Source organism: Catellatospora sp. NPDC049609 (assembly GCF_040675365.1).
In the GTDB taxonomy this organism is placed as follows: Bacteria; Actinomycetota; Actinomycetes; order Mycobacteriales; family Micromonosporaceae; genus Catellatospora.
Map to the genome: position 1 here is coordinate 1 of NZ_JBFAOU010000021.1, position 57,671 is coordinate 57,671.

A 57,671-nucleotide genomic window follows, 5' to 3' on the forward strand; every position below is an offset into this window, starting at 1 on the left:
GGACATCAGAGCGCGATCTCTCCTCGGCTCGGTGCTCGCGCTCGCCATGACCGTGATCGCAGTTGCCGTCGGGCAGTCGTCCGCGCAGGCGGCGCGCAAGAGTTGCGACCGAGCCCGGGGCGGGGCGGGCCGGGGCGGGATGGGGCGCGGTGGGGCAGGTGGAGCGGAGGGTCAGGGGGCGGCGTTCATGAGGTCCAGGGCGGACTGCTGGCGGGCGGCGTCGAGCTTGTCGACGGGGCCGGACCAGCGCAGTCCGTAGAGGTCGAGCGGGGTGCGGTCGGCGGCGTACGCCGTGTCGGCCTGCCGGCGCAGGTACGCCGTGTACGGGCGGTCGGCGAGCGCGTTGTTCAGCACCGCGAGGCCCCGGACGTACGCGCCCTTGAACGTCGGCCCGTCGGCGCCGCAGTCGCCGTTCTCGCACGGGTCGCGCAGGATGCCGCCGGAGTGCAGCGAGCCGGTTGTGGTCGACGCGTCGGCCAGCCGCCGCGCGGTGGTCAGCAGGCTCGCGTCACCGGTGGCCCGCCACAGTTCGACCAGGCCGCCCAGCGGCACGCCCTGGTTGTACGACCACACCGCCTGCCCGTTGTTGCGGCAGGTGGACAGGCTGATCCCATCGTTGATCAGCGACGATCCGTTGATCATGCCGGTGCCCTGGAACCAGGTCCACGTCGCCCGCGCCCGCTGCAGGAACACTGTGTCACCCGGGGTCCGGCGGTGCAGTGCCGCGTTGACGTGCAGGTAGAGGCTGTTGGAGATGGCGTTCTTGTAGGTGCGGGCGGTGCTCCACCAGATCCCGCCGCCGCAGACGTTGTCCCAGTACGCCGCCATGTGCGCGGCCGCGGTGCGCGCCGTGTTCAGGTAGCGGGCCTCGCCGGTGAGGTCGTACGCGGCGATCCAGGCCAGCGCCCACCAGCCGGTGTCGTCGAGGTAGTCGTTGCGGAAGCTGCCCTGGTGCGCGTTGAGGTTCAGGTCGTAGGTGCGCCCGATGGCGTACCGGTAGCTGCCCATGCCGGTGATCCGGATGTTGTCGATCAGCGCGGTCAGCGCGTTGGCGGAGTTCCACCAGCCGGTGGTCGAGAACAGCCCGTTGCCCAGGTGGTACGACATCATCAGCCCGGTGGCCGCGGCGGTGCGCCGGTTGCCGGCGTTCCACGTGGTGCGCGCCCAGGTCGTGCACGCGATCTCGGGCCGGTCGCCGGCCTTGCCGCAGGCGCGCAGCGCGCCGACGCCGAGCGCCGCCCAGTCGTCCACGTTGAACATGCCGGTGCGCCAGCCGCGCTGACCGGCCGGCACGGCGGCGTCGCCGAGCAGGCCGGACCAGGTGCGCCCGCCGTCGAAGGAGCGGTCGAGCCAGACCCGGTCGCCCGGGTTGCCGTTGGCGATGCTCGCCCAGCCCATCGCGTCGGCGTCGTCGAAGTGCAGCACGATCTGCCGCCCCCAGACCGACGCGCTGACCGGGGCGCGGTCGCCCGGCGACAGCGCCGGGTCACGGCCGTCGCAGTAGCGGTTGCAGATCGGGGCGGCCGCGGCACCCGTCGCCAGCGGGCCGGTGACCAGGCCCGCGACGGCGAGCCCGGCAGCCAGGAGACGTACCGGTAGTCGCATGTGAACCTCCTGCTCGCAGGGAAACCTGGATGCAAGAGAGCGCTCTCAACACGACTCATGTAACAGGAGGTTTACAATTTCGTCAACGTCGATGGAATGCCAACCCGGGGACCGGCGCCGCGCTCAGCCCTCGGCCAGCGCCTCCAGGATCGAGTCGCCGTACTTCGCCAGCTTGTTCTCGCCGACCCCGCTGATCAGCCGGAGCTTGGCCAGCGAGTCCGGCGCCTGGGCGGCGATCTCGCGCAGGGTCGCGTCATGGAACACGACGTACGCCGGGACGCCCTGCTCCTTCGCGGTTGCCGCGCGCCAGGCGCGCAGCCGCTCGAACACGGGCTGCGCCCCGGGCGGCAGCTCCGCCGCGGCCACCGCAGCGGCCGCTTTGCGCGACGAGGACGACGAGCGCGCGGCCCGCTCCGGCTCCCGGCGCATCATCACCTGGCGCTTGCGGCCGAGCACGTCGGCGCTGGCCTCGGTCAGCGCCAGCGTGCCGTGCGCGCCCTGCACCGCGAGCAGGCCCTGCGCCAGCAGCTGCCGGACCACGCCGCGCCACTCCGACTCCTGCAGCTCCGTGCCGATGCCGAACACGGTCAGCTCGTCGTGGCGGTGCTGGGCCACCTTGTCGGTGCGGCGGCCGAGCAGGATGTCGATCGACTGCCCCGCGCCGAAGCGCTGGTTGCGCTCACGCTGCAGCCGCAGCACGGTGGACAGCAGCTTCTGCGCCGGCACCGTGCCGTCCCACTGCTCCGGCGGAGCCAGGCAGGTGTCGCAGTTGCCGCAGGCCTCGCTGGACTGGCCGAAGTAGGCCAGCAGCTGCACCCGGCGGCACTGCACCGTCTCGCACAGCGCCAGCATCGCGTCCAGGTGCGCGGCCAGGCCCCGCCGGTAGGCCGCGTCGCCCGCCGAGCTGTCGATCATCTTGCGCTGCTGCACCACGTCCTGCAGCCCGTACGCCAGCCAGGCCGTCGAGGGCAGGCCGTCACGCCCCGCGCGGCCGGTCTCCTGGTAGTAGCCCTCGATCGACTTGGGCAGGTCGAGGTGCGCGACGAAGCGCACGTCGGGCTTGTCGATGCCCATGCCGAACGCGATGGTGGCCACCATGACCAGCCCGTCTTCGCGCAGGAACCGGGACTGGTTGGCCGAGCGCGTCGCGGCGTCGAGACCGGCGTGATACGGCAGCGCCTCGATGCCCTGCTGCACCAGGAACTCGGCGGTCTTCTCCACCGACGCCCGGGACAGGCAGTAGACGATGCCCGCGTCCCCGGCGTGCTCGGTGCGCAGCAGCTCCAGCAGCTGCTTCTTCGGGTCGTTCTTCGGCACGATGCGGTATTGGATGTTGGGGCGGTCGAAGCTCGACACGAAGTGCCGGGCGCCGGTCAGCTGCAGCCGCTGCGCGATCTCGGTGCGGGTGGCCGTCGTCGCGGTGGCGGTGAGCGCGATGCGCGGCACGTCCGGCCAGCGCTCGTGCAGCACCGACAGCGCCAGGTAGTCGGGCCGGAAGTCGTGGCCCCACTGCGACACGCAGTGCGCCTCGTCGATCGCGAACAGCGAGATCTTGCCGCGCTCCAGCAGGCGCATGGCGGAGCCGGTGCTCAGGCCCTCGGGGGCGAGGTAGAGCAGGTCCAGCTCGCCCGCGACGAACTCGGCCTCGACCAGCTGCCGCTCGTCCAGCGACAGCGTCGAGTTGAGGAAGCCGGCCCGCACGCCCAGCGCCTGCAGCGCGTCGACCTGGTCCTGCATCAGCGCGATCAGCGGCGAGACCACCACACCGACGCCGGGACGCACCAGCGCCGGGATCTGGTAGCACAGCGACTTGCCGCCGCCCGTGGGCATGAGCACGAGGGCGTCGCCGCCCCCCACCACATGATCGATGATCTCCTGCTGCTCGCCGCGGAACGAGTCGTAGCCGAAGATCCTGCTCAACACCTCGGACGCATCATGCACCCGTCGATCCTAGGGACCGAACCGCCACAGGTGCATGCCGGAGGGGCCGTACCCCGGTGAGGAAGGCGCCCGGTATGACGAAGGGCTCAGGCCGGTGCCCCAGCCTGAGCCCTGCTGCCTCGGGCAGCGTTGAATCTGCCCACCCCCGTAGGCGCGGCCGGCAGCCTGCCGGACGAGGCAGAGCCTCGCACGTGCGAACTGCCGTGCTGTTGCCACCGGGTTGCCACGAGCGCGATCTCGTTATCATGCAGCCCATGCAGTTCCGGCTACTGGGACCGTTCCGGGTCGACATCGGCGACACGCCGGTGCAGCTGGGACGCCGCCGGGAGCGCTGCCTGCTGGCGCTGCTGCTGCTCGAACCCGGGCGGGCCATCCCCATGGACCGGCTCATCGACCTGCTCTGGGACGGCGAGCCGCCCGCCAAGGCCCGGCGCTCCGTACAGGCGCACGTGGCCCGGCTGCGGGCCACCCTCGCCGCGTACCCGGCCGCGCCCGTGCTGCGCACCGAGGGCACCGGGTACGCCGTGGCCGTAGACGAGGACCGGGTGGACGCGCACCGGTTCCGGTCGCTGGTGGCGCAGGCGGTGCACCGGTCCACCGCGATCGAGCGCCGGGCCGCGCTGCTGGAGCAGGCGCTGGGCCTGTGGCGCGGGCCGGTGCTGGCCGACGTCGCGGGCGAGCGCGTCCGCGAGCGGGTCGGCCAGGAGCTGGAGGAGCTGCGCCTGGTCGCGCTGGAGAGCTGGCTGCAGACCGAGCTGGAGCTGGGCCGGCACCGCGAGCGCATCCCCGAGCTGGCCCGCGCCGCCGCCGAGCACCCGGAGCGGGAGCGGTTCACCGCCCTGCACATGCTGGCGCTGCACCGCAGCGGCCAGACCGCCACCGCGAGCGTCGCGTACGCGCGCTACCGCAGCCGGCTGATCGCGGGCACCGGCATCGAGCCCAGCAGCGAGCTGCGCGCCCTGCACACCTCGGTGCTGCGCGAGGACCCGCTGCTGTCGGTGCCCGCCGCCCGCCCGGCGGCGCCCGCCACCGGGGCCCGCCGCGACCTGCCCGCGCCGATCCCCGACTTCGTGTCCCGCCCCGACGCGCAGGCCGAGCTGGACGAGCTGCTCGACGCCGCGCCCGGCGCGCGGCTCGCGGTCGTGCACGGCGTCGGCGGGGCGGGCAAGTCCACGCTGGTCGTACGCTGGGCGCACCTGCACGCCGAGCGCTTCCCGGGCGGCACCCACTACGCCGACCTGGGCCGTGACGACGCCCGGCCGGCCGCCGACCTGCGCGAGCTGACCGGCCGCGCGCTGCTGATCCTGGACAACGCGCCCGACGCCGACGCGGTGCGGGCGGCGCTGCCCGCCGACCCCGAGGTCACCGTGCTGGCGGTGTCCCGGGTCGCGCTGGAGAGCCTGGCCGTGCACGAGCGCGCCCGGCTGCTGCGGGTGGCCGGGCTGACCCCGGAGCAGGCCGTCGAGCTGCTCGGCACGGTGGGCCGGCTGGCCGGCGACGACGACCGCAGCGAGCGGCTCGAACGCATCGCCGACCTCTGCGACCGCCTGCCGCTGGCACTGCGCATCGTGGGCTGCCGGCTGGCGTTCGACCCGCGGCACGGCATCGACATGGTGCTGCAGGACCTGGTCCCCGAGGACCGGCGGCTCACCGCGCTGGAGATCGACGGCGGCGACGGCGGCATCCGGGCCATCCTGGACCAGTCCTACCGCGACCTGACCCCCGCCGCCGCCGAGCTGCTGCGGCTGCTGGCCGTGCACCCCGGCCGGACCATCAGCGTGGCCAGCGCCGCCGCGCTGGTCGACCGCTCGCCCGGGGAGACCTACTCCCTGCTCACCTCGCTGGCGCGGAGCAACCTGGTGGTGCGCGACGGCACCGACTACCGCCTGCACGACCTGGTCCGCATCCACGCGATGGAGCGGGCGGTCGACACGGACCCGCCGGAGGCGCGCTCGGCCGCGATCCGCCGCGTCGCCGACTGGTACCTCGACACCGCCCACACGGCGTACCCCCTGCTGAGCCCGCGCGCGGCGGGGCCGCTGCCGGTGGAGGTCCGCACGCCGCGCTTCCCGCTCCGGTTCACCTCCCGCGCCCAGGCGACGGCCTGGTTCGAGACCGAGCGGGCCGGGCTCGCCGCCGCAGTGCGCTCGCTGGCCGCCGCGGGCCTGCACCGGCAGGCATGGCAGCTGGCCACGGCCCTGTTCGCGTACTACCACCGGCGCCGCATCTGGGCCGAGTGGCACGAGGTGTACCAGACCGCGCTGGCCTCGGCCCGCGCCGACGGCCACCTGCTCGGCATGGTGAAGATCCTCAACGGGCTGGGCGTGGCCAGCAAGCAGCTCGGCCGGCGCGGTGAGGCGATCGCGTACTACCAGGAGGGCCTGGCCCTGGCCCGGCAGACCGGTGATCCGATGGCGATCGGCCCGCTGCACGTCAACCTGGGCGGCGTCTACAACGGCGCCGACGAGCCCGAGCTGGCCCGCGAGCATCTCCACGCGGCCCTGGCGCTGGCCGGGTACGGCGACGACCCCCGCTACGGCACCCTGCTGCGGCTCAACCTGGGCCACCTCGACTACAACGACCACCGCTTCGCGCAGGCCGCCGAGCACATGCGGCACGGCCTGGAGCTGGCCGGGCACAGCGGCGACACGCACACCATGGTGTACCTCAACCACGGGCTCGGTGAGGTCGAGCTGCAGCACGGGCGGTTCGAGGCGGCCTGCCGGCACGCGCGGGTCGCGCTGGAGCTGGCGGAGTCGCTCACCGATCCGCTGCGGCAGGCGTACGCCCTCGACCTGCTCGCCTCGGCGACGGCGGTGGCCGACTGGGACCGCGCCCGCGAGCTGTGGGAGCGGGCCGTGGAGATCTGCGACGGGCTGGGGCACGCGCTCGGGCCCGACATCCGCACGGTGCTGGCCGAAGGGCCGGGCAGCTGCCCGGACACCCTGCGCGAGCAGCTCGCCAAGCGCCGCTTCGCGGTCAACCGGCTGCCCTGACCCTGCCTTCCCACCGGCGGGCGACACTACAAATGTCAGGTTGACAGTAAGCCTCCGAAGGCCTTACGGTGCAAGCCGACAGCACTTAATGTCAGATAGACATAAGAACACCGGTCGGTCGGCGGGCACGCCCGGACAGACCCGCCGAGGTGAGCGGAACAGCGGACCCGTCCGGCTATCCGGCCACGATGCGGCAACGACCGGTCCAGCAGCGCACCGCGGACGCCCCGGAACAGGCCGCAGGCAAGAACCCGGTCCGTCACACTCCGGAACACCCCGCACGACGGCCGGGCCCGGGGCACGAGGGCCGGCGCCCCGATCCCCCGACCATGTGCACCCGCGAGGTGGAGGCTGCCTTGTCGTTCGCGATCACTCCTGCCGCGCCCGCCCGGCAGGACTATCCCTACCCGGTGGTCGCGTCGGCGGCGCTCGGACCCGCCCGCTCCCGGCTGCTGCGCGGCCCGTGCCGTGATGAGCGGGAGATGCCCGAGCAGATCCCGGGCACGGTCCGCGTCTTCCAGCGCAACGGCCGCTACGCGCTCACGCCCGATGTGGGGCGGCCGCTGTGCACGCCGACGGTGACCGAGGCGGGATCGGTGGCCGTGGTCTCGATCCGGCAGCAGCTCGTGCCGGTCCTGGCGAAACTGCCCTCGGTCCGTCCGGAACGGACGCTGGTGCTGCGGGCCCGGTTCCGTTGCCAGGTTGACGATGCCGTGCTGGTGCTTTCCAGCGGCTGTTGGAGCGTGGAGCCGGCGCTCGTGCACTACCTGCTGGACGATACCGAACTGCTCATGCTCGGCGCCCGCGAGGACGCCGCCACCAGCCCCGAGGTGGCACGGCACATCCTCGCCCGGGTCACCGCTCGTGGTGACCTCGAACGGCCCGAGGTCTCCGGCATGACGATCCGGCTCGTCGACCTCGACATCTTCACCGTCGACGAGCAGCTCAACCCGACCGTGCCGGGAACCCTCGACGGCCAGTTCCACGAAGACGGAATGGACGGCCCTGAGTACGCATACCCGTCCACCCACCACCTCACGGCTGCGGGCCACGCACACCGGTCCGTGCCGCACCCCGACGACGGGTACGACGACGGCCCGCCGGCGCGTCACCAGGAGGCCCAGTGACCGACTATCGACCCGACGTGTCCCTGCCCGAACCCGCCGTACCGCGCTGGAGCCTGGCCCGGGTGCTCCGGCTGTGCACCGGCGTCGACGAGAGGGTGCTGTCCAAGGTGCCCGGTGAGCGGGCCCGCTACACCGCCATGGGCGGCGTCGTGGCGGGCACCGCGATCATCGCCATGATCTCCATGAGCATCGCCCTGTACTGCGTGCTCGACGGTCTGGAACCCATCATGCTGGCGATCGTGCCGGTCTGGGGACTGTTCATCCTCAGCCTGGACCGGTGGCTGATGGCGACCACCACGATGGACCAGGGCGCGGCCCGCAAGCTGCTGCCCCGCCTGCTGCTCGCCGTCGCGATCGGCGTCATCGTCGCCGAGCCGGTCCTGCTCGGCGTCTACCACACCGCCATCACCGAGCGGATCGAGCGCGACCGCGCCGACGAGGTCATCGACCGCCCGGGCGAGCTGCGTGACTGCAACCCGGTGCCGGGCACTCCCGAGGCCGACACGATCGACCAAGGCAAGTGCGGTGAGCGCCGGCTGGCAATCACCGCGGCGTCCCCTGAGACGGTCGCGGCGGAGCTGGCCGATGTGGACAACCAGCGTGAGACGCTCAAGCCGACGCTCGACGCCGACGTGGCCGCGTTCAACAAGCTGGAGAAGACCGCCCGCGACGAGTGCAACGGCACCAAGACCGGCGACACGACGGGACGCTTCGGCGTGGGACCGAGCTGCCGCCGGCTGCGCGAGCTCGCCGACCGGTACTACACCGATCACCAGATCAAGGCGAACAGCGACCGGCTCGCCGCCTTGACCGAGCAGAGCAAACGGCTCAACGAGAAGCTGGCCACGGCCCGCGAGGAGTGGGTCCGACAGCGCAACGGGCTGATCGAGGCGGACCTCGGCAAGCTCCGCGAGCGGCACGCCGCGGGCATCGGCCTGCTGGAGCGCTTCCGCGCGCTGGACGATCTGGTCTCCGAGAACGGCTACGTCAACGCGACCCAGTGGGCGCTGCGGATCTTCCTCATCATCATCGATTCGCTGCCGGTGCTGCTCAAGACGCTGAACGGGGTCACCAACTACGACCGCCGCTTCCGCGACGACACCGAGACGCGGGAACGCGAGGAGCGGCTGCGTGACGACACCGAGCTGAACGCGCACTCGCTGCACGCCGACCACCAGCGGTTCCAGGCCGCGCGGTACTTCCAGTCCGGCCGCCGCGTCACCGAGCACGACTTCCGCGTCATCGACGGCAACCTCGTGCAGGAGCGGGAGCGGCTGATCGAAGCCCGCGCCGGCCATCTGGTCCGGCAGGCAGGCGGACGCCCGCTGCCTGCCGCCGACCCCGACGCGACCCAGGAAATCCCGTACTACGGACCGTGGACCCGGGAGGAGCACCCGTGACCGCAGCCTCCGGCACGCCCGCAACCCGATACGACGAGCAGCCCCAGTACCTCATCTACATCGTGCTGGACACCTCGATGTCGATGCGCACGCATCCGAAGCTGGGACCCGTACGTGAGCCGGACCAGATGCGGCACACCCCGCTGGGCATGTTCGCCGACGCGCTGCCGCCGATGCTGGCCCGGCTCTGCGCCAAGACCATGGTCGCCGGCAGTGCGTCGGTGTGCCTGGTCGCGTTCAACGACGAGCCCGAGACGCTGCTGCCGATGACCCCGCTCAGTGAGACGTTCAGCATCGGCAGCCCCCGCATCGGCCACGCCACGGACTACGCCAAGGCGTTCGGCTACCTGACCCGCCTGCACCCGGCCGACGTCGAGACGGTGCGGCGGGTCAAGCAGGCGCAGGTCCGGCCCGGAGTACGGATCGGCGTCGCGAGCCCGTGGATCTACTTCATCACCGATGGCAAGCCCGCGATCGGGCGCGAGGAGCAGCCGCGGCACCAGTGGCTCGGCGCGCGTGACACCCTGGTCAGGTCACAGTCGGCCCGCATCGTCACCATCGGGCTGCCCGGCGCCGACGAGGGCGTCCTGTGGGACGTGTCCACCGGGGACGGTGACCGGCGCAACGCCCTCATCGCCGAAGGCCCGCTGACGCCGCGCGCGCTGGCGGACATGGTGTCCAGCGTCATCAGTGCCAGCATCGTCACCTCCACCCGGATCGGCGTGCTGACGATCGAGAACATCCCCGAGGGCATGCGCCGGATCGCGAGGCCCGCGCCGTGACCGGCGGAACGGACGCCTTCGACGCCCAGGCGAACGCCCTCATGCTGGCCATCACGGGGGTCCTGCTGGCGATCGCCGGCTACGTGTGGTGGTCGCGGCGTGCCATGCGGCGCGGCAGGCTCCTGGCTGACCCCCCACGCCGGCGCCGGCCACCTGCCGGGTCACGGCGCACGTGGAGCAGCGGAACGGACCGCGGAACCGGCATCCCGCGCCGGTGGCGGCGGGCTCGCCGCGATTCACCGACCATGCCCGGCGATCTTGTGAAACCGCTGCTGCTCACCCGACAGCCGGTGGCCGAGCAGGAGCCGCCGCTGCCCTCGTGGGTCATCGGCCGGTGCACCACCCAGAGCTCCTACTTCCATGGCCGGTGCGGCGGTGAGGGCGCCCGGCGGCTGCTGGTACGCGGGGCCGCGCTGCGGGGACGCGAGCATGCGCAGAGCGGCCGGCACGGCCAGGACGCGATCGGCGCTGTCTGGAACGAGTCCCGGGGAGTGCTGTACCTCGCCGTGGCGGACGGCGTCGGGTCGCTGGTCGACTCCGACCGGGCCGCTCACGCCGCGGTCCGCCAAGCGTTGAGCCTGTGTCGGGACCTGCCGGTGCGAGCCGACTTCGCCACGCACGTCGGGGAGATGTTCCGGGAGATCGGCAGGGCCCTGCGCGCGTCGCCGGACACCGCGGGCGGGGCGACGACCCTGGTCGTCGCCGAGGTGCGTCCGTCGCCCGGCGGCGCGGCGTTGCACGTCACGGGGGTCGGCGACTCGGAGGCGTGGCTGCTGGCGGACGGCGGCTGGATGCCGCTGCACCACGAGCGTGACGACGCCCGGGGCAACGCCACCCGCTCGCTGCCCGGCCAGGTGCCACTGCGGCGGTGGCAGGAAGAGGTGCCGGCGGGCGCCGTCCTGTTACTGGCCAGCGACGGGTTCGCCGGCGCCGTCGCACAGCGGTCGCCGCTGGGCGCCGAACTGGCCGCACGCTGGCGCGTCCCCCCGGCCCCGACCGAGTTCCTGGTGCACGTCGACTTCCACGACGGCTACCGCGCCGATGACCGGGGGGTACTGGCCGTATGGATCGTGTGACCACGGAGTTCGTGGACGTGGCCGAGTTGGAGCTGCTGGGCGAGATCCCACACGACGGCGGCAACTCGTCCCTGCACCGCTGCCGGTACGGCGGCCGCGGGTACCTGTTCAAGCGGTTCCGGCCGCATTTCCTGTCGGACCTCGACGAGCTGGCGCTGCGCGACCTCGTCCGGTGGCGCGAGCGCCTGGCCGAGGCGGACCGCACCAGGCTCGACACCGTGACCGCCTGGCCCCGGCGCATCGTCGTGTCCGACGACAACGTGCTCGGTGTCCTCCTGGTCGAGGCACCCGCCGAGTTCACCTGGCAGCCTGGGCCCGACGAGCCACGGCGCGCCCGCGGCTTCACTGAGCTGATCTCGTTCACGGGTGCGGGACGGCCCCGGCCGGGCGCGGCCGCGTCGGTGCGGCGCAATGCCCTCGCCGCCGCGATCGAGGTGCTGGTCTGGCTGCACGGACTCGGCGTGCTGATGGTCGACGTGCAGGCGGACAACATCCTCACCACGGCCGACGGCACCCGTGTGCTCTTCCTGGACTGTGATGTCGCGTGGGGGCCGTGGGGGCGGCCCGCATCCGCCTCGGCACCGAACTACATGCAGCAGGCGATCCCCCGACTGAAGTCCCCCACCGTGTCCACCGACCTCGGGCGGCTCGCGTGGCTCGCGATCTGGGCGCTCACCGACAACAACAGCCTGGCCGCCACATCGGCCGGGATGCTGTCCGCGGAGGACGAGGAGTTCCTGCGCGAGCGGCTTGCGGCCACCACCACCGGTGACACCGAGCTGGCCCGGTGGCGGCGGCTCGCCGCGGCCTGGACCACCCGGCCTGTTCGGGCGGCGCGGACGTCCGGCGTACGGCTGCCGCACCAACGCCGTGCCAAGCCGCGGCGTCGCGGGGACTGGCTGCCCCCGGACCTGGTCCTGCCGGAGATCGCCGGGCGGTTGCCCGAGATCGCCTTTCCCAAGCTCAGCCACGTGCTGGATCCCGCTCCGCCCGCTGCGCCCCGCCGGTCCCGGATGCCGCTCGTCGCCCTGAGCGCAGCAGCGGTGCTGGTCCTGCTCATGCTGGTGTTGAAGGGAACGCTCTGATGCCCGAGCCGCTTCGCATCCAGGTCGACGGCGTCGACCACGCGCTGGACGCCGCGCAGGTGCACCACCTGCGCGTCCACCGCGGCCGCCTCGCGATCGGCACCGAGCAGACCCCCGACACGTTCGGCTCGTGCGCGTGGCAGGTGCACGGCTGGTGGTTCCATCCCAGGGAGGACCAGGTCCCCGCAGACTTCCGGCTGGACGGCGTGCCCACCGTCGACAGCATGAAGCTCGACGCCGGGCAGGCGCACGAGGCGCGTCTCGCCGAGCGGGTCGGCCGGACCCCACGTCGCCGGAACAGCGGGCAGCGCAACGGTCCCGAACGCGGCACGAGGGTGAACCGCGGGCGCCGCCGCGACGACCGGGAACGGGTGTGGTCGATCGGCCGGGCCGGGACGGGCGCAGACATCCCGATCGACGACCCGCTGGTCCGGGCCGACCACGCCTGGCTGGAGGTCGACCCGCGGGGCCACTGGTGGGTCACCGAGAACAACGGCCGTGTGTTCGTCGAGGGTCGCCGGGTGATGGCGGCCGTCCTCAAGGAAGGGTCACCATTCGTCGTCGGCCAGACGGCCGTCGCCGCCTCCCCCGCGCTGCTCGGCGGCGGCTGGCGGCCAGGCAACCCGCCGCCGCCCGCGCACCGGCAGGGCAGCCTGGGCGTGTCGGCCGGTTCGGGCCTCGCGATCGAGGTGCGGGACGTGGTCGTGCGCCGCGACGACAAGGTGATCCTCGACGGGGTGAGCCTCAGCGCCACCGCCGGTCAGGTGCTGGCCGTCGTCGGGCCGTCCGGTGCCGGCAAGTCCACCCTGATGAAGGTGTTGCTCGGCGACATCACCCCGGACAGCGGCACGGTGGCCATCGGCAACGCCACCGGCAGGTATGGCGAGACCCGGCCGGTCGACCGGATGCAGATCCACTACGTTCCGCAGGCCGACGACCTCTACCAGGCGCTGACCGTCGCGGAGACGCTGCGCTACGCGGCCCGTTTCCGCTCCGCGCCCGACGCCACCGACGACTACATCGAGCGGCGGGTACGCGACGCGATGGACGCGCTCGGGCTGGCCCCGCACGCCGGCAAGAGGGTCGGCAAGCTGTCCGGCGGCCAGCGGCGGCGGGTGTCCATCGGCATCGAACTCGTCGGCGATCCGCAGCTGCTGATCCTGGACGAGCCGACCAGCGGACTCGACCTCGCGAAGGACCGCGAGGTCATGCAACAGCTCCAGACCGTCAGCCGGCGTTACCACTGCACGGTCGTCGTGGTCACCCATGCCGTGACCCACCTCGAGTACGCCGACCAGCTGGTCGTGCTCGCCCGTGGCGGCGTGGTCGAGTACGCCGGACCGCCCGTGCACCCCACGCTCCAGGGCCACGCCACTTGGGCGGACTGGCTGCACGACCTGGACCGGGAGCGGGAGCGGCCCAGCCGTCGTCCGGCTCCTGGCGGCGGCGCCCGCCCCGCGCCGCCACTGCGGCGGGAGGGTTCGCTCACCGGCCTGCCCTGGGCGCTCGGCCGCCAGGCGATGGTGATCGCCCGGCGCGGACTCCGATCGCTGACCATGCTGACGGCCATGCCGCTGGTCGGAACCCTCCTGGCGATCATGGCGGCGGACACTGGGCTTCGACCCGACGGATCGATGGCACAGGTGCTGGCGATCCTGGTCACCGTCGCGGCGCTCACCGGGGCCGCACTGAGCTATCTCGACCTGGTCAGCGATCGGGCGATCACGGAGCGCGACTGGCGCGTCGGACTGAGTAGCTGGTCGCTGGTGGCAGCGAAGACCATCGTCTTCGGTGGCATCTGCGCCGTGCTGTCCGGCGCGATGACCGCCCTCTACGCCGCGACGCGCGACCTTCCCCCGCAGGCGCTGGGCGTGCCGCCCGTACTGATGCTGTTCATGACGCTTCTGCTGATCATGTTCGGCTCGATGTCCCTCGGCATGCTCATCTCGGCGCTGTCCGACACCGTCGAGCGGGCGGTCACCTACAACACCCTCCTCGCCGTGTTCCAGGTCGCGCTGAGCGGTGCGCTGTTCGAGATTCCGGGCTGGGGCACCCCGCTGGCCGTGCTCCTGCCCGGCCGGGTCGGCCTGGCAGCGGTGGCATGCTATGCGGACCTCAACGCATACCGGCCGGCACCGGCCTATCAGGACGCCCTGTGGTCGCAGCATCCGATCCGGTTCTGGATGCTGTGCGGGGCCATGGGACTGATCGCGGTCTTCGCACTCCTGCTCACCAGATCACGCATGGAAAGGCGCTACGCCCATGGTTGAGACCTGGCGGATCGAACCCCCGCGCCGCAAGACCGCGTACTACTGGGCCGGCGGCGGCTTGGCCGTTCTCGCCGTGGTCGCCGCCTTCTGCGCGGGCGGCCTGCTCGTCGGCGACCCCGGCGCTGAACAGTCGCCGACCTCCGCACCGACGGGGGCAGCCTCGTCGGCCCCGGTGCCGCGGGCCATGCCGACATCCGCCACGGCTGCGGTGCCGGGCGTGGTGGACCTGCGCCTGACCGACGCCGAGGCGATGCTCTCCGTCGCCGGATTCACCCCCGTGCAGGTGGTGGATGCCACGGGCCAGGGGCGGGCCGTGCTGGAGAGGAAGAACTGGATCGTCGTCTCGCAGGACCCCGCGCCCGGCACCCCCGCCGACCCGAGCACCGTCGTCAAGCTCACCGTTCGCAAGCCCACCGACGGAATGGGCGACACCGACACGACCAGGGGCGTCGTGCCGGACGTGGTGTGCAAGGACCTGCAGAGCGCGCAGGACGCTCTGCGCGCGGCGGGCTTCTTCGTCGTGCGATCCAAGGACGGCACCGGGCAGGGCCGCTTCCAGGCGGTGGACCGGAACTGGCTGGTCATCGAGCAGTCGGCGCGCGCCGGCACCAGCCCCGAGTTCACGTCGAGCATCATGCTGACCGTCGTCAAGTTCGGCGAGCCCACCGGGGATTCGGGATGCCGCAGCTGACGACGCCTGCCGACGAGGCCGCCCCCGGCTGGTCCTGGTGCCGGGAGGCGGCACGGTCGGCGCGGGCCGCCGAGTTCGGATCCGCCGCGGTGCGCACCATGCGGTCCCGGAGCGTGTTGGGCATCATCCGTGCCCGTGGGCCGCTGGTGCTGCTGCTCTACAACGCCGCCCGGGAGCGGCGCCTGGTCTGGCAGAGCCCGCACGCCTTCGCCGTGCTGGAGGCGCCCATCGGTCTCCGGTTGCACCGGGCACGACGGGGGCCTTGGCCGTTGTTGCTGCGAATGCTCGACCGGCACTGGGAGTCGGCGGTGCTCGCCGGACCTGCCGCGTTCCTTTTGGTGGCAGCCGTGGGGCTGGCACTCGCAGTGCCCGACCCGCTGCCGGCGACGATCGCCGTACTGCTCGCGCTGCTCCACGTGGCGATCCTGCTGACAGCGGGGGTGCTGGGGGGAGCGGTGTGGTTCTTCAGCACGTTCGGGCGCCGGACGACACCGTCGGTGAACCTCGGTGACCGGGCACGCGCCGGCACCACCTGGTCGATCAGCCTGTGTCACCAGGCCGAACCGCGACGCGCGGCGGAACTGCTCCGGCAGGCATCTTCTCGGGTGTCGCATCTGGTGACGCACGAGATCCAGCTCGCCGCCGGACGGCTCGGCGGCAGGGTACGCCGAGCCGAGGTCGAGGAGGACCTGGTCTGTTCGCTCGACGGGGTGACGTCGGCGTCGATGCGCCGCGCCGTCACGCTGGCGGCGACGCGGGAACGGCCGTACCAGGACGGCGAGAACAGCGTGCTGATGCGCACCGGCACCCCGCCGCCAGGCCGGGAGCTGCGCGCTCCGGACTCTGGGGGCTTCTTCTTCTGGTATCTCGCGGGACTCGCCGCAGCAGTACTCGTGAGCGCGACGGTCGTCGCCGACATGGAGGCGGCCGCGTGCCGTTCCGACTGCGCCGGGCGCCCCGCGTCATTCACACTCGCGGTCAGATGGCTGGCCCAGCGCCTGCTGTTCAGCGATCCGCCGCACCTCAGCCCGGGTACCGATCGCGCTTACGCGCTGGGCTTCCTGATCAGCATCGCGTCGGCCACCGGCTGGATGGTGTTCGTCGTCGCGATCATCCGTTACCGACGAGTGGTCGACGTGGCCAAGGGACTCAAGGTGAAGACGATGCGCAGCAGGCTGCTCATTCTCGTGGTGACTCCGGAGGAGCGCACCGCCGTCATCGAGGCGGTCGCGGGGGTGAACGGGCAGGGGTTCACGCGGCAGCGGGCAGGTTCAAAGACCGTGCTCAGCCTCGGCTTCATCGGAGACGTCGACTTCCTCCTGGCTCGGAGTGGACAGGGTTCGAGCCCCGTGACCGGCTCGGCGCTGACCACCGCAGAGGTCATCGACGTCGTCCGACCCGATTACCTGATCATGATCGGCATCTGCTACGGGCTTGAGGACCAGCCGTTCGGTGACATCCTCGTGTCACGCCAGCTGAAGGTCGTCGCTCACCGCAAGCTCACCGACAACGGCGTCGCCCAATCGCCGACCGTCGAGATCGGGCGCGGCGACATGGTGACCGCCTCGCACGTGCTGCTCGACCGGCTCGAGTCCGCTGAATTGGACTGGCAGGGTGCGCCCGTGCACTACGGGTTGATGCTGTCAGAGGACGTCCTGTACGACTCCTACGCCGAGCGGGACAGGTTACGCAAGCAGCACCCCGACGCCATCGGGGGCGAGATGGAGGGCGCGGGCGTCTACGCTGCGGCGGCCCGGCAGCATGTCCCCTGGGTGCTGGTCAAGGGGGTCGTCGATCATGCCGCTGGCAAGGGGGACGAGGCGCACGCCGTGGCTGCCCGCAACGCCGCCGACTTCGTGGTGCACATGGTGACCGTCGGCGGCCTAGACCCGCACGAGTAGGAGCATCCCGCGAGACAAGCAAATGATCAAGGGCGCTCATCCGGTGACCGGACGAGCGCCCTTGACGCTGTTCTTCTCGTAGCGGGGGCCAGATTTGAACTGACGACCTCTGGGTTATGAGCCCAGCGAGCTACCGAGCTGCTCCACCCCGCGTCGGCTGGTACAGACTATGTCATCGTCGTCGACCGTGTCGAATCCTTAAATCAACCACATTTGTGGACGGCATCCTCTTGGCAAGACGACTTACACGGTGTTCGATAACTGGCAACCTTCCTTCAAGAAAGGAGCCAGTCGATGCGACCCTTCCGCGCGGCTGCCGTCACGGTGGCCGCCGCCCTGCTGGGCGCGGCGGTGCCGTACCTGCTCACTCCCGCGCACGCCGCCGGGCCGGTGCTCACCGCGACGGTGACGCAGGTCAGCACGTGGGGCACCGGGTACGGCGCCGACGTGACCATCACCAACAGCGGCGACGCGACCGCCACCGGCTGGACCGTCGCGTTCGACCTGCCCGCCGGCACCACGGTCAGCTCGTCGTGGAGCTCGACCCGCACCCAGACCGGCCAGCGCTACACGTTCGTGAACGTGAGCTGGAACGGCACCCTGAACCCGGGCGCCTCGCAGACCTTCGGCTTCAACGCGGCCGGGCTCGGCCTGCCGCTCAACTGCACGGTCAACGGCGCCGCCTGCGCCGGTGGCCCGGCGCCGTCGGCCTCGCCGTCGCGGTCGGCCGGCCCGTCGCCGTCGGCCTCCGCGTCCGCCTCGCCGTCCGCCTCGCCGTCGGTGTCCGTGTCGCCGTCCACGACGCCGCCGCCGAACGGGCCGCTGGTGGACGTGGCCAACGCCGCGCAGCTGACCAGCGCGCTCAACAGCGCTGTCCCGGGCACCGTCATCCGGCTCGCGGCGGGCACGTATCGCGGGGCGTTCGCGACCACCCGGCCGGGCACCGCGAACCTGCCGATCACGCTGACCGGGCCGCGCTCCGCGGTGCTGATCAACGACGGACCGAGCGGCACCGCGCCGTCCTGCCCGCAGCCCACCGCGGGCTGGGACGCCGGCTACGGCCTGTGGCTGTTCAACGCGCCGTACTGGAAGCTCGACGGGTTCACGGTGGCCGAGTCCAAGAAGGGCATCGTGCTCGACAACTCGCACCACGTCACCATCAGCGGCGTGTACGTGCACCACATCGAGGACGAGGGTGTCCACTTCCGCCGGTCCTCGGCCGACGGCGTGATCCGCGACTCGGTCATCGAGTACACCGGCCTGGTCCAGCCCGGCTACGGCGAGGGCGTCTACCTCGGGTCGGCCGGATCCAACTGGGCCTGCCACGGCAACTCCGGCGGCGTGGACCGCTCCGACCGGGTGCAGGTGCTCAACAACCGCATCGGCCCGTACGTCGCCGCGGAGCACATCGACATCAAGGAGGGCACGTTCGACGGCGTGGTCCGGGGCAACACGTTCGACGGGCGCGGCATCTCCGGGCAGAACTCCGCCGACTCCTGGGTCGACGCCAAGGGCATCGGGTACGTCATCGAGAACAACACCGGCACCTTCGCCGCGCCGGGCACGTTCGTCAACGGCTACGAGACGCACAACCCGACGACGACACCGGCCTTCCAGAACGGGTGCGGCAACGTGTGGCGCGGCAACAGCTCGAGCCTGGGCGGCGTCGGCGCGTACGCCATCCGCGTCACCTCGACCTCGAAGTGCGCCGGCAACCTCAACGTGGTGTACGCCTCCAACACCGTCACCGGCGCCACGACCGGCCTGACCAACATCGCCGTCACGCCCTGACCCCGCGTGAGCGGAGCTCCGCCCACGCCGACCGGCACGGGCGGAGCTCCGCTCACGCGGGACGGGTCACTTGGGCTGGTTGATGCGGCACATATTGCCGGACGGGTCGCGGAACGCGCAGTCGCGCACGCCGTACGGCTGGTCGATGGGCTCCTGGAGCACCTCGGCGCCGGTCGCGGCCACCCGCTCGAAGACGGCGTCGACGTCGCTCGTGCTGAGCACGATCCCGCCGAGCACGCCCTTGGCCATCAGCTCCGCGATCGCCTGGTTGTCCTCGGCGGAGGCGTTCGGGCTGGCGGCGGGGGTCAGCACGATGTCGACCTCGGGCTGCTCCGGGGAGCCCAGGGTGACCCAGCGCATCTTGCCGCCGCCGACGTCGCCGCGGACCTCCAGGCCCAGCGCGTCGCGGTAGAAGGCCAGGGCCTGGTCGTGGTCGTCGACGAAGAGGAAGGTGTGCGCGATTTTCAGATCCATGCAGCTCACGCTACGACTCAGGCGGCCGCTTCGGCTTCTCCGTTCCTGACGGGTCGCGTGAAAATCTTGGCGACGCAGGCGGGCACCCCGGCGAGCCAGGCGTGGTCGTCGCGCGCCCGGTACGCGCTGGGGCTCTCGCCGACCAGCTCGGTGAAGCGGGAGCTGAACGAGCCCAGCGAGGTGAACCCGACGGCCAGGCACACCTCGGTCACGCTCAGGTCGCCGCGGCGCAGCAGCGCCTTGGCCCGCTCGATGCGGCGCGTCATCAGGTAGCTGTACGGCGTCTCGCCGAAGGCGGCCCGGAAGCTGCGGGAGAAGTGGCCGGGCGACATGAGCGCGGTGCGGGCCAGCGCGGGCACGTCCAGCGGCTGGGCGTAGTCCCGGTCCATCCGGTCGCGCGCCCGGCGCAGCCTGATCAGGTCTTCCCTCGTCACGACGCTCACCATACCCACGGAAAGAGAAAGACCCGGCTCCACGAGGAACCGGGTCTTTCATTTGTAGCGGGGACAGGATTTGAACCTGCGACCTCTGGGTTATGAGCCCAGCGAGCTACCGAGCTGCTCCACCCCGCGTCGGCTTGTAAACAGTAGCGCGTTGATCGCACCTGCCGCAAATCGACACGGGGTGAGCGCCGTCTCAGCGCTCACCCCGTGTCCCGATCAACCTGTCGTCGCCGGTGTCGGCGTCGGCGTGGGCGGTGCCGGGCTCGCCGGCGCCGGCTGGCCGCTGGCCGCCTCGAACTCCTTCATCGCCGCCTCCAGCGCCGCCAGCGCCTTGCCGTACGCCTCGAAGTTGCCCGACTGCTGCGCGGCCCGCAGGTCGGCGATGGCCTGTTTGACCTTGGCCGCGGCGGCGGCCTGGCTGGGCGTGCCGGTGGTGGGCGGTGGCTGCTCCGGCGTGACCACCGGCGGTGTGCCTCCCGTGCCGACCAGCTGCTTGATGCCGTCGGCCAGCGTGTCGGCGAACGCCACCTTGCTGTCGCCGTAGCTGACCAGCACCTTCTTCATCAGCGGGTACGGGTTGTCACCGCTGGATTTCAGGTAGATCGGCTCGACGTAGAGCATGCCGCCGCCGTACGGCAGGGACAGCAGGTTGCCCTTGACGACGTTGGTGCTCCAGATGTTGAGCTGTGTTCGCGCCGGGTCGTAGTTCTCCATCAGCTGCTGTGCCTGGCCAGGGCCGGGGATCCGGCCGTCCTTGCTCAGCTCCAGCACCTCCAGGTGCGGCTTGCCGTCGACGTACGACCCGGAGATCAGCGCGGCCAGGTTCTGCTTCTCCCGCGGGGTCACCGCGGCGGTGAGCTGGAACCGCGGCTCGGTCTGCCCGGGCAGCTGCGTGAGCAGGTAGTACGGCGGCTGCTTGGCGTCGGCCCGGCCGGCCGGGTCGTTCGGCACGGCCCAGAAGTCCGGCGCGTTGAAGAAGTCGTTGGCGTTGTTCACGTGGAACCGGGTCAGCAGGTCGCGCTGCACCTTGAACATGTCCGCCGGGTAGCGGAAGTGGCTGGCCAGCTCCGCCGGGATCTCCGCCTTCGGCTTGACCAGGTCGCCGCCGAACGCGTCGTCCCACGCCTGCAGGATCGGGTCGGTCTCGTCGAACTCGTAGAGCGTGACGGTGCCGTCGTACGCGTCGACGGTCGCCTTCACCGAGTTGCGGATGTAGTTGATCTCCTGCCGGGCCAGCCGGAACGTGCCGTCGCCGGTCAGCGAGTCGCTGGTGGCGTCCTGCAGGTCCACGCGCTGCGCGTACGGGAAGTTCCCGCTGGTGGTGTAGCCGTCGACGATCCACACGATGCGGCCGTTCACCGCGGCCGGGTAGGGGTCGCCGTCCAGGGTCAGGAACGGGGCCACCTTCTGCACCCGGGTGCGCGGGTCGCGCTCGTAGAGGATCTTCGAGTTGTCGTTGACCGCGTCGGCCAGCAGGAAGTTCGACTCGGCGTACTTGATGGCGTAGAGCAGCCGCCGCCAGGTCGAGCCGATCTCCACGCCGCCGGTGCCGGTGTAGGTGTAGCGGGCGTCGCTGGCCTCGCCGGTGGGCCGGTCGTACTCGGCGCTCTGGCCGCCGTCCGGCTTGCCGACGATGGCGTACTCGTCGCCCATGCGCTCGCCGTAGTAGATCCGCGGCTGGTCGACCGGCAGCTTGTCGGTCGACGACGCGCAGCCCTGGTCGGCGCCCTGCGCCTGGCCGGTGAAGAAGCCGGAGACGAACAGCGGCTGGCCCGCGCAGACCGTGGTGTTGGCGGGCGCCGCGACCAGGCCGTAGCCGTGGGTGTACACCGTGTGCTTGTTGATCCAGTTGCTCTGCGCGGCGGTCAGCTTGCCGTACTCGATCTCGCGCAGGCCCACCACGTAGTCGGCGGTCTTGCCGTCGATCGTGTAGCGGTCGATGTCCAGCTTGTCGCCGAACTGGTAGAAGCTGCGCACCTGCGACAGCTGCGTGTAGGTGTCGGCGACCACGGCCGGGTCGAGCAGCCGGATGTTCGGCACGATGGTCTTGTCCTGCGCCAGCGAGGCCGGCGGCTCCACCGTGTCCGAGCCGTACGGCGTCGTCTTCGCCGCGTCCAGGCCGTACGCCGCGCGCGTCGCCGCGATGGTGCGGTCGATGTACGGCGCCTCCTTGACGTTGCGGCTCGGGTCGACCTGGAACGTCTGCACACCCCACGGGTAGATGCCGCCGATGGCGACCGCGGAGATGGCCAGCAGGCCCAGCGCCACGCCCGGCCACACCAGGTTGCGCATGACGGCGTTGGAGAAGATCAGGATGGCGATCACGACGATCACGGAGATGTAGGTGAGCATCTCCTTGGCCGGCAGCAGTGCCTGCACATCGGTGAAGCCCGCGCCGGTCAGGTCGGTGCCGGCGATGGTGTCCAGCAGCAGCGCCCGGCGGTCCAGCACGTACGCGATCGCCTTGAGGCTCACGAACAGCGCGACCAGGCCGGTCAGGTGGGCACGGGCACCGGTGGTCATCCGGTCGCCGGGGCCGGACAGGCGCACCCCGCCGTAGAGGTAGTGCACCCCGAGCGCGCCGATCAGCGCCAGCACCGTCACCGTGAAGCCGGTGTTGAGCAGGTACTGCCAGAACGGCAGCTTGAAGACGTAGAAGCCGATGTCGATGCCGAACTGCGGGTCGTCCTTGCCGAACGGCTTCGCGTGCTCGAACAGCAGCCACTGCTGCCAGTGCCCCTGCGCGGCCAGGCCGGCGAAGAACGCCACCGCGCCCGCCGCGAGCGCGAACCAGCGGATCAGGTGCGGGCCGAGCAGATACCGGTAGCGCTCCAGCGCCTGCTGCTCCACGCCGGTCGGCGGCAGGAACGGGCGCAGCCGGTACGCCAGGTACAGGTTGCCGAAGATGAACGCCCCGATGATCAGGCCGAACACCGCGAACAGGCCTATCCGGGTGCCGAGCTGCCCGGTGAACACCTGGGTCGCGCCCAGTTCGTCGAACCACAGCCACTCGGTCCAGGCCTCCACCACCCAGCCCAGGACGGCGAAGAAGATCAGCAGGCCGGTCAGCACGATGAGCCAGGCGCGACCGCGGCGGCTCATGTGCGGCAGTTGACTTGATCGGTTGACCACGGTGGAAGCCTACGTTGCCGTGCAAGTGCACGGCACTGAGGAAGGCCCCGGACCGGGGCGTTCTCAGCTTCTTAACAGGAATGCGGCGCGCCGCCCTCCCGCAGGGTCCGCGGCTCCCGGCAGCAGGGGCGGATGCCGCCCTCCCGGACGTCCGCGGCTGCGGTCCGGGAAGGCGGAGTGCCGCCGTCCGCGGCAGCTCAGCAGGAAGGCGGGGTGCCGCCCTCGCGGATCGTCTGCAGCGCCGACAGCGCGTCGTCGAGCGTGCCCACCTTGACCAGCGGCAGCCCCGGCAGCGCGTTGGCCTTGGCCTCCTCGCAGTTGTCGGCGGGCGTCAGGAACCACTTCGCGCCCGCGTCCTTGGCGCCGTACAGCTTCTGCGGGATGCCGCCGATGGGGCCGACGTTGCCCTCGTCGTCGATGGTGCCCGTGCCGGCGATGATCTTCCCGCCGGTGAGGTCCTCCGGCTTGAGCTTGTCGATGATGCCCAGCGTGAACATCAGCCCCGCGCTCGGCCCGGCGATGTCGTCGAGCTTGATGTTGAGCGTGAAGGGGTGCGGCTGCTTGGTGTCGACCTCGATGCCCACCCGGGGGGTGGCGTCGGAGTCCGAGGCCGGCTTCGTGGTCACCTCGACCGTGGCCGGCGCGCCGTCGCGGGTGACGCCGAGCTTCAGCGTGGTGCCGGCCGGCTTGGCCTGGATCAGCTCCAGCAGCTTGCCGTTGGAGGTGACGGCGGCGCCGTCGACCGTGTCGATGACGTCGCCGACCTTCAGCTTGCCGTCGGACGCGCCGCCCGCGACCACCTTGCTCACGGTGACCCGCACCGGGTAGCCGAGCTCGCGCAGCGCCGCGGTCTCCGCGCTGGTCTGCGAGTTCTTGAAGTCCTCCTGGCCCTGCTGGTCGATCTCCTCCCGGCTCTGGTCCGGCGGGTAGAGCAGCTCGTACGGGACGACCGCCTCCTCGTCGGACCACCAGCCGCGGATCACCGACAGCAGGTCGGTCGACGACTGCACGTTCACGGTGACCAGGCGCAGCTGGCCGTCGGACTTCGAGACCGCGGGGGCGCCGCTCTCGCCGGTGACCGAGATGACCTCGTGGCAGCCCTTCGCCGCGTCCTTGGCGCCCGGGTCGCACAGCTCGCCGTTCTCGTCGACGGCGGTCAGGGTGTCCACGGTGGGGCCGGCGCTCTCCACCACGTAGGGCACCCGGACCTGCCCGATGCCCAGCAGCAACAGGGCGGCCACCACCGCGCCCAGCACCACAGTCAACCCGCGACGTCTCATGGCGGCCAGCCTAGCCGGGCACCCGCGCGACCCGCCGGACCCTGACTCGTCCCCGATCATGCCCCCGGTATGAGTCACTTCGGCTCAAGTTCGCGTACGGTGGAGAGCGTGCCTGACACCCCGTTCGGGTTCGCCCTACCAGGCGGCCAACCACCAGATCCCAACGACCCGCAGCAGATGCAGCAGTTCCTCGCGGGGCTGCAGCAGCTCATGTCGATGTCCCAGTCCGGCGGAGGGCCGGTGAACTGGGACCTCGCCCGCCAGGTCGCCACCACCTCGCTCAACAGCGAGGGCGACCCCGCCGTGTCCGCCGCCGACCGCGCCGAGGTCGACGAGGCGCTGCGGCTGGCCGACCTCTGGCTCGACCCGGCCACCGCGCTGCCCAGCGGCGTGATCACGACCGCCGCCTGGAACCGCAACGAGTGGATCTTCAACACCCTGGACGTCTGGGGCAAGCTGGCCGACCCCGTCGCCGGTCACATGGTCGCCGCGATGGGCGACCTGGTGCCGCCCGAGGCCCGCGCGCAGCTCGGCCCGATGGCCGCGATGATCAGCAGCCTGGGCGGCGCCCTGTTCGGCGGCCAGTTCGGCGCCGCGCTCGCCAAGCTCGCCACCGAGGTGCTCTCCGCCGGTGACATCGGGCTCCCGCTCGGCCCCAGCGGCACCGCCGCGCTGGTCCCCGCCAACATCAAGGCGTACGGCGCCGGCCTCGAACTCGACCCCGGCGAGCTGCGCCTGTTCGTCGCCCTGCGCGAAGCCGCCCACCAGCGGCTCTTCGGCCACGTGCCGTGGCTGCGCGGCCACGTGCTCACCGCGGTCGAGGCCTACGCCAGCGGCATCAAGGTCGACCGCGAGGCCATCGAGGAGGCGCTCAGCCGGGTCAACCCGGCCGACCCCGAGTCGATGAGCGAGCTGCAGCTCGAAGGCATCTTCACTCCCGACGACAGCCCGCAGCAGCAGGCCGCCCTGCGCCGCCTGGAGACCGTGCTCGCCCTCGTCGAGGGCTGGGTCACCCACGTCGTCGAGCAGGCCGCGGCAGGCCGGCTGCCCAACGTGGTACGCCTCTCCGAGACGTTCCGCCGCCGCCGCGCCGCGGGCGGCCCCGCCGAGCAGACGTTCGCCGCGCTCGTCGGCCTGGAGCTGCGGCCCCGGCGGCTGCGCGAGGCCGCCGCGCTGTGGACGGCACTGGCCGAGCACCGCGGCGTGTCCGGCCGGGACGCCCTGTGGGCCCACCCCGACCTGCTCCCCGACGACGAGGACTTCGCCGACCCGGCCGCGTACGCCGCCGGCGCCGACACCGTCTTCGACCTCAGCGCCCTCGACGACCTCGACACCCCACCCACCGAGCACGCCCCGAACCCCGAGAACACCACCGAGGACGGGTCGAACCCGAAGGACGGTTCGAACCCCGAGGACGGCCCGAAACCACAGGACGGCCCGAAGCAGCCCTGACCCGCTCGGCAACGCACCGCTTTACATAGACGTTGGCCTATCACATCGAATTCGATCGGCGATTTTTCGATGCGATAGGCCAACGTCTATACGGGTCGGGGCGGGAGCTGGCCTTGATCGCTAGATCTGGTCGGAAAGTGTGGTGGGACTGCAGTTTTCGACCCGAAACAGCGGTCTTGGGCGGCAAAGAGCCCGGCCGCGGCGGGACGGCGCGGGGCGGGACGGGTTGGGGTCAGTCGGTGCGGGCGTCGGCGGCGGCTATGCCTTCGAGGTAGCCGCGGGCGCGTTCGGTGCGCGGGTAGCGGCCGACCAGCTCCCAGAAGCGCGCGTTGTGGCTGGGCACGATGAGGTGCACCAGCTCGTGCAGCAGCACGTAGTCGCTGACCCAGACCGGCATGTCGCGTACCCGCTCGGACAGCCGGATGGTGCGGTCGGCGGGAGTGCAGGAGCCCCAGCGGCCGTGCTGGTTGTTGACCCAGCGCACGCTGGCCGGCACCGCGATGGCGCCGAACTCGGGCAGGTAGCGCTCGGCCAGCTGCCGGGCGCGGACGGCCAGGTCGGCGTCGTTGCGCTGGCTGCGCTGGTCGCGTGCGGCGAGGCGGGCGAGCATCTTGCCGACCCACTCGCTCTCCTCGGCGCGGGAGAACTGGCTGGGGATGAGCACCACGACCCGCTCGCCCTCCCGGTAGGCGGACACCGTCCGCCGCCGGCGCTCGCTGCGCCGGACCTCCACCACGGGTTTGCGTGCGGCGGCCATCAATGACCGGCGCAGGCCAGGGGGCACCCGGGGGTGACCAGGGGGGTGTTGCTGCTCACGGCAAGGACGCTAGCGGCCGGGTGCCAGGGTTCCGCAAGGGTCAATCTTGTGATCATCGCCGGAATTGCCAGGATGGGGCGACTTCGCCAAGAAAATTCTTCCGGCCGGTACGGTCCGCACCGATCCCCATAAGGGGACATTGCTCAATGCACAGGCGACTTCCAGAAAATGCCTCATTTTCTACAAGCGTGATGACTCCGGCGTGTCCCGCGTAACCTGACTTATCTGATCGATCGGGGCAGGCAGACTTCCACCGTCACAGCGCGAGCGCCGCGGACGAGTCACCGTGGATCATGAGGAGGAAATCGTGGCCGAAGAGAAGTACAACGGCTACTGCGTGAAGTGCAAGGAAAAGCGTGACTTCACCGGCAAGGTGGAGATCTCCAAGACTGGCATGCGGATGGCCAAGGGGCCCTGCCCCGTCTGCGGAACGACCGTGAACCGCATTCTCGGCAAGGCCTGAGGTACAACGGCAGACAGGAGCCCGCGGACACCGCGGGCTCCTGTCGTCTACCCGACAGTTTTCCCCAAGATCTGTGGATAACCCAGGTCACCCCTGTGGACAACCTGATGATCACCGGGGACGGCCTGTGGACAACGCAGGCGGAGGGGGGCGTACGGCTGGCACCGTCGTCGGCTGTGAACCGCCCGCCGATGACCCGCCCCGCGCTGCTGCCGGGCCTGCGCCCGATGTGGCGCGACGCGCACACCGTCCAGCTGGGCACCGACCCCGAGCACGCGGTGGTGCTGGAGCTGCCGCACCGCTCGGCGGCCCGGCTGCTGGAGTTGCTCGACGGATCCCGCACCGAGCGGGCGCTGCTCGACGAGATGACCCGCCTGGGCATGCGCCCGGACGACGTGCACGCGGTGCTGGCCGCGCTGGCCGAGGCGGGGCTGGTGGTGCCCGCGCACGCGCTGATGCCCGCCGCGCTGCCCGCGTACCGCAGGGAGAGGCTTGCCGACGAGGCCGCCGCGCTGGCCCTGCGCCGCGCGGAGACCGCGGGCACCCCCGCCCGCGTGCTGCAGCGGCGCTCGCGGGCCCGCGTCATCGTGGCGGGGGCCGGCCGGCTCGCCGGGCTGGTCGGCACCGCGCTGCTGGACGCCGGGGTCGGCAAGGTCGGGCTGGTGGCCGCCCCCGGCGACGCGGCCGTGGTGACCGGCACCGGACCGGAGCGCCCGAAGGACGGCATCCCACGCGCCACCGCGGGCAGCGGGGCCGCCGGCCGGCGACCTCCCGCCAGCGGCCCCACGTCGCGGCCCGGCCCGCCCACGGCCATGCTGCGGGCCACCGACGCCACCTTCCTGGTCCAGGTGGGGTACGCCGTCGCCGCCCGTGGCACGCGCCGCCGGGTGCCGCACCTGGCGCTGGGCGTACGCGACGGGATCGCGGTGGTCGGGCCGCTGGTGCCCGCCACCGGCGGCCCCTGCCTGCGCTGCCTGGACCTGCACCGCACCGACCGCGACCCGGGCTGGCCCGCGCTCGCGGCGCAGCTGGCCGCCGGGTCGGGCGCCGACCCCTGCTCCGCCGCGACCCGGCTCACCGCGGCCGGGTTCGCCGCGGCGGAGGTGCTGGCCCACCTGGACGGGGCCGAGCCGACCACCGTGGGCACCACCGTGGAGATCAACGGGGTGCGTCCGTGGCGGCGGCGCACCTGGACGCCGCACCCCGCGTGCGACTGCACCCGCCGCCGATGACCTCGACACCTCCACGAGGTCTTCACCGCTCGGGATGGGCCGAACCGCAGGTGGTCGGCCACAATGGCACGGTGACCGACATCCCGCGCCGCGCCGTGTCCCGCACCGCCAAGCTCGCCTCGCTGCCCCTCGGGTTCGCGGGCCGCACCGTGCTCGGCTTCGGCAAGCGGGTCACCGGGCTGGCCTCCGACGTGATCTCTGCGGAGATCCAGGAACGGACCGCCGAGCAGCTGTTCAGCGTGCTGGGTCAGCTCAAGGGCGGCGCGATGAAGCTCGGCCAGGCGCTGAGCGTGTTCGAGGCGGCGCTGCCCGACGCGCTGGCCGAGCCGTACCGGGAGGCGCTGACCAAGCTGCAGGAGGCGGCCCCGCCGCTGCCCGCGGCGACCGTGCACAAGGTGCTGGCCGAGCAGCTCGGCGAGAACTGGCGGGAGAGGTTCCGTGAGTTCGACGACGCCCCGGCGGCGGCCGCCAGCATCGGCCAGGTGCACCGGGCCGAGTGGAAGGTGCCGCGCAAGCGCACCGGCATCCCGGTCGCGGTGAAGGTGCAGTACCCGGGGGCGGGCGACGCGCTCATCGCCGACCTGGCGCAGCTGTCCCGGCTGGCCGGGCTGTTCAAGGTGATCCAGCCCGGTCTGGACGTGAAGCCGCTGGTCACCGAGCTGCGCGAGCGCGTGGTGGAGGAGCTGGACTACGAGCTGGAGGCGGACAGCCAGCGCCGGTTCGCGCAGGCGTACGCCGGGGACGAGCAGATCCTGGTGCCGCAGGTCATGGCCGCGGCGCCCCGGGTGCTGGTCACCGAGTGGGTGGACGGCATCCCGCTGTCGAAGATCATCGGCTCGGGCACCGTGGCACAGCGCGACCGGGCCGGGGCGCTGATGGCGACGCTGCACTTCTCCGCGCCGGAGCGGGCCGGGCTGCTGCACGCCGACCCGCACCCGGGCAACTACCGGCTGCTGCCCGACGACCGGCTCGCCGTGATCGACTTCGGCGCGGTCGCCCGGCTGCCGCAGGGCCTGCCCGAGCCAGTCGGCCGGATCACCCGGCTGGCGCTGGCGGGCCGGGCCGACGAGGTGCTGGCGGGCCTGCGGGGCGAGGGGTTCCTGCGCAAGGACTCCGACATCGACGCGCAGGCGGTGCTGGACTACCTGCGCCCGATGCTGGACCCGCTGGCGGCCGAGGAGTTCCGGTTCAGCCGGGCCTGGCTGCGCGAGGAGGCGGCCCGGCTGGCCAGCCCGCGCAGCCCCGCGTACCAGCTGGGGCGGCAGCTCAACCTGCCGCCGTCGTACCTGATGATCCACCGGGTGACGCTGGGCTCGATCGGCGTGCTGTGCCAGCTCGAGGCCAAGGCCCACTACCGGGCCATCCTGGAACGCTGGCTGCCCGGCTTCGCCGACCCCGCGGCCGGCTGATCCCCGCCCCGCACGGCGAAGGGCCCGTACGCTGCCAAACCAGCGTCCGGGCCCTTGCTGACGAACAGGGGGATGGTGGGCCCGCCGCCGGGAGACGGCGGGCGTCACACGTTCACTTGCTTAGCGCCGCGACATCTCACGAGCGCGCTTACGCGCGTTGATCATGATCTGGCGGGCGGAACGGGAAGCCTCAGAGGGGATGGTCTGAGGCTCAAGCATTCGGGCCCGGCTCATGACTTCGTGGATCATATAGATGTCGCTCATGTCGCTTCTCATTTCCTTGTCTCCGGTTCTCGAGTTGTGACTTAGCCGGCAGGCGGCTGGTTTGGGTGTTGCGGAGTTGCTCAGGCGGCGAGCCGGACCGACTCGCGAGCGGTGACCGCGGCGACACGCGCCTCGGTCTCGGCCACCAGGGCCGCCTCGCGAGCGAGGTCGTCCTTACGCGGACGGCCACGCGGACGCTTGCGCGCCACGACCGCACCACGCTCGAAGATCTCGCCACCCCAGACGCCCCAGGGCTCCTCGCGCTCCAGTGCCCCCGAGAGGCACTCGGCCTTGAGCGGGCACTCGCCGCAGAGCGACTTCGCCAGCTCAAGCTCCGCGGGAGCGTCCGAGAACCACAGGTCCGGGTCGAACTTCCGGCAGGGCAGCTCCGCACCCAGCTCGACGCTGAAGTCGAGGGCTGGGGCCAACGCCAGACTCATCTTCCGGTCACCTTCCTTTCGTCTCGATCTCGTGGATCGGCTTTCCATGGGGGTGGAAATAACAGAGGCCGCGGATCCCGGTACGGGTTCCGCGGCCTCGAGGTGAGCCGATGGTCTGGTTAGACCTTTGGTTTACCTCGAGGTGGAACACCGCCGAATCCATCGAGCTTGACGCCCGTGGACTCCTGGTTCCGGTAGGCCAGGGTGGTGCTGATGGTGCTGGGGGTGGTGCTCTTCAGGGTCTCGGCGCCCGCGGGTGCGGCCGCCTTGATCGGGGTCGGGTTCCAGGCCAGCTGTCGCAGGACGGGCAGCTGGGCCACCGGCAGCAGACCGGTGACGGCCGAGCCGGCCGCGAAGCCACGGGTGGCGTGACCACCGATGACGGCACGGTTCCTCGGCGAGACGGCGACCGACGGCGCGCAGGCAGCGGCGAGCGCCGGCATGGCAGCGTTCGGGGTGATGAACATGATCTCCATGGGACTCGCCTCCTCTCCTGTGTTGCCCTCGTCGTTACAGAACGTGAATCACCGCTCAGGAGCAGCACTGATGCCCGCCCTTGAAGGTGTGACCGAAGGTTATTCCTCCCGGGCGGGAGCGCGCAAACGGTTTTACGGCTCTGTTGCCAAATCTTTTTGAAGATCTTTGGACCGGGCTTCCTCCGGTGCCAGATCGTCCACCGCGGCACCGTTCAGCAGGGCGAGTACGGCCTCGCCATACAGCTCCAGCTTGCGCGGCCCGATGCCGGCGATCTGGACCAGGCCGGATCTGTCGGAAGGCTGACGCTCGGCCAGCGCGGTCAGCGTCGCGTCGGTGAAGACGACGTACGACGGGACGCTCGCCCGCGCGGCCACCCGGGCGCGCCAGTCGCGCAGCCGTTCCAGCAGCTCCTCGTCCAGCGAGGACGGGCAGCCGGTGCACCGGCCGAGCTTGCGTTCCGGCCCGGCGAGCAGGGTCGCCCCGCACACCCGGCAGCTGACGATCACCGTCTGGCGGGGCACCCGGGGTGCGGCGGCCGCCGGCCGTTCGGCGCGTGGCTGGGTGACGTGGCCGCCGAAGCCGGGCAGCACCCCCTGCAGGAACCGGCACGGCCGCCGGGCCCGGCCGCCGGGCGAGCGGGCCTCGCCGTAGCTCAGCCAGAGCAGGCGGCGGGCGCGGGTGACGCCGACGTACAGCAGCCGCCGCTCCTCCTCCAGCGCGTCGGCGCTGCGGGCGTACGCCGTGGGCAGGGTGCCCTCGACCAGCCCGACCAGGAACACCGCGTCCCACTCCAGGCCCTTGGCGGAGTGCAGGCTGGCCAGCGTCACCCCGGCCACGGCGGGCGCGTGCTGGGCGTGGGCGCGCCGGGCCAGCTCGGCGGCGAACCCGGCCAGCCCGCCCTCGGCGCCCGGCTCGGGGCGGAACTCCACGGCCAGGCGCACCAGCGCGGCCAGCGCCTCCCAGCGCTCGCGGGCGGCGCCGCCGCCGGGCGGGCGCTCGGGCTGCCAGCCCAGGCCGGTGAGCACGGCGCTGACCGTCCCGGCGAGATCGTCCCGCTCCCGGCCGCCCGGCCCCGCGCCGGAGTCGGGCTCGGCCTCGGCGCCGGTGCGGGCGGCGCCGCGCAGGGCGGCCATCGCCTGGCGGATCTCCACCCGCTCGAAGAAACGCTCACCGCCGCGCAGCACGTACGGCACGCCGGCCTCGGCCAGCGCCTCCTCGTAGGTCTCCGACTGGGCATTGGCCCGGTAGAGCACGGCGATCCCGGCCGCCGGGGTGCCCGCGGCGATCAGCTCGGCGCAGCGCCGGGCCACCGCGCTCGCCTCGGCCGCCTCGTCGGCGAAGACCCGGACGTCGGGCTCCGGGCCGGGCGGGTGCTGGCCGACCAGGTCCAGCCGCAGCCGGGACTCGCTGCCCTTCGCGTGCCGGATGACCGCGTTGGCCAGCCCCACCACCTGCGGCGTGGACCGGTAGTCGCGCACCAGCCGGACCACGGTGGCGTCGCGGTGGGTGCGGGCGAAGTCCACCAGGTATGCCGAGGTCGCGCCGGTGAACGAGTAGATGGTCTGCGCCGCGTCGCCGACCACGGTGAGGTCGCGGCGGCCGCCGGTCCACGCCTCCAGCAGCCGCTGCTGCAGCGGGTTGACGTCCTGGTACTCGTCGACGACGAAGTGCCGGTACTGCGCGCGGACCTGCTCGGCGACGTCGGAGTGCTCCTCGATGCCCCAGCACATGGCGCGCAGCAGGTCCTCGAAGTCGATCACACCCTGGTGCCGTTTGATCTGCTCGTACGCGGTGTACACGGCGGCGACCTGGGCGGCTTCGAGCGGGGTCTCGCGACCGGCCTTCGCCGCGGCGACGATGTACTCCCCCGGCTCCACCAGTGACGACTTGGACCACTCGATCTCGGCGGCGAGGTCGCGCGCGCCGGTGCGGTCGGCCCGGACACCGGCCTTGGCGGCGGCGAGCGTCACCAGCCGCGCCTTGCTCTCGACCAGCTCCGGCATCTCCCGGCCGCGCAGCAGCCGCGGCGCGAAGTAGCGCAGCTGGCGCAGCGCCGCGGCGTGGAACGTGCGGGCCTGCACCCCGTGCGCGCCCAGCGCGGCCAGCCGCTCGCGCAGCTGGGCGGCGGCCCGTGCGGTGAAGGTGACCGCGAGCACGTGCCTGGGCTGGATCTGGCCGGTGACCACGCGGTGCGCGATCCGGTGGGTGATCGCCCGGGTCTTGCCGGTGCCCGCGCCGGCCAGGATGCAGACCGGCCCCGCCGGGGCGACGACCGCCGCCCGCTGCTCCTCGTCCAGGCCGGCGAGCACCTGCGAGGCCGTGTCGGAGGCGGCGTTTCGGGTCACAACAGGGAATCATCCCAGGTGTTGTGGATGTTGCCAGCGGTAGAGTCCCCCGGAGCCCCCGCTCCCCCGACCCGAGGATCGTCATGCTGACCATGTACTCGACCACGTGGTGTGGTTACTGCCACCGGCTGCGCAGCCAGCTCGACCGCGAGGGCATCGGCTACACCGTGATCGACATCGAGCAGGACCCGAACGCGGCCGAGTTCGTGATGGGCGTGAACGGCGGCAACCAGACCGTCCCCACGCTGCGCTTCGCCGACGGCTCCGCGCTCACCAACCCCAGCATCATCCAGGTCAAGGAGCGCCTCGCCGCCATCGCGGCGACGGCCGCCGACCCCGTCTGACACCCCCGCGTCCGCGCCCGCGCGTTTCGGGGCGTATCCGGAGCGGGTCAGCTGGGCCAGCGGGGGGCGTCGAGGCGGACGACCTTGACGCGCTGGCGGCCGGAGCGCACGGCGCCCACGGAGGCCAGGGCGCGGGCGAGCTGGAGCGCGGCGTCGAGGGTGTCGGCCTCGGCCACCTGCCGTCGCTGCTCGGGACTGCTGGTCTCGTCGCGCAGCGGTGACTCGTCGAGGAACGACGCGACCACTTCCTCGGGCGCGAAGGGTCGTACCTCGGTGCGAACGATCAGGTACCGCATGCGCTGCTCCGTCACTGCCTGCTAGGGCGGAGGTCGAATGTGGGTCCATGGGTGGAAGTTCCACATTCGGCTGATGTCATGCTTGTGCATTTCCCGAGCTGGAATCAAGCAAGACGCGACGATCGTCGAGCAGCACCGCCCGAACGGGTGACGGAGCGTAGTTTATCTGCGGATGGATCAGCCGACCAGGGAGCTGATCCACGATCGCGATCGGACCGGGTCGAGCGCGGCCTCGCTGAGCCAGCCGAACACGCGCGCATACCGCTCGACGCTGTTGCGGTCGGTGAGCACCAGCTCACGAGCCAGTGTCTCCACCGCGACAGTCTCCGGGTCCTCCGGGTCGGGAAAGTGATAGATAGAAAATCCCGTATACGGTACGAAGTGCTGGGCGACCGGCGCGTCGCGCAGCAGTACTCTGATCGTCACGTTGGGTAACGATGCCAGCGCGGCAAGATGCGCCAGCTGCCCGGCGCGTACGTCGTCCGGGGCGCCCCGGCCGGTCAGCGCCTGCTCGTCGAGGACCGCCTCGTAACACGGCGGATCCGGGCTGCGGGTGAGGATGGTCTGCCGGGCCAGCCGCGCCGCGACCTCGGTGTCCGGCTCCTGCGGCGCGGGCGGCTCGGCCACCGGACCGGCGCCGGGCCGCTGGGCGGGCACCGGCGCGACCGGCCCCGCCTGCTCCGACAGCGGCCACGACGACAGGATGCGCACCCGCGCGTAGTCCGGCGTCTGCAGCAGGCCGGGCACCACGCCCAGGCCGTACTCCCGGATCCGCGCGCTGCCCGCCTCCAGTTCGGCGTACCCCCGCTGGCGCTGGGTCATCACCGGATATGCCCGCAGCCAGCCGCGGGTGTTGCCGGCGTCGCGGGCGATCGCGACCAGCTGGTCGCGGTCGCGGCCGCGCACCTGGTAGAGGTCGAGCAGGTCCAGCACGTCGGCGAGGTCGGGGCGGCTACGGCCGTTCTCCAGCCGCGACAGCTTGGACTTCGCCGCCCAGCCGACCCGCTCGACGACCTGCTCCCCGGTGAGACCGGTGGTCTCACGCAGGCGGCGCAGCTCCACGCCGAGGCGCTGGCGGCGGACGATCGGGCTGGATCCTCGCGGCAAGGGGACCTCCGTCGGGCGACCAGCCCTCAGGCTAAGCCGCCGAACCCGCCCCACCCCGGCACCGACACGCCTTTCCCCTGGTTGATCACGGTCTCAGGGTCGCGACACGCCGTCGAACACGTCCACAAGTTCATGATCAACCAAGAAAGAGGGTTGACGAAAGGAGTGTTTCGAAAGGATGCTTTTGATGTGAGTGAGATGGCGATGCGGGACATCACGGATCCGCGGATGTTGCGGGCTATGGCACATCCGGTGCGGTTGAAGCTGGTGAACGAGCTTGTGCTGGGTGGGGCGGCTACGGCTACGGAGCTGGCCGAGCGGGTCGGGGAGAGCCCGGCGAACTGCTCGTGGCATCTGCGGCAGCTGGCCAAGTGGGGTTACATCGAGGAGGCGGAGGGTGGGGTCGGGCGCAATCGGCCGTGGCGCTGGGTGCCGGTGGGCAACCGGTGGGGCTCTGCGGGCGACTCCCCGGAGCTGCTGCGGGTGGGGGCGGAGCTGAACGCGCTGGTGCTGAGCCAGGAGCTCGCGCTGCGCGAGGCGTGGGACGAGCAGCGGCTCGCCGAGCCCGAGCCCTGGCGGCACGCGGGCTTCACCGTGCAGAACATCGCCTGGCTGACGGCCGAGGAGCTGGCCGAGATCGAGACGGCGATCGTGGCGATGACCGTCAACAAGTACGGCGAGCGGTTCGGCGACCCCGCTCAGCGGCCGGAAGGATCGCGGCCCGTCCGCCTCGTCGCCTGGGCACACCCCGCCCGCTGACCCCCTGCCCCACCACCCCGAAGGGACCCCCATGCGCGCCGTACTGCGCCGGCCCGATTTCCGCTGGTTGTTCGCCGGCCTGTTCTTCAGCATGACCGCCGAGTCGATGCTGGTGCTGGCGCTGGCCATCTGGGTCAAGGACCTCACCGGCTCCGACGGCCTGGCCGGCGCGACGATCCTGGCCGTGGTCGCGCCGATCATGTTCGCGCCGCTGCTCGGCTACGTGGTGGACCGGTTCCGCCGCCGCCCGTTCCTGGTCGCGACGCTGGCCGGCTCCGCCGTCATGCTGACGCTCCTGCTGGCCGTGCACGACCGCGGCGACCTGTGGATCCTGTACACCGTCGCGGTCTGCTACGGACTGTCGTACATCCTGGTCAGCGCCTCCCTGAACGGGCTGATAAAGGAGGTCATCCCGGAGCACCTGCTGGCCGAGGCGAACGGCGCGCTGCAGACGGTGCGCCAGGGCCTGCGGCTGGCCGGGCCGCTGGTGGGCGCGGGCCTCTACGCGAGCACCGGGGGCTGGGGCCTGGCCGCGCTGGGCATGGCCGGCTTTCTCATCGCCGCGCTGGTGATCTCGATGCTCAAGGTGCGCGAGGCCAAGCCCGTGCCCAGCGAGCTGCACTGGCTGACCGAGGTCGGCGCGGGCCTGCGCCACCTGACCGGCGACCCGGCGATGCGGCGCACGCTGACCGGCAACGTCATCGCGATCCTGGTGTTCGGCTTCAGCGAGTCGGTCTTCTTCGCCTTCGTGGACGAGGGCCTGCACCGGCCGCCCGCGTTCCTGGGCGTGCTGATCAGCGCGCAGGGCGTCGGCGGGCTGCTGGGCGGGCTGACCGCGGCCTGGCTGGTCCGCCGGGTCGGCGAGATCGCGTCGGTCGCCATCGGGATCGCCCTGTTCGTGCCGTGCTTCGTCGCCAGCCTCACGCCGCACCTGTGGCTGGCGTTTCCGAGCGTGATCGTGGCCGGGTTCGGGCTGCCGTACATCATCGTCGCCTGGATGACGCTGATGCAGCGCAAGACCCCCGGCGAGCTGATGGGGCGCACCTCGGCCGCGATGGACGCCATGCTCAGCGGGCCGCAGACGCTGGCCATCGGGTTCGGCGCGCTGCTGGTCGAGGCGGTCGACTTCCGGCTGCTGCTGATCGTGATGTCGGTGGTGATGACCGTGTCCGCGGCGTACCTGTGGGCCGGGCGGCGGCTCACCCCGCCGTCAGGCGAGCTCGCGCAGCCAGTGCAGGACGAGCCGGTAGGCGATGGAGGACCGGTTCGGCAGCGTGAAGGAGTCGTCTGAGCCGTCGACGACCGCGGCGATCTCGGTGCGGGTGAACCAGCGCGCGTCGAGCAGCTCCTCCGGATCGGTGCGGATCGGCGCCTCGGCCGGGTCGGCCGTGGCGGTGAAGCCCAGCATCAGCGAGCGGGGGTACGGGAACGCCTGGCTGCCGAGGTAGCGCGGCTCGCGGGCCCGGACCCCCGCCTCCTCGTACACCTCGCGGGCGACCGCCTCCTCGGCGGTCTCCCCCGCCTCCACGAAACCGGCCAGGGTGGAGTAGCGCCGCCGCTCCGCCTTCGCCCAGATCACGTTCGAGCCGAGCAGGGCGCGCCCGTCCGGTCCGGACACCCCGTCGTGCACCAGCATGATCACGGCCGGGTCGGTGCGCGGGAAGTGCAGCTCGCCCTCGCTGTCCCGGCGCACCCAGCCGCCCTGCTCGACGGTGGTCGGGCGGCCGGTCCGCGGCGCGAACAGGTGATCGCGGTGCCACCGCACCAGCGCCAGCGCCTGGGTGAGCAGCGAGGCGTCGCGGGGCGGCAGGTCGGCGCCGACCTCCCACAGGTGCTTCGGCTCGGCGCCGGGCACCTCGGGCAGCGCCCGGTTGACCGCGAAGTACGGCGTGCCCTCGGCGTCGACGCCGAGAAAGAGCGGCTCCCCGGCCGCGCCCTCCTCGCCCACCTCGGCGGAGGCGACCAGCACCAGCCGGTCGTCGCGGATCAGCGCCCGGCCGTCGTCGCCGATCACGACGACCCGGCCGCGCAGCCACGCGTCGGCGAGCCACTGCGGATCGGCGCGGCGGAACGCGGCCCGGTCGAGATCCGACCGGGCCGCCTCGTGTTCGGTCACGGCTTCGACTCGACCTCTACCGGCAGGATCGCGGCGACCGCGGCCCGGATCTTCTCCGCGTCGCCGAGGATCACCGGGGCCGCCACGGCGGGCGCCAGGTACGTCGCCGCGGCCCGGTGCACGTCCTCCAGGGTGGCCGCGGACAGCCGCTCGGAGTAGTCGGCCAGGTAGCCCAGGCGCAGCCCGAACCCGGCGTACGTGCTGGCCAGCCCGGCGAGCCCGGCCTGCGTGGACATGCCCAGCTGCAGCGTGCCCAGCGTGTACTGCCGCGCCTGCTCCAGCTCGGCCTCGGCCGCCGGCAGCGCCGCGATGCGGCCCAGCTCGTACAGCGTCTCGACCAGCGCCGGTGCGGTGACCTCGGTGGCCACCTCGGCGGAGACGGTCAGCGTGGACCCCGCCACCGAGTGCTCCAGCACCGAGTGCGGCCCGTAGGTGTAGCCCTTGTCCTCGCGGATGTTCTCCACCCAGCGGGAGGAGAAGTAACCACCGAAGATCATGTTGGCGAGCTGCAGCGGCGCGTGGTCCGGGTGCGTGCGCGGCACCGCCGGCAGCGCGATGCGCAGCGACGACTGCACCGCGCCGGGCCGGTCCACCAGCAGCAGCGGCCCCGGCGTCAGCGCCGGGATCGGCGGCAGCTCGGCGGTCTCGCCCCGGCCGTCCCAGGCGCCCAGGCGCTTGGTCGCGGTGTCCACGGCCTGCTCGGGGTCGAGGTCGCCGACCAGCACCAGGGTCGCCCCGGCCGGGTGCAGGCGGCGGGCGTGCAGCGCGCGCAGCCCCTCCGGCCGCACCGCGCGCACCTCCTCCACCGACGGCGTCTGCACCGCGTACGGGTGCCCCGGGTAGATCCGCTTCAGCAGCGCCACCCGTGCCAGGTGGGCGGGCTGGCTCTGCGCCACCTGGATCCGGTCGGCCAGGCGCTCAGACTCCGTCGCCACCTCGCCCTCCGGGTACGCGGCGTCGTCGAGCACCTCGGCCAGCAGCTCCAGCAGCCGGTCCAGCCCGGACACCAGCGAGTTGCCGCTGATCAGCAGCCGGTCCGGGTCGATCCCGGCGCCCAGGCCGCCGCCGACGGTCTGCAGCTCGGCGGCGATCTGGACGGTCGTCTTCGTGCTGGTGCCGGAGAACAGCGTCTGCGCCAGCACCGCGGCCTCGGCCAGCTCGGTGCGGGCGAACGGCACCCGCAGCCGCACCTCGGCCAGCGGCACGCTCGGCCGCCGGATCGCCAGGATGGTCAGGCCGTTGGGCAGCGTCCGCTCGGCCTGCAACGGCAGCGACAGCGGCCGGGTCTCGTCCAGCTCGGGCAGGGCGAGGGCGGTCATGCCGTCACCTCGCTTCGCGCATCGGCGACCTGCGCCCTGAACATCATGGTTCGTTCGCTCCGCTCACTCACTGGTTGCCTCCGGGCACGACCTCGATCGAAGCCCGGCGGTGCGGGCGCAGGGTGGCGGCGGCCGACCGGATCTGCTCCTCGGTCACCTCCGCGATCAGGTGCGGCAGGTCGTTGAGCAGGCCCGGGTTGCCCCGCTGCAGCTCCAGCACGGCCATCCGCAGCGCGCGGCCCAGCACGGCGTCCGTCTCGCGCAGCAGGTGCGTGGCCATCCGGGCCTGGGTGCGGGCCAGCTCGCCCGGGGTCAGCCCGTCGGTGGCCAGCCGGTCCAGCTCCTCGTCGATGGTGACCAGCACCTTGTCCACGCTGCCGCCGGGCGGCAGGTGCGACTGCAGCAGCAGCGCTGTGGGGTCGCGCACCTCGAACGGCTCGCCCATGAAGCCGAGGTAGCCGCCGACGCTGGTGACCGTGCGGTCCTTCAGCACCAGCCGCTCCACCAGCCGGGACGCGTCACCGTCGGTGAGCACCTCGGCCAGCACGACGTACGGCAGGTAGCCGGCGAAGTCGGTGACCGGGTTCGGCACCCGCCACGCCGACGCGACGGCGGGCAGCGGGGCCAGCCGGTCCACGTAGGACTGGCGGCGCTCGGCGGTCAGGTCGGGCTCGTCGAAGTCGGCCAGCGTCGGCGCGGGCCGCGACGGCACGTCGCCGAAGTGCCGCTCGATCAGCATCCGGGCGTGCGCCGAGTCGAAGTCGCCGGAGACCGACAGCGTCGCGTTGCCGCAGGCGTAGTACTTGTCGAAGAACTCGGCGGCGTCGGCCACGGTCGCGGCTTCGAGGTCGCTGAACGAGCCGTAGCCGTCGTGCGCGTTGGGGAACGTGTCGAACATGACCGGCGGCAGCTTCAGCCACGGGAACCCGCCGTACGGCCGGTTCAGCACGTTGACCCGGATCTCCTCCTTGACCACGTCGATCTGGTTCTTGAGGTTCTCCTCGGTCAGGCGCGGCCCGCGCATGCGGTCGGCCTCCAGGAAGAGCATCCGCTCCAGCGCGTTGCTCGGCACCGTCTCGAAGTAGTCGGTGTAGTCCAGGTGGGTCGAGCCGTTGAAGGTGCCGCCCGCCCCCTGCACGTGCCGGAAGTGGGCGAGCTTCTCCAGGTTGGCCGAGCCCTGGAACATCAGGTGCTCGAAGAGGTGGGCGAAGCCGGTGCGCCCTTCGGGCTCCGACCGGATGCCCACGTCGTAGACGACCGCGACACCGATCACCGGTGCGCTGCGGTCCGGACTGAGCACGACGCGCAAACCGTTGGGGAGCGTGAACCGCTCGACCTCGTACGCCGTGCGCGGGATCTGGATGTTGGTCTCGGTGGACACAAGGCCGACCCTAGCAAGCTGTCGAGGCGGGCGTCCGCACGCGCGGCTGTGAGATGTCCACCGTGAGACGCCCGGGGCCACTCGGGCGGCTACGACTCGACGCACTCGGCGACGGGGGCGAGGTCGCGACCGGCCGCGCCGGCCAGCGCCTCGGCCAGCGCCCGCGCCTGGGCCCGGATCTCCGGGGCCGCGGTGGTCTCCCAGAGCACGCCGCGGCGTGTCGGGCCGAGGGTCCACAGCGCCGGGTGCGCCGAGCCGTCGCGGCGCAGCAGCGCGCCGTGCGGGTCGGTGTCCAGGCCGAGCCGGTACGGCCCCGGACGGGCCATGCCCTCGGCGACCAGCGACCGGACCAGCGCATCGGACTCGACGAGCCGGCCCGGCCCGGTACAGTTGATCACCGCGGCGAAGCGGGTCGCCGTGATGGCGCCGTCGTGCCGCTCGCGCAGCACCACGCGGACGCCCGCGTCCACGGCCTCCAGCCCGCACAGCTCCGCAGCGCGCACCCGCAGCTCGCCACGCTCGCGCAGACCCGCGATCTCGTCGGCCACCGCGGGCGCCATCCGGTGCCGGTGCACCTCCCAGTAGCGCGCCAGGTGCCGCAGGAAGCGGCGCTGGTCAGGCTCCGGCAGGCTCTGCCACAGCGCGTCCCAGTGCGGCCGCAAGGCGTCCAGCACCGCCCGCCACTGCCCGGTCCGCTGCGCGATCCGCCGCAGCGACCGGACCACCCCGGCCAGGGAGCCCGCCGTCAGCAGCCCGCCGAGCGCCGCGACGGTCGCGGCCTGCGCGCTCGCGGGCCCGGCCGGGACCGGTCCGCGCGGCCCTGACCCGGCCGATGCGGCGTCGGCCGCCCTGGCCTGAGCCGAGCCGGCGGGTTCGGCGGCCGCGCGGGCCGGGGCCGAGCCGGACGGGACGGCGGGGGCGGGGCGCAGATGGGGCTGGGGCAGCAGGCCGTGCCGCGAGATCGCGGTGAGGTCGTGGCGGCCCGCGTGGGACAGGCTCAGGGCCACGTCGACCGCGGTCAGCCCGGTGCCGATGAGCAGGATCGGGCCGTCGGGCAGGCTGTCCAGCACGCCGGGGCGCCACGGGTCGGCGACGTACGCCCCGCTCCGGGCGAGGGCCGCGTCCAGGCGGGCGGGCGCGGACGGGGCCGGGTGGCCCAGGGCCAGCACGACCTGGTCGGCCGGGATCACCACGTCGTCGGTGAGCAGCACGGTCAGCGTCCCGCCCGCTGCGCTCGGCTCGAAGATGCGCGACACGCGGCCCCGCTGCACGGTCAGCCGGCCCTGCGCGGTCCGGTCCGCCTCGCGGAGCACCTCGGTGAGGTAGTCGCCGTACCAGCTGCGCGGCACGAAGTCGCCCGGCGCGGTGTGCGGGGCGCGTAGCCGGCACCAGCGCAGGAAGTCGTCGGGGTCGTCGGGGTCGGCACTCATCGCGGCGGCGGGCGAGTTGAGCAGGTGCCACGGCGCGGCGGTGCTGTAGGCCAGGCCCCGGCCCGGGCGCGCGCCCGGATCGACCATGACCACGTGCCAGCCGGTCCGCAGCAGCTCGCGGGTGGCGAGCACGCCGCTGCAACCGCCACCGACCACGACCGCGATGCCCATGGCCGTACCTCCTCGTTGTCGCTGATCAAGTTAGGGCGCGCCCTGCCGGACCATGCGAGGAGCCCGGCCTAAAACCTATATAACCTACCGACACGATAGGAGATATGGCGGGCACTCGCCACTCTTCCTGCTCAGCGAAGCGGATTCAGCGAGCGGTGGCGGCGGCGCGACCGGCGCGGGCCGCCCAGACGGCCAGTGCCCCGAGGAACATCAGCAGCGGGAGCACCACCAGCCAGCGTCGCCAGTCGCGGCTGTCGGCCAGCGCCACCGGCAGCGGCGAAGCGCTCGGCACGGCGCTGGGGCTCGGCGCGGCCGAGGTCGGCGCCGGGCTCGGCGGCATGTCCTCCGGCAGGGTCACGGTCAGCGCCGCGGCCAGGTCCAGCATGCCCGCGCCATACCGGCTGTCCGGGCCGGGCGCGCCCAGGTCCCTGGCGGACACCCGCAGCCGCTGCACCACCTGCGCCGCGCTGGCCTGCGGGTACGCCGACCACACCACCGCCGCCGCGCCCGCGAGCACGGCGGCCGAGGCGGCGCCGCCGTCGATGCGGTAGCCGGCACCGGGGCCGGTGGTCACCAGGTCCACGCCGGGTGCGGTGATGCCGGAGGTCCGCCCGCTCAGCGGCGCGACGGGCACCTGCCCCGTCCGGTCGGCCGGGATGGCGTTGAGCACGCCCGCGTACGACGCGGGCCACGGCGTGAACGGCAACCCGGCCCGGTCGGCGTCGGCGGCGATCACCAGCACCCCCGCCTTGACGGCCGCGTCCACGGACGCTTCCAGCCGGGCGCTCGGCGCGACGCCCCGGCCGACGCAGATGATCCGCGCGCCGCCCGCCACGGCCCGGTCCACGGCCGCGGCCAGCAGGTCCGGGTCGCCGCTCGACCCGGGCGCGGGCGCGAACGCGACCGGCAGGATCTTCGCGCCCGGCGCGATGCCCAGCACCCCGGCCGGCCGCGCGTCCGCGGGCGCGGCCGACGCGGACGGCTGCGGTGACGGCGACGCCGTGGCCGACGCGGACGGTGACGGCGACGCGCCGGCGACTGCCGGGACGGCCGCCGGTGCATGACCGCGACCTGCGATGAGTCCGGCAAGACCGGTGCCGCGACCGTCCACATCGTCGTTCGACGCGGGATCGGCGCCGGGCAGCACCTGGCCGGCGAGGTCGGGATGCGTCGGGTCCACACCGGAGTCGATCACCGCGATGACGATGCCCGCACCGGTCGCGCGCTGGTGCACCGCGGCCAGGTCCAGGTCGGTCAGCTGCCACTGCGTGCCGCGGACGAGGTCTGGTTCGGCGGCCGCGGCCGGTGCCGCACCCGCGATCAGCACGGTGGCCAGGACGGCCGCCGTGACCAGGAAACTCCGACTCAACATCGCGCGCACTCCGGCAGTATCAGCGGAACCCGGGCAGTCGCCGGGGGGACGAGCCGGGTTCCGGGGCGTTCACACATTCGTCCTCATCCGGTTCACGGCAGCGCCGGCGGATGCACCTCGACGACGATACCGGCCTGCGCCGCGTGCCATGGCGAGAGCACCACGGCACCGGCGATGCCCAGCCCGACGAGCGCGAGCAGCATCACCAGGAGCAGTTCCCTCACCGACGACTCCACGGCGCGCCTCCAGCGGATGCGTGTATCCGCACCTACCATGCCCGTTCCGTACGACATCACGCTGTCGGTTCGACGACTCGTTCCGTCCGGCGTTCGGATGATGTCCGCGGCACGCGCGTCAGTCGGCGTCCTGCGCGGGAAGTGCCGTGAGCAGCGCGGCGAGGCCCGCCTCGTCGAGCAGGTCGGCGGGCCGCACGGTCAGGTTGTCGCGGACGTAGTGGAACGCGGCGCTGACCCGCGACACCGGCACGCCCGCCAGGGCCGCCCAGGCCAGCCGGTACGCGGCGAGCTGGACCGCGGCCGCGGTCGCGGTCGCGCCGGCCGGCACCCGGCCGGTCTTCCAGTCGACCACCTCGTAGCCGTCGCCGTTGCGGAACACCGCGTCCATCCGTCCACGCACGACGGTGCCGCCGAGCTCGACCACGAACGGCGTCTCCACCTCCACCGGCACCCGGTCGGCCCAGACGCTCTGCTCGAACCGCTCCTTCAGCACCGACAGCTCCTCGTCGGACGCGGCGTCCTCGTCGGCGGCGCCCGGCAGGTCGTCGAGGTCGAGCAGCTGGTCGGCGCCGTAGCGCTGCTCCAGCCAGTGGTGGAAGGCGGTGCCGCGGCGCGCGTACGGGTCGGGCGCGGCGGGCAGCGGCCGGCGCAGCCGCCGGGCCAGCCCGGCCGGGTCCTTGCGCAGCGCCACCAGCTGCGACACCGACAGGTGCGCGGGCAGCACCACGTCGGAGCGCAGCGCCTGGCGGGCCTGCTCGTCGCGCTCGATCAGCAGCAGGTCGGCCTCCTGCCGCCAGCGCCGGGTGACCTCGTCGTGCTCGGCCAGGGCGACGCCGCCGTCGGGGTCGTCGAGCATGGCCCGCACCAGGTCCGCGGCGGCCTCGACGGCCGGGCGGCGCGCGCCCAGCGGGTCGGCCGGCCACGTCGAGGCGACCTCGCCGCTGGTCGGGTTGACCGCGTCCGGCTCGGGCTCGGGCGTCCACACGTCGACGTGCCCCTCACCGGCCCGGCACACCGCCTCGATCTCGGCCAGCAGCGGCGACGGCCCGCGCGGCTTGCGCACCTTGTCGCCCCACCAGTAGCCGGAGGCGAACAGCCAGCTCCGGGGCCGGGTGACCGCGACGTACGCCAGGCGGCGCTCCTCGCGGGCGTCGTGCTCCTTCCACTCCTGCTCGAAGTCGGCCACGGCGCGGCCCAGCTCCTTCTGGTCGCCGGCGCGGTTGACGTGCAGCGTGGGCAGGCCGTCGCGGTCGCCGCGCAGCGGGAACGGCAGCACGCCCAGCCCCTTGAGGAAGTGGTCGCTGGCCTTGCTCGGCCCCGGCCAGACGCCCTTGGTCAGCCCGGCCACCGCGACGACGTCCCACTCCAGGCCCTTGGCGGCGTGCGCGGTCAGGATCTGCACCGCGCCCTCGGCCACGTCGATCTCACCCGGGGACAGCCCGCGCTCCTCGTCCTCGGCCGCGGCCAGGTAGGACAGGAACGCGCCGAGCGGCGCGCCGTCGGTCTCGATCGCGAACCGGGCCGCGACCTCGCCGAGCGTGTCCAGGTGCGCGCGGGCCAGCCCGACCTCCCCGGCCCGCACCGCGACCTCGACGTCCAGGCCGGAGGTGCGCTCGATGTCGGCGATCAGGTCGCTCACCGGCTGGTCCAGCCGCGCGCGCAGCCCGGCCAGCTCCTGCGCGTACGCCGACAGCCGCGCGTACGCCGCGGGCGAGTACTGCTCGGGCGGGCCGAGGTCGTCGAGCGCCTCGCTCAGCGCCGCGTCGTCGAGCCGGTCGCTGACGATGCCCTCGTCCCCGGCCGGTCGCCGCTCCTGGGCCAGCGCCCGGGACCGCCGGTGCAGGGCCACCAGGTCGCGGGGCCCGATCCGCCAGCGCGCGCCGGTCAGCAGCCGCAGCAGGCTCGCCCCGTCCATCGGGTCGTTGAGCACCCGCAGCGTGCACACCACGTCGCGCACCTCGGGCGTGTCCAGCAGGCCGCCCAGGCCGACCACCTCGACCGGCAGCCCGCGGGCGCGCAGCGCGGCCTCGATCGGCGCGATCTGCGAGCGCACCCGCACCAGCACCGCCGAGGTCGGGCGGCGCTCGACCGGGATGTGCGCCGGGTTCTGGTCCTCGGCGACCTTCGACTCGGTGCGCCAGGCCGTCACGATCTGGTCGGCGATCCACTCCGCCTCGTCCAGGTACGACTCCAGCAGGGCGCACTGCACGATGCCGGGCGCGTCACTGCCCGAGGTCAGCGACACCACCCGGGCGCCCCGGTCGCGCAGCGGCTCGGAGATGGTGTTGGCCACCGACAGGATCTCCGACCGGTTGCGGAAGCTGCGGCCCAGCTGCGCCGAGGCGGCGGGCGCACCGCTGCTGTCGAGGAACTCGTGCGGGAACCGGTCCAGCGTGCCCGCGCTCGCCCCGCGCCAGCCGTAGATCGACTGGCACGGGTCGCCGACGGCGGTGACCGGGTGCCCCTGCCCCGCCACCCCGTCCTCGACCACGGACACGTCCCCGGCGAACAGCGCCCGCAGCAGCGTCACCTGCGCGTGGCTGGTGTCCTGGTACTCGTCGAGCAGCACCACCCGGAACCGCTCGCGCTCGGCCGCGCCGACCTCGGGATGGTCCCGGGCCACCCGCGCCGCGCGCGACATCTGGTCGCCGAAGTCCATCGCCTCCAGCACCTGCTTGCGCTGGTCGTACGCGCGCACCAGCGGCAGCAGCTGCAGCCGGGCGCGCTGGCGGGCCAGCAGGTCGCGCACGTCGGCGGTCATCCGGCCCGGCTTGGCGCTGACGCTCGCGTGGAACCGGCCCGTCCAGGTGGCCAGGCTGTCCGGGCTGACCAGGTGCTCGGCCAGCTCCCCGGCCAGCGCCAGCACCGCCGAGACGACCGTGCTCGGCGCGGAGTCCACCGCCGACATGTCGCCGGTGTACGAGCGCACCACCTCGTCGGCGAGCTGCCAGCAGGACGCCTCGGTCAGCAGCCGGGTGCTGGGCTCGTACCCGGCGCGCAGGCCGTGCTCGGTGACGATGCGGGCGGCGAAGGAGTGGTACGTGGCGATGGTCGGCTCGCCGTCCAGGCCGCCCGGGATCCGGTCGCCCGCGTGCCGGCGCAGCTGGCTCAGCCGCACCCGCACCCGGTGCGACAGCTCGCCGGCCGCCTTGCGGGTGAAGGTGAGGCCCAGCACGTGCTCGGGGCGCACGTGCTGGTTGGCGACCAGCCACAGCACCCGCGCCGCCATGGTCTCGGTCTTGCCCGAGCCCGCACCCGCGACCACCAGCAGCGGGGCCACCGGCGCGCTGATCACGGCGGACTGCTCGGCGGTCGGCTGCTTCAGCTCCAGCCGCGCGGCCAGCTCCTCCGGCGTCCACCGCGGCCCGTCCTCGACCAGCGGCTTCAGGATCGTCACGGCTCGACCACCTGGCGGCCCTTGCCGGACACCGGGCAGCTGCTCTTCACCGGGCACATCCGGCACTTGTCGTTGACCTTCGCCACGAACGTGGAGGCCGCCATGGTCGCCGCGGTGCGGTGCACCATCGCGTGCGCCCACTGCGGATCCTCCGCCCCGCCGATCGCCTCCTGCACCTGCTCCTTCGCGTCGCGGTGGGTGGTGCCCAGCTGCACCAGGGCCGCCCCGCCGGACTCGTCGCCCTCCGGGAACGCGCCCGCCTCGACGGCCACCTGATACGCCCCCAGCTGCGGATGCTCGGGCATCTCCTCCCGCGTCGCGGTGGTGGTCTTGCCGGTCTTCAGGTCGATCACCACGAGCCTGCCCTGGTCGTCGACCTCCAGCCGGTCCACCCGGCCCACCAGGTCGATCGGCGGCTCGGCTGCGAGACGCACCGTGAACTCGCGCTCGATCGCGACCAGCCGCCGCGGGTTCTCGGCCAGCCAGCGCGTCAGCTTGCCGAGCATCTCCTGCGAACGGTCCCGCTCCCGCCCGGCCAGCCACGCCGCGGCCAGCTCGATCGCGTCGAAGCGCGCGGCGACGTACTCCACCAGCACCGACGGGTCGGCCATCGCCTCGTCGGCCAGCATCGCCGCGGCGTGCACCAGGTTGCCCACACCCTGCGCGCTGGACGAGGCGGCCGCGCCGCCGTGCCGTTCCAGCAGCCAGCGCAGCCCGCAGCGCAGCGCGCTCTCCATGGTGGACGGGGTGACCCGCACCGGCTCGTCCGGGCCGTGCAGCGGGCCGTCGTCGGACAGCTCCGGCAGGCCCCACCAGGTGTCCGGATGCGCGCCCGGCACCCCGGCCGCGGCCAGCCGGGCCAGCTCCCGAGCCGCCGCGTGGCGCCGGGTCGCGTCCGGCCCCGCGACGGCCGCGCGCAGCTCGGCCACCAGCGCGGGCAGGGTCAGCGCCCGCGGCGGGCGGGCCAGCTCCAGCTCGGCGACCTCGTCCTCGTCGACCTTGACCGGCGGCGCCAGCTCGAACAGGAACCGGCTGGGCCGGTCCTCGCCGTCCGCGCCGCCGACCGCGCCCGAGTCCACCGCGGTGACCACCAGCCGCCGCCGGGCCCGGGTCGCCGCCACGTAGAACAGCCGCCGCTCCTCGTGCAGCAGCGCGGCGGTCTGCGCCACCCGCTGCGCCTTGTCGCCCGCGAACGACCGCTGCGCCACCTCGTCGACGAGCTGCTCCGAGCCGAGCAGGCTGCCGCGCAGGCGCAGGTCCGGCCAGACCCCCTCCTGCACGCCCGCGACCACGACCACATCCCACTCCAGGCCCTTGGCCGCGTGCGCGGTCAGCAGGCGCACCGCCTCGCCCCGGTCGCCGCTGGCGGCCAGCGAGTCGGCGGGCAGCTGCTGGTCGGCGACGTGCTCCAGGAACGTGTCGATGCGGGCGCCGGGCAGCCGGTCGGTGAACCGGGCCGCCGCGTCGAACAGCACCATGATCGCGTCGAGGTCGCGGTCGGCGGTCTCGGCGCGGCGCTGCTGGTCCAGCCCCAGCGCGGGCGCGGTGGCCAGCGCCGCCCAGCGTTCGGCCAGGCCGCTGGCCCGCCACACCGACCACAGCACCTCCTCTGCCGTGGCGCGCGGCCGGGCCGCCGCCTCCCGGCCGGTGGCCAGCAGCTTCGCGATCCGGCTCGCGGGCTCGGCCCAGCGCCGGTCCAGCGCGGCCAGCTCCGCCGGGTCACGCAGCGCCTCCACCAGCAGCTCGCCGGAGCCGCGCTGGTCGCCACCGGCCATCGCGAGCGCGCGCAGGCCCTGGCGCAGCCGCCGCTCGGCCATCGGGTCGGCCCCGCCCAGCGGCGAGTGCAGCAGCGCGACCGCCGCCTCCTCGGTGAGCTGGTCCGGCAGCAGCGCGCAGCGCAGCAGCAGGAGCAGCGGCTTCACCGCCGGCTGCTGGTGCAGCGGCAGGTCCTCGGCCAGCACCTTGGTCGGCACGCCCGCCTGGCGCAGCGCCCGCTCGTACGCGGGGAGCTGGGCGTTCGTGGAGCGCATGATGACCGCCATGCGCGACCAGGGCACGCCGTCGACCAGGTGCGCCCGGCGCAGCCGGTGCGCCACGAACGCCGCCTCGCTGACCCGGCTGCGCAGCGCCACCACCTCGACCCCGACGTCCGGGTCGTCGTCGTCGAGCCGGCGCGCCCGGTCCGCGGCCGCCGCCGCGTCGACCAGGGCGTGGGCGAGCAGGGGCTCGGAGGCGTGGTCGGCGGCGTCGGTGTCCGCCGGATCCGGCTCGGGCCGCGGCGCGGGCACGATCGGCTGGTGACCCGGCAGCCGCCGGGCCACGCGCGCGGTCGCGATCCGGATCGCGTTCGCGGCCCGGTGCGCCGTGGCCAGCAGCACCTGCTCGGTGCCCGGGAACAGCTCGCCGAACGTGCGCACGATCTCCGGATCGGCACCGCGGAACGCGTACGTCGAGGAGTCCGGGTCGGCGAAGGCGACCAGCGGCAGGCCGTGTGCGACCAGCTGGAGCAGCTCCACCTGTGCCGGGTCGGTGTCGGCGAGCTCGTCGACGTAGATCGCGGACAGGCGGGAACGCTCGGCGGCGAGCAGCTCCGGGTCGCGGCGCAGCGTCGCGGTGGCGGCCCGGACCAGCTCGGCGTGGTCGTAGCCGGCCGAGCCGCGGGTGGTCGCGTCGCGCAGCGCCATCGTCTGCTCGTACTCGTGCAGGAAGCGGGCGGCGGCCTGCCAGTCGTCGCGGCGCTGCCACAGCGGGTCCTCGGGGCCGACGCCGCGCTCGGCGGCGCGCAGCAGCAGGTCGCGCAGCTGCTCGGCGAAGGCGCGGGTGCCCAGCGCCGGCAGCAGGCGCGCGGGCCACGCGGCGTCCTCGCCGGGGAGCAGCTCGCGGATGACGAGGTCCTGCTCGGGGCCGGACAGCAGGCGCGGCGACGGGTCGCCCAGCAGCGCGGCGGAGCGGCGCAGCAGGCCGAAGGCGTACGCCGGAAATGTCCTGACCAGCGGTTCGTGGCCGACACCGCGGGCGATGCGGGCCTCGATGCGCCGGCGCAGCGACTGCGAGCCGCGGCGGCCGAAGGTCAGCACGAGGATGCGCTGCGGGTCGGTGCCCTCGGCGACGCGCCGGGCCACCGCCTCGACCAGGGTCGTCGTCTTGCCCGTGCCGGGACCGCCGCGCACCAGCAGCGGGCCGGCGTCGTGCGCGATCACCCGCTCCTGAGCAGGGTCGGCATGCAGCGGCGGGCGGTCGGGGCCGTTGGCCCGGACCAGCCGCCAGGACCGCTGAACGCCGCTGCTCACGCCGAACATTCCAGCACGCCGGGGCGACACCGCGGCAGCAGCCATGCGCCCCGAGTGACAACCGCCTCGGGCCGAGGCCGTCAAGATCGCCGATCCGTGTCAGGAACTGCGGTACGACTCCACATCTCGACACGAGTCACCGATCTCGCGCCGCCACCACGAAACCCGAAACGGCATACAACCCGGCGCACCGCCGGACCCGTCCAAGGGCAAACACCTACCACGGGGCGGGCGATGGCATCGACGAAGAACACGAAGCGGGACGCGGAGTACACCGAATTCGTCTCGGCGCAGCTGACGTCGCTGCGCCGGACGGCGTACCTGCTCTGCGGCGACGCGCACCGTGCCGACGACCTGGTCCAGCAGGCGATCACGAAGCTCTACGTGCGCTGGCACCGCACCCGCGACGTGGTCCACCTCGACCGGTACGTGCGCACCATGCTCGTCCGCGAGTTCCTGGACGAGCGCCGGCTGTCCTGGGCGAAGGTGCGGCTGTTCGGACGTACGCCGGACGAGTCGCGACAACCCGAGCCGAACACCGAACTGCGGCTGGTGCTGCGGGACGCGCTGGAGAGGGTGCCCCGCCGCCAGCGGGCCGTCCTGGTCCTGCGCTTCCTGTGCGACCTGCCCGTGGACGAGGTGGCCCACCTGCTGGGGTGCTCCCCCGGCACCGTCAAGAGCCAGACCTCGCACGGTCTGGCCGCGCTGCGCCGCCACCTCGGCGACGCGGCCGACATCCCCCTGATCGCAGCAGCCAGGAGAGTCTGAATATGAACGACGAGGAGTACGGGCCCCGCATCCTGCGGCCGCTCGACGAGGAACCCGACGCGCCGTCCCGCGTGGACGTCGCCGCGGCCGTGGTGGCCGGCTCGCGCAGCCGCCGCCGGCGGCGGGTCGCCGCCACCGCCGCGGCGGCCGCCGCCGGGCTCGCGATCGCGAGCGTGCCGGTGGTGATCAGCCAGGCCGGCCAGACGACGCCGGACGCGGCGGGGCGGCCGAGCGCGTCGGCCAAGCCGAGCCCGTCGCCCAAGCAGCAGTACGACCGCACCATGGACGTGGCGTTCCCCACCTCCTGCACCGGAGAGGCGCTGCCGGTCCCCGGCGGCGGGCAGAGCCACGCCAGCGCCCTCGACCCGACCGGCCGGTACGCCACCTACCGCACCTACGTGGACGGCCGCCAGCCGATCATCTGGCACGACGGCACCATCACCAAGGTCGGCACGCCCGGTGACGACGACGGGCTCTACAGCATCAACTCCAACGGCGTCGCGGTCGGCATCGTGTGGAAGGGCACCGGCCCGGTCGCCATCGCCGCCGAGGGCGCCAAGTCCGCGCAGCTGCCCGGGGGCAAGGGCCGGGAGGCGCGCGCCATCAACGACCACGGTGTCATCGTGGGCGGCAGCTTCGACGAGGACGCCCCGCTGCGCTGGGCCTCGCGCACCTCGCAGCCGGAGAAGCTGCCGCTGCCCAAGGGCGCCACCCGGGCCATGGCGTACGACATCGACACCGACGGCACGATCGTCGGCTACGTGGAGACCGGAGCGGCCGGCGCTCCGTCGGGCGCGGATCCCGCCAAGCCGTCGCCGTCGGCCGGGGGGACCCCGGGCGCCGAGGGCACCAAGGTGCGGGCCGACGGGGCCAGGGGCGGCCGCATCGCGTACGTGTGGCCCGCGAAGGGTCCCGGCCGGGTGCTGGAGCGGCCGACCGCGCCCGGCGTCACCATCGACTACTACGACGCCCGCGGCATCAGCAACGGCTGGGTCGTCGGCTTCGCGGCGGCGGTCGGGGACGACCGGGCGACCTACGGCGTGCGCTGGGACCTCAACACCGGCAAGGCGGAGCTGCTGCCCGGCCTGGAGTGGAGCAACGGCATCAACCAGTACGGCTGGATCGCCGGCATGACCGAGGACAACCACGCGGCGCTGACCGACGGCAAGCGCGTCCTGCGGCTGCCCGACGTGTTCGCGTTCGACAAGCAGTACGGCATGAACTGGGCCGAGGCGGTCAGCGACGACGGCCGCACCCTGATCGGCAACGTCGACGACGCCGACCGGGACGGGCTCCAGCAGGCGGTGGTCTGGCGCTGCTCCTGACCCGGCACCGGCGTCATCGCCGGTCGCGGCACTGAAACCGGCCGAGCCGGTCACCCCGACGGGTGACCGGCTCGGTCAGGTGTGGCATGCGGTCACGCCGGCTGCAGGATCACGGTCCACGTGGTGGTCGTGGTGCTGGCCGCGGCGGCCGTGGCGGTCAGGCCGCCGTAGGTGCCGGTCGGCAGCGAGCTGCCGGAGTCGGCCAGCAGGCCGGTGACCCGGCCGCCGCCGGTCTGCGAGCCGTTGCTGCGCACCTGCACCCCGGCCGGAGCCGTGAGCGAGGTCGACGCGGCGTCGCCGTGCATCCAGTACGACACGCCCCAGCTCTGCGCCGCGGTGACCGCGGCGTTCGGCGTGATGCGGGCGGCCGAGCTGGCGGAGTCGGTGGCACTGGCGAAGACCGCCGGTGCCGCCGTGTCCACCCCGCGGTAGGCGGCGAGCACGACGTTGCCCTTCGACTGGGCGCCGAGCGTCACCTGCACGGTCGTGCCCGCCATCCCGGCGGTGGCGGTCTTGCGCCAGGCCGTGGTGGTGGCGTAGCCGCCGTCGAGCCGGTCGAGCTGGGTCCAGCCGCCGCCGGTGGGTGTGCCAGTGGTGGCGTGGGTGTTCTGGCTCAGGAACAGCAGCAGCTGGTCGCCCGCCTGCACGCCGGTCGGCACCGTCACCGTGTGCGTGGTGACGTTGGCGTTCGAGGTGGCCTGCCCGACGAAGGAGATCTTCTCCGGGATCGGCGCGACGGTGACCTGCTGGGTGTCCGTGTCGGTGGCGCCGTCGTCGTCGGTGACGGTCAGCGTGACGTTGTATGTGCCCGCCGCCGCGAACGTGTGCGACGTCGTCGGCGTGCTGTCGGTGTCGGCGGAGGTGCCGTCGCCGAAGTCCCAGGCGTGGTTCTGGACCGCGCCGTCGGCGTCGGTCGAGCCCGCCCCGGACAGGGAGCAGACCAGGCCGGTGCAGGAGGCGGCGACGTCGGCGACCGGGGCGGCGTTGACCGGGCCGCCCGAGCCCTTCATGAGCTTGATGTAGTCGATGTCGCCCACGAAGTAGTCGCAGGTGACCTCGACGCCGTCGCAGGCGCTCTTGCCCGCGATCGACAGCTGCCAGTTGTTCGCGATGTTCCCGGTCGGGCCGGTCAGCCGGCTGGTGCGCACCCCGTCGACGTACATCTCGACGTAGGTCGAGGTGCGGTTGCAGGTGACGGTGTGCCACTGGCCGTCATTGATCGTGCCGTCCATGTACCCGGTCCGCGAGGCGCCGTTGCCCCCGCGGAACAGGCACTTCGGGCTGCCGCCCGGGGCCTCGAACTTCCAGTAGCCGCCCGCCGTCGCGCCTTGGCCCTTCTGCATGATGTTGCCGAAGGAGTAGGTCGTCCGCAGGCGCACGGTGAACGAGAAGTCGCCGCTGTCCGGGTTGAAGTCGCTGTGCGCGGGCACCAGGTCGACGTGTCCCGGACGGTGGGCGTTCTCGCTGGGCAGCACCGTCGCGAAACGGTGCCCGGTCGCACCGGCGTAGAGCGTCCCCGGGGTCACGTCGGACCCGATGGTGCCGTGGCGCCCGTTGCCGCTGCTGTCGACGAGCACGGACGCGCCGTCCGGCTCGTCCATGCTCCAGAACGCGACCGTTCTGGTCGCGACCGCGTGCGCCGGCGAGGCCCCCGCGATCACACCGGTGGCCACCAGTGCGGTCGCCACGCCCAGTCGTACGACAGAGCGCAGCAGGCGCCCCTTGCTCAGTGACATGGATCCCCCTAGTCGTGGCAGGACTTCACCTAAACACCGGTGTGCAGCCCGCTCCATTGACCGATGAGCCGATAGGTGAGGTCATCCGGTCGCCCGCGCCTCGACCCGAGGCATGCTGACCTCACCGAATGCACGGCCCGAAAGAGACGGCCGACGGTCCCCGATGGAGGGTCGGAAAGTTGTCACCGAGCCCCGGACACACCGCGGGCGGGCGCCCGGTGCCGTGCACTCGAACGCCCGCCCGCTTCCCTTATCCGGTGTGGCCTACCGCCGCCTCGTCACCACGGGGACGGCGCCGGGGGCACGACGACCGGCGGGCGGTCGTCGCAGGTGATGGTGTTCGGCAGCTCCCAGGACGCCAGCCACGGGCCCGTGGTGCCGCCGCCGTCGTTGCCGCCCAGGTCGGTCACGATGAACTCGGAACCGGCCGGGGTGAAGTGGAACGACCCGCAGTTGTTGATGCCGACCGCGCCGACGTTGCGGGCGTCGACGTTCTCGAACGACGCGCCGCCCTCGACCCGGGCGCTGAGCACCGAGGTGCCGGTGCCGTCGATCCGCAGGTCCTTGAACTTGACGCCGCGGATCTGGTACAGGTCCTTCACCGACCACTCGCTGACCATCATGATCGCGTTGTAGGTGCTGTCGAGGTAGTGGTCCCCGGTCACCTGGATGTCCGCGTCGATCGTCTTGTCCAGCGCGTAGATCCAGATGGCGCCCAGGCCGATGTTCCAGTTCAGCTCGTACGTGCCGCCCCGGACCGCCGTGTTGTTCGTGAACTTCAGCTGCCCGGCGAACGGCGTCGCGCCGAAGCGGGAGCCGGCGTGCAGCGCCGAACCCTCGCGGACCGGGTCGGCGACCAGGTTGTTCGACACCGTGTTGTCGGTGCCGCCGTAGATCGCGATGCCGTTGGCCAGCGACGGGCTCTGCACCGTGTTGCGGTCGTACACGTTGTTCGCGTCCGCGACGCCGTCGGACCACATGGCCAGGCCGTCGTCACCGGTGTTGCGGATGAAGTTGTTGCGCACCAGCGAGTTGGTGACACCCTTGCGGAAGTTGAGCGCGTCGGCCATCTGGTCCACGATGATGTTGTTCGTGACCTTGATGTTGTCCATCGGGCCGTCGAACCACAGGCCCACCTTGGTGTGCCGGATGTAGAGGCCGTCGATGGTCGAGTCGCTCATCGCGCCGCCGATGCCGTTCACCTGGTCGGTGTCGATGCGCTCGCGCACGTCGCCCTCGATGGTGAAGCCGGACAGGTGCACGTCGCTGCTGCCGCCGTCCTCGGCGTACCTGCCGTAGAAGCCGACGCCGGTGTGCACCGAGCCGTCCTCGGCCGGCTCGCTGAGCGCGACCTGCCTGCCCTTGATGATCGTGTACCAGCTGCCCGCGCCCTCGATCGTCACGTCGTCGACGATGATGTGCCGGTTGACCTGGTACACGCCCGGCGGGACGTAGACCTTCAGCTTCCACTTCTTCGCGAAGGCGATCGCCTTGTCGAAGGCGTCCGCCGACTCCTTGCGCCCGGTCGGGTCGGCGCCGAACGCGAGCACGTTGGCCGCGACGAGCCGCACGTGCGGCGCGCCGACCAGCTCGGAGTCGAGCAGGTCGATCACGGTCCAGGCGGCGTTGCTGCCACCGGGCACGGTGAGCCGGACCTTGTCGCCCGCCTGGTACGTCCTGCCCAGCAGCAGCCGCTGCTCGTCGTAGAAGTGCATCGGGCGGAACGGCTTGCTGATTACCGGCTTCGGCTCGGTGAACGCCGGCACGCACGCGCACTCGGTGATCCACCAGTCCGGGTGCAGCAGGTCGGCGTTCGGGTCGTTGGTGAACGGGTACTGGTTGTACAGCCAGGAGAACTCGGAGGTCAGGGTCATGACCTTCTTGTTCTTGCCGTTGACGGTGACGTTCAGCGGCGCGGTGATGCCGCCGCCGTTCGGCGCGTCGGGGATGCTGTAGCGCACCGTGATCGCGTTCGCGGCGGCGGGCAGCGTGAACTCGACGTACTGGCCGGGGGTGAGCTTGACCGCCTTGCGGCCGGAGGCCTCGGCGGGCAGCGTGTACGCGGTGCGGTCCGGCCCGATGACGGCGCCGTTGGTGGCCGCGTTCTCGGCCTCCTGCTCGAGGAAGGCGACGTCGGCGCCCCGGCCCGCGACCAGCGCTGGGTCGAGGGCGGCGCGCGTCACCACGGGTGCGATGGCGCTGGTGCCGGCGTTGGCGATGCCGGCGCTGCCGACGAGGGTCAGACCGACCGCCGCGACGGTGGCCGAGGCGACCATCGTCGGGGCCCACCGCCGGGACCGGCGGGACCTCGTTGCAGCTCCTGTGATGCTCCGTGTCATCGACAGACTCGTTTCTGGAGGGACAGAGGATCGTCTGAGACGCTCGAGGCGGAGCGGACGCCAGGAGGTGCGGAACGTGGTGAGCCGCTTGGCACGCCGCGACAGCGGCGGCGTGCCGGGGCGAGCCATGTTCCGTGAGGTGACTTTAGATTCCTGGTGACGGTCGACACAAGGTTCTGCGTAATCTTTTCGTAACGCTCATGCGCCACATACAACTAGCCATTAGGTTGTTGCGCTCGATTTGCAAGTCGTTGCATCCGTACGGGGCGATGCCTGGTCGGCGGAGGGGCACGTAGGGGCCATCCCCGACAACCACCGGACAGACAGATCGCGTGTGTTCACCGGAGGATGGACGGCATCCCACCCGGCCCTAAGGAGCTCGGCGTGCACCCCACCGAACCACGACCACCGCAGGATCCCGGGCCATCCGGCCGGCACGTCGCGTCCGATCCGGACCCGACCGTGCCCCTGGCCCGGACACCGGACCCGGCGCCCGCCACGGATCCCATCCCCACGGTGCCCGGGAGCCGGACGCCGGGCCTGTCCACTCCGGCACCCGCCACCGAACCCGTCCCGCCCGCACCGGCAAGAGCCGGTGACGGCGAAGCTGACGGGCATGCGGCGCGGCCGCGGCGTCCGCTGCCGCGCCTGGCGCTCGGCCGGCGGCTGCGGGTGCTGGCCGGCGTGGACGAGGGCCTGCTGGACCGGGTGCCCCAGGAACGCGCTTGGTACACCTCGCTCGGCGGGGTGGTCCTGGGCACCGCGACCATCGCCGCGATCTCCATGTACTTCGCCATCACCCAGGCCATGGGCGCGTCGAGCTGGCTCGCCGTGTTCCCGGTGCTGGTCTGGTTCCTGTTCATCCTCAACGTGGACCGCTGGCTGGTGTCCAGCCGCCTGGGCGAGGGCTGGTTCCGGCGCGTGCCGGTGCTGGCGATGCGCGTGCTGATGGCGGTCTTCTTCGGTGTGATCATCGCCGAGCCGCTGGTGCTGCGCATCTTCGAGACCGCGGTCGTCCAGCACGTCGCCGACCAGCGCACCGAGGCGCTGGCCCAGCTCGCCGGGCGTCTGGCGGCCTGCAACCCGGTGCCCGGCTCGCAGGAGCCCGCCGCGCCCGCCGACTGCAAGGCGGCGGAGCGGTTCAACTTCGACCAGTCCCCGGTCGCGATCCTGCGCGAGCTGCAGACCCGCCGGGCCGACGCGGCCGAGCTGCAGAAGATCGTCGACGCGGACTCCGCCCAGCTGCGCGCGATCAACGACCTGGCCCGCCGCGAGTGCGTCGGCGACTCCGGGGCCGGCCTGACCGGGCAGCGCGGCGTCGGCCCCAACTGCCGCCGGCTGCGCGCCGAGGCCGACGCGTTCCACCGCACCCGGCAGATCCCCGCCAACAAC

At 72.7% G+C, this 57,671-nt stretch carries 42 protein-coding genes and 2 tRNA genes (1 of these 44 running past the window's edge); 20 read left to right on the plus strand and 24 right to left on the minus strand.

Annotated elements, in window-relative coordinates:
• Nucleotides 1–171: 171 nt before the first annotated feature.
• Complete coding sequence (locus AB0J67_RS08920; protein WP_363478344.1) at nt 172–1,605, minus strand: glycoside hydrolase family 76 protein; 1,434 nt, start codon at nt 1,603–1,605, stop codon at nt 172–174.
• A gap of 123 nt (nt 1,606–1,728) precedes the next feature.
• On the minus strand, nt 1,729–3,546 hold the full coding sequence (gene recQ, locus AB0J67_RS08925) for a DNA helicase RecQ (RefSeq protein ID WP_363478347.1): 1,818 nt from the start codon (nt 3,544–3,546) through the stop codon (nt 1,729–1,731).
• Nucleotides 3,547–3,800: 254 nt separating this feature from the next.
• Here recQ and AB0J67_RS08930 point away from each other — a divergent pair, with 254 nt between their 5' ends.
• From AB0J67_RS08930 to AB0J67_RS08970, 9 genes are all read left to right on the plus strand, one after another.
• Nucleotides 3,801–6,542, plus strand: a complete 2,742-nt coding sequence (locus AB0J67_RS08930) for a BTAD domain-containing putative transcriptional regulator (protein WP_363478350.1) — start codon at nt 3,801–3,803, stop codon at nt 6,540–6,542.
• 356 nt (nt 6,543–6,898) lie between these two features.
• A complete protein-coding gene (locus AB0J67_RS08935) occupies nt 6,899–7,669 on the plus strand; it encodes a hypothetical protein (RefSeq protein ID WP_363478353.1) in 771 nt (256 codons plus the stop codon).
• Nucleotides 7,666–9,069, plus strand: coding sequence for a DUF4407 domain-containing protein (locus AB0J67_RS08940; protein ID WP_363478356.1), 1,404 nt, complete (start codon nt 7,666–7,668; stop codon nt 9,067–9,069). Before AB0J67_RS08935 ends, AB0J67_RS08940 begins: the two co-directional genes overlap by 4 nt.
• Nucleotides 9,066–9,851, plus strand: a complete 786-nt coding sequence (locus AB0J67_RS08945; protein WP_363478359.1) for a hypothetical protein — start codon at nt 9,066–9,068, stop codon at nt 9,849–9,851. Before AB0J67_RS08940 ends, AB0J67_RS08945 begins: the two co-directional genes overlap by 4 nt.
• 260 nt (nt 9,852–10,111) lie before the next feature.
• Nucleotides 10,112–10,927: a protein phosphatase 2C domain-containing protein gene (locus tag AB0J67_RS08950; protein ID WP_363478362.1), complete on the plus strand. Its 816-nt coding sequence runs from the start codon at nt 10,112–10,114 to the stop codon at nt 10,925–10,927.
• A complete protein-coding gene (locus tag AB0J67_RS08955) occupies nt 10,924–12,012 on the plus strand; it encodes a hypothetical protein (RefSeq protein WP_363478365.1) in 1,089 nt (362 codons plus the stop codon). Before AB0J67_RS08950 ends, AB0J67_RS08955 begins: the two co-directional genes overlap by 4 nt.
• Nucleotides 12,012–14,282: an ATP-binding cassette domain-containing protein gene (locus AB0J67_RS08960; RefSeq protein ID WP_363478368.1), complete on the plus strand. Its 2,271-nt coding sequence runs from the start codon at nt 12,012–12,014 to the stop codon at nt 14,280–14,282. Before AB0J67_RS08955 ends, AB0J67_RS08960 begins: the two co-directional genes overlap by 1 nt.
• Nucleotides 14,275–14,973: a PASTA domain-containing protein gene (locus AB0J67_RS08965; protein ID WP_363478371.1), complete on the plus strand. Its 699-nt coding sequence runs from the start codon at nt 14,275–14,277 to the stop codon at nt 14,971–14,973. The genes AB0J67_RS08960 and AB0J67_RS08965 overlap by 8 nt, the downstream gene beginning before the upstream one ends.
• Nucleotides 14,961–16,874, plus strand: a complete 1,914-nt coding sequence (locus AB0J67_RS08970) for a hypothetical protein (protein ID WP_363478374.1) — start codon at nt 14,961–14,963, stop codon at nt 16,872–16,874. Before AB0J67_RS08965 ends, AB0J67_RS08970 begins: the two co-directional genes overlap by 13 nt.
• A gap of 79 nt (nt 16,875–16,953) precedes the next feature.
• On the opposite strand, the gene AB0J67_RS08975 is transcribed toward AB0J67_RS08970, so the two are convergent.
• Nucleotides 16,954–17,027, minus strand: a tRNA-Met gene (locus tag AB0J67_RS08975).
• 141 nt (nt 17,028–17,168) lie between these two features.
• Here AB0J67_RS08975 and AB0J67_RS08980 point away from each other — a divergent pair.
• A complete protein-coding gene (locus AB0J67_RS08980) occupies nt 17,169–18,665 on the plus strand; it encodes a cellulose binding domain-containing protein (protein ID WP_363478377.1) in 1,497 nt (498 codons plus the stop codon).
• Between the two features lie 66 nt (nt 18,666–18,731).
• Here the strand turns inward: AB0J67_RS08980 and AB0J67_RS08985 are convergent, their stop codons facing one another.
• The 5 genes from AB0J67_RS08985 to AB0J67_RS09005 all read right to left on the minus strand — a co-directional run bounded on the left by AB0J67_RS08985 (nt 18,732) and on the right by AB0J67_RS09005 (nt 23,994).
• Nucleotides 18,732–19,139 (minus strand): VOC family protein, encoded by a 408-nt coding sequence (locus AB0J67_RS08985; RefSeq protein WP_363478380.1) that lies wholly within the window; start codon nt 19,137–19,139, stop codon nt 18,732–18,734.
• Between the two features lie 17 nt (nt 19,140–19,156).
• Nucleotides 19,157–19,585, minus strand: coding sequence for a helix-turn-helix transcriptional regulator (locus tag AB0J67_RS08990; protein ID WP_363478491.1), 429 nt, complete (start codon nt 19,583–19,585; stop codon nt 19,157–19,159).
• 52 nt (nt 19,586–19,637) lie between these two features.
• Nucleotides 19,638–19,711 (minus strand) — tRNA-Met (locus AB0J67_RS08995).
• Nucleotides 19,712–19,798: 87 nt separating this feature from the next.
• Nucleotides 19,799–22,684, minus strand: a complete 2,886-nt coding sequence (locus AB0J67_RS09000) for a UPF0182 family protein (protein ID WP_363478383.1) — start codon at nt 22,682–22,684, stop codon at nt 19,799–19,801.
• A gap of 227 nt (nt 22,685–22,911) precedes the next feature.
• Nucleotides 22,912–23,994, minus strand: coding sequence for a PDZ domain-containing protein (locus AB0J67_RS09005; protein WP_363478385.1), 1,083 nt, complete (start codon nt 23,992–23,994; stop codon nt 22,912–22,914).
• Between the two features lie 108 nt (nt 23,995–24,102).
• Here AB0J67_RS09005 and AB0J67_RS09010 point away from each other — a divergent pair, with 108 nt between their 5' ends.
• Nucleotides 24,103–25,446, plus strand: coding sequence for a zinc-dependent metalloprotease (locus AB0J67_RS09010; protein WP_363478387.1), 1,344 nt, complete (start codon nt 24,103–24,105; stop codon nt 25,444–25,446).
• Nucleotides 25,447–25,678: 232 nt separating this feature from the next.
• Here AB0J67_RS09010 and AB0J67_RS09015 read toward each other — a convergent pair whose 3' ends face one another.
• Nucleotides 25,679–26,203, minus strand: a complete 525-nt coding sequence (locus tag AB0J67_RS09015; RefSeq protein ID WP_363478390.1) for a M48 family metallopeptidase — start codon at nt 26,201–26,203, stop codon at nt 25,679–25,681.
• 367 nt (nt 26,204–26,570) lie between these two features.
• Here AB0J67_RS09015 and AB0J67_RS09020 point away from each other — a divergent pair, with 367 nt between their 5' ends.
• The 3 genes from AB0J67_RS09020 (at nt 26,571) to AB0J67_RS09030 (ending at nt 29,367) form a co-directional block, all read left to right on the plus strand.
• Nucleotides 26,571–26,726: a DUF5679 domain-containing protein gene (locus AB0J67_RS09020; protein ID WP_166381884.1), complete on the plus strand. Its 156-nt coding sequence runs from the start codon at nt 26,571–26,573 to the stop codon at nt 26,724–26,726.
• A gap of 176 nt (nt 26,727–26,902) precedes the next feature.
• Nucleotides 26,903–27,958: a hypothetical protein gene (locus tag AB0J67_RS09025; protein ID WP_363478394.1), complete on the plus strand. Its 1,056-nt coding sequence runs from the start codon at nt 26,903–26,905 to the stop codon at nt 27,956–27,958.
• A gap of 71 nt (nt 27,959–28,029) precedes the next feature.
• Entirely contained in the window at nt 28,030–29,367 is a 1,338-nt protein-coding gene (locus AB0J67_RS09030) for an AarF/ABC1/UbiB kinase family protein (RefSeq protein ID WP_363478397.1), read from the plus strand.
• Between the two features lie 344 nt (nt 29,368–29,711).
• Here AB0J67_RS09030 and AB0J67_RS09035 read toward each other — a convergent pair whose 3' ends face one another.
• The 3 genes from AB0J67_RS09035 to AB0J67_RS09045 form a co-directional block, all read right to left on the minus strand.
• On the minus strand, nt 29,712–30,071 hold the full coding sequence (locus AB0J67_RS09035) for a WhiB family transcriptional regulator (protein WP_363478400.1): 360 nt from the start codon (nt 30,069–30,071) through the stop codon (nt 29,712–29,714).
• 119 nt (nt 30,072–30,190) lie between these two features.
• Nucleotides 30,191–30,547: a hypothetical protein gene (locus tag AB0J67_RS09040; RefSeq protein WP_363478403.1), complete on the minus strand. Its 357-nt coding sequence runs from the start codon at nt 30,545–30,547 to the stop codon at nt 30,191–30,193.
• A 132-nt stretch (nt 30,548–30,679) separates the two neighbouring features.
• Nucleotides 30,680–32,893 carry an ATP-dependent DNA helicase UvrD2 gene (locus AB0J67_RS09045; protein ID WP_363478406.1) on the minus strand — a complete coding sequence of 738 codons (2,214 nt, stop codon included), beginning with the start codon at nt 32,891–32,893 and terminating at the stop codon, nt 30,680–30,682.
• Between the two features lie 83 nt (nt 32,894–32,976).
• On the opposite strand from AB0J67_RS09045, the gene AB0J67_RS09050 reads away from it, so the two are divergent.
• A complete protein-coding gene (locus AB0J67_RS09050) occupies nt 32,977–33,237 on the plus strand; it encodes a mycoredoxin (protein WP_363478409.1) in 261 nt (86 codons plus the stop codon).
• 47 nt (nt 33,238–33,284) lie between these two features.
• Here the strand turns inward: AB0J67_RS09050 and AB0J67_RS09055 are convergent, their stop codons facing one another.
• On the minus strand, nt 33,285–33,533 hold the full coding sequence (locus AB0J67_RS09055) for a hypothetical protein (RefSeq protein WP_203742973.1): 249 nt from the start codon (nt 33,531–33,533) through the stop codon (nt 33,285–33,287).
• A gap of 177 nt (nt 33,534–33,710) precedes the next feature.
• Entirely contained in the window at nt 33,711–34,640 is a 930-nt protein-coding gene (locus AB0J67_RS09060; protein WP_363478413.1) for a helix-turn-helix transcriptional regulator, read from the minus strand.
• A gap of 240 nt (nt 34,641–34,880) precedes the next feature.
• Between AB0J67_RS09060 and AB0J67_RS09065 the strand changes: the two genes are divergently transcribed.
• Both AB0J67_RS09065 and AB0J67_RS09070 read left to right on the plus strand, forming a co-directional pair.
• Nucleotides 34,881–35,399 (plus strand): winged helix-turn-helix domain-containing protein, encoded by a 519-nt coding sequence (locus tag AB0J67_RS09065; RefSeq protein WP_363478416.1) that lies wholly within the window; start codon nt 34,881–34,883, stop codon nt 35,397–35,399.
• 31 nt (nt 35,400–35,430) lie between these two features.
• A complete protein-coding gene (locus AB0J67_RS09070; RefSeq protein ID WP_363478419.1) occupies nt 35,431–36,690 on the plus strand; it encodes an MFS transporter in 1,260 nt (419 codons plus the stop codon).
• Here AB0J67_RS09070 and nudC read toward each other — a convergent pair.
• From nudC to AB0J67_RS09110, 8 genes are all read right to left on the minus strand, one after another.
• Nucleotides 36,610–37,515: an NAD(+) diphosphatase gene (gene nudC / locus AB0J67_RS09075; protein WP_363478422.1), complete on the minus strand. Its 906-nt coding sequence runs from the start codon at nt 37,513–37,515 to the stop codon at nt 36,610–36,612. The two genes, AB0J67_RS09070 and nudC, sit on opposite strands and share 81 nt — an antisense overlap.
• Nucleotides 37,512–38,834, minus strand: a complete 1,323-nt coding sequence (locus tag AB0J67_RS09080; RefSeq protein ID WP_363478425.1) for a pitrilysin family protein — start codon at nt 38,832–38,834, stop codon at nt 37,512–37,514. Before AB0J67_RS09080 ends, nudC begins: the two co-directional genes overlap by 4 nt.
• A gap of 67 nt (nt 38,835–38,901) precedes the next feature.
• The gene (locus AB0J67_RS09085; RefSeq protein WP_363478428.1) at nt 38,902–40,215 is read right to left on the minus strand and encodes a pitrilysin family protein; all 1,314 of its coding nucleotides are present in this window, start codon (nt 40,213–40,215) and stop codon (nt 38,902–38,904) included.
• Between the two features lie 89 nt (nt 40,216–40,304).
• On the minus strand, nt 40,305–41,816 hold the full coding sequence (locus tag AB0J67_RS09090; RefSeq protein ID WP_363478430.1) for an FAD/NAD(P)-binding protein: 1,512 nt from the start codon (nt 41,814–41,816) through the stop codon (nt 40,305–40,307).
• Nucleotides 41,817–41,961: 145 nt separating this feature from the next.
• On the minus strand, nt 41,962–43,188 hold the full coding sequence (locus tag AB0J67_RS09095; protein WP_363478433.1) for a S8 family serine peptidase: 1,227 nt from the start codon (nt 43,186–43,188) through the stop codon (nt 41,962–41,964).
• A 92-nt stretch (nt 43,189–43,280) separates the two neighbouring features.
• A complete protein-coding gene (locus tag AB0J67_RS09100; RefSeq protein WP_363478435.1) occupies nt 43,281–43,412 on the minus strand; it encodes a hypothetical protein in 132 nt (43 codons plus the stop codon).
• A gap of 130 nt (nt 43,413–43,542) precedes the next feature.
• A complete protein-coding gene (locus AB0J67_RS09105) occupies nt 43,543–46,821 on the minus strand; it encodes a UvrD-helicase domain-containing protein (RefSeq protein WP_363478438.1) in 3,279 nt (1,092 codons plus the stop codon).
• Entirely contained in the window at nt 46,818–50,048 is a 3,231-nt protein-coding gene (locus AB0J67_RS09110) for an ATP-dependent DNA helicase (protein ID WP_363478494.1), read from the minus strand. The genes AB0J67_RS09105 and AB0J67_RS09110 overlap by 4 nt, the downstream gene beginning before the upstream one ends.
• 297 nt (nt 50,049–50,345) lie before the next feature.
• On the opposite strand from AB0J67_RS09110, the gene AB0J67_RS09115 reads away from it, so the two are divergent.
• Nucleotides 50,346–50,879 carry a SigE family RNA polymerase sigma factor gene (locus AB0J67_RS09115; RefSeq protein WP_363478441.1) on the plus strand — a complete coding sequence of 178 codons (534 nt, stop codon included), beginning with the start codon at nt 50,346–50,348 and terminating at the stop codon, nt 50,877–50,879.
• A gap of 2 nt (nt 50,880–50,881) precedes the next feature.
• Entirely contained in the window at nt 50,882–52,204 is a 1,323-nt protein-coding gene (locus tag AB0J67_RS09120) for a hypothetical protein (RefSeq protein WP_363478444.1), read from the plus strand.
• Between the two features lie 92 nt (nt 52,205–52,296).
• On the opposite strand, the gene AB0J67_RS09125 is transcribed toward AB0J67_RS09120, so the two are convergent.
• Together AB0J67_RS09125 and AB0J67_RS09130 are read right to left on the minus strand one after the other, a co-directional pair.
• Nucleotides 52,297–53,940, minus strand: a complete 1,644-nt coding sequence (locus tag AB0J67_RS09125) for a PKD domain-containing protein (protein ID WP_363478447.1) — start codon at nt 53,938–53,940, stop codon at nt 52,297–52,299.
• Nucleotides 53,941–54,218: 278 nt separating this feature from the next.
• Nucleotides 54,219–56,216: a glycosyl hydrolase family 28-related protein gene (locus AB0J67_RS09130; RefSeq protein ID WP_363478450.1), complete on the minus strand. Its 1,998-nt coding sequence runs from the start codon at nt 56,214–56,216 to the stop codon at nt 54,219–54,221.
• A gap of 579 nt (nt 56,217–56,795) precedes the next feature.
• Here AB0J67_RS09130 and AB0J67_RS09135 point away from each other — a divergent pair.
• Nucleotides 56,796–57,671, plus strand: partial view of a DUF4407 domain-containing protein gene (locus tag AB0J67_RS09135; RefSeq protein WP_363478453.1) — the 5' portion only. The gene runs 477 nt beyond the window's last position; 876 of the gene's 1,353 nt are visible here — the first part of the coding sequence; its start codon is at nt 56,796–56,798; its stop codon lies off the right edge, out of view.

Excerpts from the sequence above, each read along its gene's own strand:
- AB0J67_RS08920 (WP_363478344.1), bottom strand. The coding sequence starts at position 1,605 with ATGCGACTACCGGTACGTCTCCTGGCTGCCGGGCTCGCCGTCGCGGGC.
- AB0J67_RS08930 (WP_363478350.1), top strand. The coding sequence starts at position 3,801 with ATGCAGTTCCGGCTACTGGGACCGTTCCGGGTCGACATCGGCGACACG.
- AB0J67_RS08960 (WP_363478368.1), top strand. The coding sequence starts at position 12,012 with ATGCCCGAGCCGCTTCGCATCCAGGTCGACGGCGTCGACCACGCGCTG.
- AB0J67_RS08965 (WP_363478371.1), top strand. The coding sequence starts at position 14,275 with ATGGTTGAGACCTGGCGGATCGAACCCCCGCGCCGCAAGACCGCGTAC.
- AB0J67_RS08970 (WP_363478374.1), top strand. The coding sequence starts at position 14,961 with ATGCCGCAGCTGACGACGCCTGCCGACGAGGCCGCCCCCGGCTGGTCC.
- AB0J67_RS08980 (WP_363478377.1), top strand. The coding sequence starts at position 17,169 with ATGCGACCCTTCCGCGCGGCTGCCGTCACGGTGGCCGCCGCCCTGCTG.
- AB0J67_RS08985 (WP_363478380.1), bottom strand. The coding sequence starts at position 19,139 with ATGGATCTGAAAATCGCGCACACCTTCCTCTTCGTCGACGACCACGAC.
- AB0J67_RS08990 (WP_363478491.1), bottom strand. The coding sequence starts at position 19,585 with ATGGTGAGCGTCGTGACGAGGGAAGACCTGATCAGGCTGCGCCGGGCG.
- AB0J67_RS09000 (WP_363478383.1), bottom strand. The coding sequence starts at position 22,684 with ATGAGCCGCCGCGGTCGCGCCTGGCTCATCGTGCTGACCGGCCTGCTG.
- AB0J67_RS09005 (WP_363478385.1), bottom strand. The coding sequence starts at position 23,994 with ATGAGACGTCGCGGGTTGACTGTGGTGCTGGGCGCGGTGGTGGCCGCC.
- AB0J67_RS09015 (WP_363478390.1), bottom strand. The coding sequence starts at position 26,203 with ATGGCCGCCGCACGCAAACCCGTGGTGGAGGTCCGGCGCAGCGAGCGC.
- AB0J67_RS09035 (WP_363478400.1), bottom strand. The coding sequence starts at position 30,071 with ATGAGTCTGGCGTTGGCCCCAGCCCTCGACTTCAGCGTCGAGCTGGGT.
- AB0J67_RS09040 (WP_363478403.1), bottom strand. The coding sequence starts at position 30,547 with ATGGAGATCATGTTCATCACCCCGAACGCTGCCATGCCGGCGCTCGCC.
- AB0J67_RS09050 (WP_363478409.1), top strand. The coding sequence starts at position 32,977 with ATGCTGACCATGTACTCGACCACGTGGTGTGGTTACTGCCACCGGCTG.
- AB0J67_RS09055 (WP_203742973.1), bottom strand. The coding sequence starts at position 33,533 with ATGCGGTACCTGATCGTTCGCACCGAGGTACGACCCTTCGCGCCCGAG.
- AB0J67_RS09065 (WP_363478416.1), top strand. The coding sequence starts at position 34,881 with ATGGCACATCCGGTGCGGTTGAAGCTGGTGAACGAGCTTGTGCTGGGT.
- AB0J67_RS09070 (WP_363478419.1), top strand. The coding sequence starts at position 35,431 with ATGCGCGCCGTACTGCGCCGGCCCGATTTCCGCTGGTTGTTCGCCGGC.
- AB0J67_RS09080 (WP_363478425.1), bottom strand. The coding sequence starts at position 38,834 with ATGACCGCCCTCGCCCTGCCCGAGCTGGACGAGACCCGGCCGCTGTCG.
- AB0J67_RS09090 (WP_363478430.1), bottom strand. The coding sequence starts at position 41,816 with ATGGGCATCGCGGTCGTGGTCGGTGGCGGTTGCAGCGGCGTGCTCGCC.
- AB0J67_RS09095 (WP_363478433.1), bottom strand. The coding sequence starts at position 43,188 with ATGTTGAGTCGGAGTTTCCTGGTCACGGCGGCCGTCCTGGCCACCGTG.
- AB0J67_RS09115 (WP_363478441.1), top strand. The coding sequence starts at position 50,346 with ATGGCATCGACGAAGAACACGAAGCGGGACGCGGAGTACACCGAATTC.
- AB0J67_RS09120 (WP_363478444.1), top strand. The coding sequence starts at position 50,882 with ATGAACGACGAGGAGTACGGGCCCCGCATCCTGCGGCCGCTCGACGAG.
- AB0J67_RS09125 (WP_363478447.1), bottom strand. The coding sequence starts at position 53,940 with ATGTCACTGAGCAAGGGGCGCCTGCTGCGCTCTGTCGTACGACTGGGC.
- AB0J67_RS09130 (WP_363478450.1), bottom strand. The coding sequence starts at position 56,216 with ATGGTCGCCTCGGCCACCGTCGCGGCGGTCGGTCTGACCCTCGTCGGC.